General features: G+C 42.5%; 55 protein-coding genes (2 of these 55 running past the window's edge). 31 read left to right on the top strand and 24 right to left on the bottom strand.

What is annotated here, in order from left to right; genetic code table 11:
- Positions 1 to 855 carry the 5' portion of an NAD(P)/FAD-dependent oxidoreductase gene (locus ACOOE0_RS12050; protein WP_420402219.1) on the bottom strand. The gene continues 441 nt to the left of window position 1, outside the view, so the window shows 855 of its 1,296 coding nt (coding positions 1-855); its start codon is at positions 853 to 855; the stop codon falls past the left edge of the window.
- Positions 856 to 957: 102 nt separating this feature from the next.
- Between ACOOE0_RS12050 and ACOOE0_RS12045 the strand changes: the two genes are divergently transcribed.
- The 3 genes from ACOOE0_RS12045 (at position 958) to ACOOE0_RS12035 (ending at position 3,602) form a co-directional block, all read left to right on the top strand.
- Positions 958 to 2,385, top strand: coding sequence for an amidohydrolase (locus ACOOE0_RS12045; protein WP_420399157.1), 1,428 nt, complete (start codon positions 958 to 960; stop codon positions 2,383 to 2,385).
- 68 nt (positions 2,386 to 2,453) lie between these two features.
- Positions 2,454 to 2,948 carry an RNA polymerase sigma factor gene (locus ACOOE0_RS12040; RefSeq protein WP_420399156.1) on the top strand — a complete coding sequence of 165 codons (495 nt, stop codon included), beginning with the start codon at positions 2,454 to 2,456 and terminating at the stop codon, positions 2,946 to 2,948.
- A gap of 3 nt (positions 2,949 to 2,951) precedes the next feature.
- Positions 2,952 to 3,602, top strand: coding sequence for a hypothetical protein (locus tag ACOOE0_RS12035; protein WP_420399155.1), 651 nt, complete (start codon positions 2,952 to 2,954; stop codon positions 3,600 to 3,602).
- Here ACOOE0_RS12035 and ACOOE0_RS12030 read toward each other — a convergent pair.
- Positions 3,599 to 4,411, bottom strand: coding sequence for a lysophospholipid acyltransferase family protein (locus ACOOE0_RS12030; protein WP_420399154.1), 813 nt, complete (start codon positions 4,409 to 4,411; stop codon positions 3,599 to 3,601). The two genes, ACOOE0_RS12035 and ACOOE0_RS12030, sit on opposite strands and share 4 nt — an antisense overlap.
- 36 nt (positions 4,412 to 4,447) lie before the next feature.
- Positions 4,448 to 5,089: an NUDIX hydrolase gene (locus tag ACOOE0_RS12025; RefSeq protein WP_420402218.1), complete on the bottom strand. Its 642-nt coding sequence runs from the start codon at positions 5,087 to 5,089 to the stop codon at positions 4,448 to 4,450.
- Between ACOOE0_RS12025 and ACOOE0_RS12020 the strand changes: the two genes are divergently transcribed.
- Entirely contained in the window at positions 5,088 to 5,807 is a 720-nt protein-coding gene (locus tag ACOOE0_RS12020; RefSeq protein WP_420399153.1) for a peptidylprolyl isomerase, read from the top strand. The genes ACOOE0_RS12025 and ACOOE0_RS12020 overlap by 2 nt on opposite strands.
- Before the next feature lie 3 nt (positions 5,808 to 5,810).
- Here the strand turns inward: ACOOE0_RS12020 and ACOOE0_RS12015 are convergent, their stop codons facing one another.
- A complete protein-coding gene (locus ACOOE0_RS12015; RefSeq protein WP_420399152.1) occupies positions 5,811 to 6,419 on the bottom strand; it encodes a trimeric intracellular cation channel family protein in 609 nt (202 codons plus the stop codon).
- 2 nt (positions 6,420 to 6,421) lie between these two features.
- Complete coding sequence (locus ACOOE0_RS12010; RefSeq protein ID WP_420399151.1) at positions 6,422 to 7,138, bottom strand: RDD family protein; 717 nt, start codon at positions 7,136 to 7,138, stop codon at positions 6,422 to 6,424.
- 32 nt (positions 7,139 to 7,170) lie between these two features.
- Between ACOOE0_RS12010 and ACOOE0_RS12005 the strand changes: the two genes are divergently transcribed.
- The 6 genes from ACOOE0_RS12005 (at position 7,171) to ACOOE0_RS11980 (ending at position 13,253) form a co-directional block, all read left to right on the top strand.
- Entirely contained in the window at positions 7,171 to 8,142 is a 972-nt protein-coding gene (locus tag ACOOE0_RS12005; protein ID WP_420399150.1) for a stage II sporulation protein M, read from the top strand.
- Complete coding sequence (locus tag ACOOE0_RS12000) at positions 8,126 to 9,004, top strand: hypothetical protein (protein ID WP_420399149.1); 879 nt, start codon at positions 8,126 to 8,128, stop codon at positions 9,002 to 9,004. The genes ACOOE0_RS12005 and ACOOE0_RS12000 overlap by 17 nt, the downstream gene beginning before the upstream one ends.
- A gap of 69 nt (positions 9,005 to 9,073) precedes the next feature.
- Complete coding sequence (locus ACOOE0_RS11995) at positions 9,074 to 9,739, top strand: DUF4129 domain-containing protein (RefSeq protein ID WP_420399148.1); 666 nt, start codon at positions 9,074 to 9,076, stop codon at positions 9,737 to 9,739.
- Complete coding sequence (locus ACOOE0_RS11990) at positions 9,717 to 10,946, top strand: DUF4350 domain-containing protein (protein ID WP_420399147.1); 1,230 nt, start codon at positions 9,717 to 9,719, stop codon at positions 10,944 to 10,946. Before ACOOE0_RS11995 ends, ACOOE0_RS11990 begins: the two co-directional genes overlap by 23 nt.
- Positions 10,936 to 11,919: an AAA family ATPase gene (locus ACOOE0_RS11985; protein ID WP_420399146.1), complete on the top strand. Its 984-nt coding sequence runs from the start codon at positions 10,936 to 10,938 to the stop codon at positions 11,917 to 11,919. Before ACOOE0_RS11990 ends, ACOOE0_RS11985 begins: the two co-directional genes overlap by 11 nt.
- 2 nt (positions 11,920 to 11,921) lie before the next feature.
- A complete protein-coding gene (locus ACOOE0_RS11980) occupies positions 11,922 to 13,253 on the top strand; it encodes a DUF58 domain-containing protein (RefSeq protein WP_420399145.1) in 1,332 nt (443 codons plus the stop codon).
- Here ACOOE0_RS11980 and ACOOE0_RS11975 read toward each other — a convergent pair.
- Genes ACOOE0_RS11975 through mnmA form a run of 3 tightly spaced genes read right to left on the bottom strand, consistent with a single transcriptional unit; the run spans position 13,245 to position 15,901 of the window.
- On the bottom strand, positions 13,245 to 13,724 hold the full coding sequence (locus ACOOE0_RS11975) for a hypothetical protein (protein WP_420399144.1): 480 nt from the start codon (positions 13,722 to 13,724) through the stop codon (positions 13,245 to 13,247). The two genes, ACOOE0_RS11980 and ACOOE0_RS11975, sit on opposite strands and share 9 nt — an antisense overlap.
- 39 nt (positions 13,725 to 13,763) lie before the next feature.
- On the bottom strand, positions 13,764 to 14,708 hold the full coding sequence (locus ACOOE0_RS11970; RefSeq protein WP_420399143.1) for an NAD(P)H-dependent flavin oxidoreductase: 945 nt from the start codon (positions 14,706 to 14,708) through the stop codon (positions 13,764 to 13,766).
- Positions 14,709 to 14,710: 2 nt separating this feature from the next.
- Positions 14,711 to 15,901, bottom strand: a complete 1,191-nt coding sequence (gene mnmA, locus ACOOE0_RS11965; RefSeq protein ID WP_420399142.1) for a tRNA 2-thiouridine(34) synthase MnmA — start codon at positions 15,899 to 15,901, stop codon at positions 14,711 to 14,713.
- A 488-nt stretch (positions 15,902 to 16,389) separates the two neighbouring features.
- On the opposite strand from mnmA, the gene ACOOE0_RS11960 reads away from it, so the two are divergent.
- Together ACOOE0_RS11960 and ACOOE0_RS11955 are read left to right on the top strand one after the other, a co-directional pair.
- On the top strand, positions 16,390 to 18,273 hold the full coding sequence (locus ACOOE0_RS11960) for a fasciclin domain-containing protein (RefSeq protein WP_420399141.1): 1,884 nt from the start codon (positions 16,390 to 16,392) through the stop codon (positions 18,271 to 18,273).
- 72 nt (positions 18,274 to 18,345) lie between these two features.
- A complete protein-coding gene (locus ACOOE0_RS11955) occupies positions 18,346 to 21,312 on the top strand; it encodes a fasciclin domain-containing protein (protein WP_420399140.1) in 2,967 nt (988 codons plus the stop codon).
- 280 nt (positions 21,313 to 21,592) lie between these two features.
- On the opposite strand, the gene yidC is transcribed toward ACOOE0_RS11955, so the two are convergent.
- From yidC to ACOOE0_RS11940, 3 genes are all read right to left on the bottom strand, one after another.
- Positions 21,593 to 23,470, bottom strand: coding sequence for a membrane protein insertase YidC (gene yidC / locus ACOOE0_RS11950; RefSeq protein WP_420399139.1), 1,878 nt, complete (start codon positions 23,468 to 23,470; stop codon positions 21,593 to 21,595).
- Positions 23,471 to 23,537: 67 nt separating this feature from the next.
- The gene (locus tag ACOOE0_RS11945; protein ID WP_420399138.1) at positions 23,538 to 25,172 is read right to left on the bottom strand and encodes a CTP synthase; all 1,635 of its coding nucleotides are present in this window, start codon (positions 25,170 to 25,172) and stop codon (positions 23,538 to 23,540) included.
- A 55-nt stretch (positions 25,173 to 25,227) separates the two neighbouring features.
- Positions 25,228 to 25,464 carry a DUF3820 family protein gene (locus ACOOE0_RS11940; RefSeq protein WP_420399137.1) on the bottom strand — a complete coding sequence of 79 codons (237 nt, stop codon included), beginning with the start codon at positions 25,462 to 25,464 and terminating at the stop codon, positions 25,228 to 25,230.
- Positions 25,465 to 25,508: 44 nt separating this feature from the next.
- Here ACOOE0_RS11940 and ACOOE0_RS11935 point away from each other — a divergent pair, with 44 nt between their 5' ends.
- The 8 genes from ACOOE0_RS11935 to ACOOE0_RS11900 all read left to right on the top strand — a co-directional run bounded on the left by ACOOE0_RS11935 (position 25,509) and on the right by ACOOE0_RS11900 (position 31,825).
- Complete coding sequence (locus ACOOE0_RS11935) at positions 25,509 to 26,372, top strand: hydroxypyruvate isomerase family protein (protein WP_420399136.1); 864 nt, start codon at positions 25,509 to 25,511, stop codon at positions 26,370 to 26,372.
- A 46-nt stretch (positions 26,373 to 26,418) separates the two neighbouring features.
- Positions 26,419 to 26,985, top strand: a complete 567-nt coding sequence (locus ACOOE0_RS11930; protein ID WP_420399135.1) for a 3-keto-disaccharide hydrolase — start codon at positions 26,419 to 26,421, stop codon at positions 26,983 to 26,985.
- 122 nt (positions 26,986 to 27,107) lie between these two features.
- Positions 27,108 to 29,231 carry a glycoside hydrolase family 97 protein gene (locus tag ACOOE0_RS11925; RefSeq protein WP_420399134.1) on the top strand — a complete coding sequence of 708 codons (2,124 nt, stop codon included), beginning with the start codon at positions 27,108 to 27,110 and terminating at the stop codon, positions 29,229 to 29,231.
- A 42-nt stretch (positions 29,232 to 29,273) separates the two neighbouring features.
- A complete protein-coding gene (locus ACOOE0_RS11920) occupies positions 29,274 to 30,092 on the top strand; it encodes a cyclase family protein (protein WP_420399133.1) in 819 nt (272 codons plus the stop codon).
- A 59-nt stretch (positions 30,093 to 30,151) separates the two neighbouring features.
- Positions 30,152 to 30,562 (top strand): MarR family winged helix-turn-helix transcriptional regulator, encoded by a 411-nt coding sequence (locus tag ACOOE0_RS11915; protein WP_420399132.1) that lies wholly within the window; start codon positions 30,152 to 30,154, stop codon positions 30,560 to 30,562.
- A gap of 81 nt (positions 30,563 to 30,643) precedes the next feature.
- Positions 30,644 to 30,907, top strand: coding sequence for a hypothetical protein (locus tag ACOOE0_RS11910; protein ID WP_420399131.1), 264 nt, complete (start codon positions 30,644 to 30,646; stop codon positions 30,905 to 30,907).
- Positions 30,908 to 31,002: 95 nt separating this feature from the next.
- The gene (locus tag ACOOE0_RS11905) at positions 31,003 to 31,344 is read left to right on the top strand and encodes a hypothetical protein (RefSeq protein ID WP_420399130.1); all 342 of its coding nucleotides are present in this window, start codon (positions 31,003 to 31,005) and stop codon (positions 31,342 to 31,344) included.
- Between the two features lie 4 nt (positions 31,345 to 31,348).
- Positions 31,349 to 31,825 carry a nuclear transport factor 2 family protein gene (locus ACOOE0_RS11900; protein WP_420399129.1) on the top strand — a complete coding sequence of 159 codons (477 nt, stop codon included), beginning with the start codon at positions 31,349 to 31,351 and terminating at the stop codon, positions 31,823 to 31,825.
- 12 nt (positions 31,826 to 31,837) lie between these two features.
- Here the strand turns inward: ACOOE0_RS11900 and ACOOE0_RS11895 are convergent, their stop codons facing one another.
- From ACOOE0_RS11895 to ACOOE0_RS11875, 5 genes are read right to left on the bottom strand one after another with little or no spacing between them, the layout of a single operon-like run.
- Entirely contained in the window at positions 31,838 to 32,368 is a 531-nt protein-coding gene (locus ACOOE0_RS11895; RefSeq protein ID WP_420399128.1) for a DUF922 domain-containing protein, read from the bottom strand.
- Positions 32,356 to 32,760, bottom strand: a complete 405-nt coding sequence (locus ACOOE0_RS11890; protein WP_420399127.1) for an OsmC family protein — start codon at positions 32,758 to 32,760, stop codon at positions 32,356 to 32,358. The genes ACOOE0_RS11895 and ACOOE0_RS11890 overlap by 13 nt, the downstream gene beginning before the upstream one ends.
- A complete protein-coding gene (locus tag ACOOE0_RS11885) occupies positions 32,738 to 34,882 on the bottom strand; it encodes a LysM peptidoglycan-binding domain-containing protein (protein ID WP_420399126.1) in 2,145 nt (714 codons plus the stop codon). The genes ACOOE0_RS11890 and ACOOE0_RS11885 overlap by 23 nt, the downstream gene beginning before the upstream one ends.
- Positions 34,879 to 36,411: a glutamine-hydrolyzing GMP synthase gene (gene guaA, locus ACOOE0_RS11880; protein WP_420399125.1), complete on the bottom strand. Its 1,533-nt coding sequence runs from the start codon at positions 36,409 to 36,411 to the stop codon at positions 34,879 to 34,881. The genes ACOOE0_RS11885 and guaA overlap by 4 nt, the downstream gene beginning before the upstream one ends.
- Positions 36,412 to 36,464: 53 nt before the next feature.
- Positions 36,465 to 36,617 carry a hypothetical protein gene (locus tag ACOOE0_RS11875; protein WP_420399124.1) on the bottom strand — a complete coding sequence of 51 codons (153 nt, stop codon included), beginning with the start codon at positions 36,615 to 36,617 and terminating at the stop codon, positions 36,465 to 36,467.
- A 482-nt stretch (positions 36,618 to 37,099) separates the two neighbouring features.
- Here ACOOE0_RS11875 and pgmB point away from each other — a divergent pair, with 482 nt between their 5' ends.
- Positions 37,100 to 37,759, top strand: a complete 660-nt coding sequence (pgmB, locus tag ACOOE0_RS11870) for a beta-phosphoglucomutase (protein ID WP_420399123.1) — start codon at positions 37,100 to 37,102, stop codon at positions 37,757 to 37,759.
- A gap of 288 nt (positions 37,760 to 38,047) precedes the next feature.
- Here the strand turns inward: pgmB and bshC are convergent, their stop codons facing one another.
- The gene (gene bshC / locus ACOOE0_RS11865; RefSeq protein WP_420399122.1) at positions 38,048 to 39,649 is read right to left on the bottom strand and encodes a bacillithiol biosynthesis cysteine-adding enzyme BshC; all 1,602 of its coding nucleotides are present in this window, start codon (positions 39,647 to 39,649) and stop codon (positions 38,048 to 38,050) included.
- Positions 39,650 to 39,795: 146 nt separating this feature from the next.
- On the opposite strand from bshC, the gene ACOOE0_RS11860 reads away from it, so the two are divergent.
- The 3 genes from ACOOE0_RS11860 (at position 39,796) to ACOOE0_RS11850 (ending at position 44,843) form a co-directional block, all read left to right on the top strand.
- Entirely contained in the window at positions 39,796 to 42,246 is a 2,451-nt protein-coding gene (locus ACOOE0_RS11860) for a M14 family metallopeptidase (RefSeq protein WP_420399121.1), read from the top strand.
- A 180-nt stretch (positions 42,247 to 42,426) separates the two neighbouring features.
- Positions 42,427 to 43,683: a carboxypeptidase-like regulatory domain-containing protein gene (locus tag ACOOE0_RS11855; protein WP_420402217.1), complete on the top strand. Its 1,257-nt coding sequence runs from the start codon at positions 42,427 to 42,429 to the stop codon at positions 43,681 to 43,683.
- 107 nt (positions 43,684 to 43,790) lie between these two features.
- On the top strand, positions 43,791 to 44,843 hold the full coding sequence (locus ACOOE0_RS11850; RefSeq protein ID WP_420399120.1) for a S66 peptidase family protein: 1,053 nt from the start codon (positions 43,791 to 43,793) through the stop codon (positions 44,841 to 44,843).
- 67 nt (positions 44,844 to 44,910) lie between these two features.
- On the opposite strand, the gene rocD is transcribed toward ACOOE0_RS11850, so the two are convergent.
- From rocD to ACOOE0_RS11835, 3 genes are all read right to left on the bottom strand, one after another.
- Positions 44,911 to 46,155 (bottom strand): ornithine--oxo-acid transaminase, encoded by a 1,245-nt coding sequence (rocD, locus tag ACOOE0_RS11845; RefSeq protein WP_420399119.1) that lies wholly within the window; start codon positions 46,153 to 46,155, stop codon positions 44,911 to 44,913.
- Between the two features lie 146 nt (positions 46,156 to 46,301).
- On the bottom strand, positions 46,302 to 46,682 hold the full coding sequence (locus ACOOE0_RS11840) for a DUF6768 family protein (protein ID WP_420399118.1): 381 nt from the start codon (positions 46,680 to 46,682) through the stop codon (positions 46,302 to 46,304).
- Position 46,683: 1 nt separating this feature from the next.
- A complete protein-coding gene (locus ACOOE0_RS11835) occupies positions 46,684 to 47,238 on the bottom strand; it encodes an RNA polymerase sigma factor (RefSeq protein ID WP_420399117.1) in 555 nt (184 codons plus the stop codon).
- 108 nt (positions 47,239 to 47,346) lie between these two features.
- Here ACOOE0_RS11835 and rlmD point away from each other — a divergent pair, with 108 nt between their 5' ends.
- Genes rlmD through ACOOE0_RS11810 form a run of 5 tightly spaced genes read left to right on the top strand, consistent with a single transcriptional unit; the run spans position 47,347 to position 50,728 of the window.
- Positions 47,347 to 48,759 (top strand): 23S rRNA (uracil(1939)-C(5))-methyltransferase RlmD, encoded by a 1,413-nt coding sequence (gene rlmD, locus ACOOE0_RS11830; RefSeq protein ID WP_420399116.1) that lies wholly within the window; start codon positions 47,347 to 47,349, stop codon positions 48,757 to 48,759.
- Positions 48,760 to 48,788: 29 nt separating this feature from the next.
- Positions 48,789 to 49,307, top strand: a complete 519-nt coding sequence (locus tag ACOOE0_RS11825) for a DUF6452 family protein (protein WP_420399115.1) — start codon at positions 48,789 to 48,791, stop codon at positions 49,305 to 49,307.
- Positions 49,288 to 50,046, top strand: coding sequence for a DUF6048 family protein (locus ACOOE0_RS11820; protein WP_420399114.1), 759 nt, complete (start codon positions 49,288 to 49,290; stop codon positions 50,044 to 50,046). Before ACOOE0_RS11825 ends, ACOOE0_RS11820 begins: the two co-directional genes overlap by 20 nt.
- An 11-nt stretch (positions 50,047 to 50,057) precedes the next feature.
- Positions 50,058 to 50,399 carry a VOC family protein gene (locus ACOOE0_RS11815; protein WP_420399113.1) on the top strand — a complete coding sequence of 114 codons (342 nt, stop codon included), beginning with the start codon at positions 50,058 to 50,060 and terminating at the stop codon, positions 50,397 to 50,399.
- Between the two features lie 8 nt (positions 50,400 to 50,407).
- Positions 50,408 to 50,728 (top strand): antibiotic biosynthesis monooxygenase family protein, encoded by a 321-nt coding sequence (locus ACOOE0_RS11810; protein WP_420399112.1) that lies wholly within the window; start codon positions 50,408 to 50,410, stop codon positions 50,726 to 50,728.
- 1 nt (position 50,729) lies between these two features.
- Here ACOOE0_RS11810 and ACOOE0_RS11805 read toward each other — a convergent pair whose 3' ends face one another.
- The gene (locus tag ACOOE0_RS11805; RefSeq protein ID WP_420399111.1) at positions 50,730 to 51,887 is read right to left on the bottom strand and encodes a THUMP domain-containing class I SAM-dependent RNA methyltransferase; all 1,158 of its coding nucleotides are present in this window, start codon (positions 51,885 to 51,887) and stop codon (positions 50,730 to 50,732) included.
- A gap of 56 nt (positions 51,888 to 51,943) precedes the next feature.
- On the opposite strand from ACOOE0_RS11805, the gene ACOOE0_RS11800 reads away from it, so the two are divergent.
- Together ACOOE0_RS11800 and ACOOE0_RS11795 are read left to right on the top strand one after the other, a co-directional pair.
- Positions 51,944 to 52,633, top strand: coding sequence for a ZIP family metal transporter (locus ACOOE0_RS11800; protein WP_420399110.1), 690 nt, complete (start codon positions 51,944 to 51,946; stop codon positions 52,631 to 52,633).
- Positions 52,634 to 52,777: 144 nt separating this feature from the next.
- The gene (locus ACOOE0_RS11795) at positions 52,778 to 53,971 is read left to right on the top strand and encodes a hypothetical protein (RefSeq protein ID WP_420399109.1); all 1,194 of its coding nucleotides are present in this window, start codon (positions 52,778 to 52,780) and stop codon (positions 53,969 to 53,971) included.
- Between the two features lie 56 nt (positions 53,972 to 54,027).
- Here the strand turns inward: ACOOE0_RS11795 and trhA are convergent, their stop codons facing one another.
- The 3 genes from trhA to ACOOE0_RS11780 all read right to left on the bottom strand — a co-directional run.
- Positions 54,028 to 54,660 carry a PAQR family membrane homeostasis protein TrhA gene (gene trhA / locus ACOOE0_RS11790; RefSeq protein WP_420399108.1) on the bottom strand — a complete coding sequence of 211 codons (633 nt, stop codon included), beginning with the start codon at positions 54,658 to 54,660 and terminating at the stop codon, positions 54,028 to 54,030.
- 3 nt (positions 54,661 to 54,663) lie between these two features.
- The gene (locus ACOOE0_RS11785) at positions 54,664 to 56,004 is read right to left on the bottom strand and encodes an amidohydrolase family protein (protein WP_420399107.1); all 1,341 of its coding nucleotides are present in this window, start codon (positions 56,002 to 56,004) and stop codon (positions 54,664 to 54,666) included.
- 63 nt (positions 56,005 to 56,067) lie between these two features.
- A protein-coding gene (locus tag ACOOE0_RS11780; protein ID WP_420399106.1) for a TonB-dependent receptor domain-containing protein crosses the window boundary here: on the bottom strand, positions 56,068 to 57,671 show its 3' portion. 1,525 nt of this gene lie beyond the right edge of the window; 1,604 of the gene's 3,129 nt are visible here — the last part of the coding sequence; the start codon falls outside the window, past its right edge; it ends in the stop codon at positions 56,068 to 56,070.

Here is a 57,671-nt window from a genome sequence, read left to right as displayed (position 1 = left end):
GCGATTCCCGCGTGAAAGCAGTTCCTTGGCATCCAATCCTTTAATACTCACCGCTTTTACCCCAGCGGCCCAAACCAAGGTTGCGGCCTCAAAGGTGGTATCGGTGTTCGTAGTAATGAAGTTCCCATCATAATCGGTGACTCGGATGTTTTTCCAAACATTGACACCCAATTTTTCAAGAAATTTTTCTGCTTTTTGGGAAGCAATTTCACTCATGGCCGGCAAAATCCGATTGCCTCCTTGCACCAAATTGATTTGTGCCCTACGTGTATCCAAATCAGGATAATCCTTGGGCAAAATTCCTTTTTTGATTTCAGCCAATGCGCCTGCCAATTCCACCCCTGTGGGTCCACCACCCACAATAACAAAATTCATAAGGGCATCCCTTTCATGAAGGTCATCTGTGAGCAAGGCCTGTTCAAAATTCTCGAGGATCAAGCTTCTTAAATTCAGGGATTGTGGAATGGTCTTCATGGCCATTGCTTTTTCCTCAATGTTCTTGTTCCCGAAAAAATTGGTTTCAGAACCTGTGGCCACCACCAAATAGTCATAATGGATAGGCCCAATGTTGGTGTGAATCCTTCGATTTTCAATATCGATTTGAACCACTTCCGCCAAGCGAAAATAAAAATTGGGATAACCCTGTAATACCTTCCGAATGGGGTAAGCAATGGAATCTGGCTCCAGTCCTCCCGTAGAGACTTGATATAGAAGCGGTTGGAAATTGTGGTAATTGTGCTTGTCCAACAGCACCACCTGGACATCTTTTTTCGCTAGTTTTTTGGCCAAGGCTATACCGCCAAAACCACCACCTATTATAATAATCCTCGGGAGATTGGACTGTGGAATATTCATGCTGGACATAGCCGCAAATTTACATAATACCCTATGGCTAAAATCATGTTTGGAAAGGTTTTTTGCTATCTTTAAATCTTGACTAACGAAACAGCTATCCTAATGAAAAAATCAATCCTGTTTGCTATTGCGGGCATCTTGTGCATACATACCGCCCTGTGCCAAAAAAATGAAGAATCCGTCGTTAAATCCTTGGATTCCAAATCCAAAAAATATGGGGAAATTGCCCAAGAAATCTGGCAATTGGCAGAAATGGGCTATTTGGAATATAAAAGTTCGGCCTTGTTACAAAAGACCTTGGAGGATGAAGGCTTTGCCATTACCAAGGGCGTAGCGGGAATTCCTACTGCTTTTGTTGCCGAATATGGTTCTGGCTATCCCGTTATAGCTATTTTGGGGGAATATGATGCGCTACCCGGTCTGTCGCAACAGGCGGTTGCAGAAAAAAAATCGGCTAACGCTGCTGCAGGACATGCTTGCGGACACCATTTGTTTGGTACGGCGTCTACCGCAGCGGCCATTGAAGCCAAAAATTGGCTGAAAAAATCCAAAAAACAAGGAACCATTCGTTTTTATGGCTGTCCTGCGGAAGAAGGAGGTTCTGGTAAGGTGTATATGGTTCGGGAGGGGCTTTTTAATGACGTTGATGTAGCGCTTCATTGGCATCCCGGCTCCCAAAATGCGGCCAGTGCAGGCGCAGCATTGGCCAATAAATCTGCCAAATTCAGATTTTATGGTACCTCGGCGCACGCAGCAGGTGCACCTGAAAGAGGACGCTCTGCTTTGGACGGGGTTGAAGCCATGAATATTATGGTGAACATGATGCGGGAACACATTCCGCAGGAAGCCCGAATCCACTATGTAATTACGGATGGGGGCAAGGCTCCCAATGTGGTACCTAATTTTGCTGAAGTCTATTACTATGCCCGTCACAATAGTCGAGATGTGGTCATTGATATCTTTGACCGAATTGTGAAGGCTGCCGAAGGCGCTGCCTTGGGAACGGGAACCACCATGGATTACGAAATGATAGGGGGAACCCACGAACTGCTACCCAATCTGACGCTTCAAAAGTTGATGCATGAAAATCTTTCCAAAATTGGAGGCATCCGTTATACGGATGAGGAAAAGGTGTTTGCCGAGAAAATCTCCAAAAGTCTTGGATTTGATCAATTGGATGAAGCCCGAGCACTCGATGTTCAAGCCTACAAAGAAGAGGCTCGCGCATACGGGTCCACCGATGTTGGTGATGTAAGTTTTGCCGTTCCCACAGTGGGTATGAGTGCCGCCACCTGGGTTCCTGGAACACCGGCACATAGCTGGCAGGCTGTAGCTGCGGGTGGGACATCTATAGGAAATAAGGGAATGATGGTCGCAGCCAAAACACTATCGCTCACGGCCATAGACCTTCTGGAAAACCCGGATACAGTTGCCAAAGCCAAAGCTGAATTGGAAGAAAGAAGGGGAAAGGACTTTAAATATATTCCTCTTTTGGGAGACCGTCCACCCGCCCTGGATTATCGGAAATGAACAAATCCAGAAAAAGATCGTAACAAAAGTGATCTAACACCTACCAATTAGTCAAACAACCAACCTGAGTGAACAAAGAACTGGAACATCGTTTTGTGACGGAGCTTGAGAACAATCAAAATATTGTTCATAAAGTATGCAGTCTCTATACCAATGATAGGGATTCCCACAACGATCTCTTCCAGGAGATTACCATACAATTGTGGAAGGCTTATCCAAAGTTTCGGGGAGATGCCAAGTTCAGTACTTGGATGTACCGTGTAGCTCTTAATACCGCCATAACCTTGTATCGGAAATCCAAAAAGAAAGTGCAAACACAGGACTACGATTCGGTAATTTTTAAGATCAAGGCCGACGAATATGACGATACCCAGGAACAACAGCTAAAGTTAATGTACAAGGCTGTAAAACAGTTGGGTGATATTGACAAGGCCTTGGTATTTCTATATCTGGAGGACAAGGATTATGCGGAAATATCCGAAACACTAGGTATCACAGAAGTAAACGCCAGGGTTAAAATGAATCGTGTCAAAAATAAACTAAGAACCATATTAAATCCCTAGCCTATGATGGATGAATTGGAACTCTTAAAGAAAGACTGGCAGAAAAAGGGTGAACATCTTCCTAAACTGTCCTACGATGAAATACATACCATGATTTGGAAGAAATCCTCTTCCATTGTCAAATGGATATTTTATATCAGCATCATTGAATTTATAATCCCCCACCTACTCTATCTCGCACCATCTATGCGGAATAGTTCTTTGGATATGTATTCCAATTTAGGGCTCTCCAAAGTGGTTTTGGTGGTTAGCATATTCCAATATTTGATCGTTTTCTACTTCATCTACCAATTCTACAAACGATACCGCGAAATCTCGGTTTTGGACAGTGCCAAAAAATTGACCTCCAAAATTCTGCGGACCCGAAAAACCGTAAAGCACTATGTAATCTTCTCTTTGTCCATGGTACTATTGACCTTTGCCATCATGGTAGTGGGCATTTACTTTAGTGACAATGTTATTGAAGCATTGAACCTTGAAGGCAATATGGAAGATATGTCAATGGAGCGTATGAAATTTATGATCATGGCCGTATTCGCTGTGGTTGGAATTGTGGTCACCGCCCTGTTTGGCGGAATATATTTCCTTTTGTATGGCCTTCTTACCCGAAAATTGCGGAAAAACTTTAGGGAATTGCAAAAACTGGAGGTCTAATCCCCTCGATAACTGTATCTCCGCTTTTGGTGGTCGGCCTCATAAGCCGCCAACTCCTCTTTGGAAATCACCTTTAAAAAAGAGGGATGCTGCTCTATGGCATATTCCAATTTTTCCAAAATGGAATCAATGGATTCATTATCGTAGTCTATTTCCAAAGGAGCCTTGATTTGCATGGACTGCAAAATGCCCTTTTTCTTTACCCGCAATCCTTTTTTGTCAAAAGACCTGCGAAACCCATCAATTACAACAGGAACCACAACAGGCTTGTACCTTTTTATGATATGCGCTGTTCCTTTTCTTAAGGGCTTCCAAGGTGTGGTGGTTCCCTGCGGAAAAGTGATTACCCAGCCGTCATCCAACGCACGGGCAATATTGCTGATATCGCTGAACTTTACATGTCGGTTCACATCCTGACCATCTGCCCGCCAGGTACGCTCAATACTTATAGATCCTGCATAGGCCAATATTTTGGTCAGCAGGCTTTTTTTCATGGTTTCCTTAGCCGCGACATAGTAAATGTTCAACTTCGGATTCCAGAGATAACCCAAATTTTTGATGGAATCATCTCTACCCTTAAGACTGGCATTAAATACATGGAACATGGCCACAACATCCGCAAAATAGGTTTGATGATTACTTACAAACAGCACATTGGTATCCGGTAAATCCCTGATGATTTGGGAACCCTCAATTTCCAAGGTGTTAAATCCTTTATATCGCTGATGGGTCATCATTCCGGCAACACGGATCAACCATCGTTTTAAGAATAAAATGTGACCAAAAGGATTTTTCTTGAAGAGACCCATGCGTTTACTGTTGGGGGCTAATTTACAAAATAGCCGTTAAAGCACTTCCTCCAGTAGCTGCTGAATCTCGCTAAGCATCATGGCTGTAGCGCCCCAAACGGTATAACCATTTAATTTATAAGCAGGTACATTGATGCTTTTGGCATACGAAGTACTCAAGGTTTCTTCAATCCGATTTTTCTTGTCCAGAAAATCGTACAGATTTACCTCCACTAGGGCCTCAACCTCGCTTTGCTGAATTACAAATGGACTTGGTTTGGTGTAAAAACCAAGAAACGGTCTCACCATAAAATTGCTAGGCGGAATATAGAGTTCACTTAACTCCTTGATCACCTCCACCGATTCTTGAGGCACGCCTACTTCCTCAAAAGTCTCTCGGAGGGCCGTTTCCTTCAAATTAGCATCCCCATCCTCTACCTTGCCACCTGGAAATCCAATCTGATTGGAATGAACACCCTCATATGCTTTTCTAAGTATCAGCAACATGTTGGTGCTTTGCTTGGCATCTGGATAAAACAAGGCCATTACTGCGGCTTGCTTGGGATTCCTTTTTTTGATGTCATTGGACTTCAACCACTGGACACGCATCAATGGAGACATTTTATGATGTGATTCCTCTCCGGGAAGTGGTAGATTCTTTATTTTTAAAGCTTGATGATAAAATTCGTTAAAATCCATGTTGACCAAACCCTCAAAGTTCATTGCAATTATACCACTATTTTTTCTCGTCGCTTGTGGTGATGCTCCAAAAAAGGAAGCTCCAAAGACCGAGGAAAATGTGGTGAAAACGGATTCAATTCCGGTAGAACCCATTCCTGAAACCCCTGAGGAAAAGGAAGAAGAGGCCTTTGTACTTGACGAGGAAAATGCAATTGATTTCTTTTTTAATTACGCCAAGGAACTCAAGGAAGATAAGGTGCGATTGACCACCAGCATGGGTAGTTTTACCATTCAACTGTACGACAATGTGCCCTACCATAAAGCCAATTTCATATATCTGAGCAAGAAAGGCTATTTTGACAATACCCAATTCCACAGGGTGGTCAAGGATTTTATCATTCAAGGCGGGAATTCTGATGATACCAAAACTGCCAAGAAAAGAAGATTGATCGGCAGATATTTGCTTCCCCCTGATACCAGAAAAGGACACAAACATCACCGAGGCACCATTTCAATGCCCAGTAGTGAACGGCACAATCCACATAAGTTGGCCTCACCCTATGAGTTTTTTATTGTAGTCACCAAACCAGGTAGCTACCATTTGGATGGCTCGTATACGCCCTTCGGAAAGGTCATAGATGGGATGGATGTGGTGGACGCCATTAACAATGTTCCAGTGGGTGATGGTGATTGGCCATGGCAAAATGTTTATATCCTAAAGGCCGAGGTACTCTAATCCCTAGGTCTTTTTGTAAATATTGGGGAGACTTATCCCAAAGTGGACAGCCAATAAACGTAAACTGATCACCACTACTATTGCCGCTATATAAGCGTAATTTTCTTTGATGGGAAATTGTGTAAACAAGAAGTAGCTGGCACCTCCCAAAATGCAGGCCGTGGCGTAGATTTCTTTCCTAAAAATCACCGGAATCTCGTTGCAAAGCATATCCCTAATCACTCCTCCAAAGCTTGCGGTCATGGTTCCCAAAGCAACGCACATTACTGGGGAAAGCTCAGCTTGAAGCCCCTTCTCCACCCCAATCATCGTAAAAAGTCCAATCCCAATGGTATCAAACAAAAACAGGGAGCGCCGTAAGTATTTTAGTTGGTTCACAAACAATATCCCAAACACCACACTGATGAAAATTGTTGTAACATAGGTTAAATCACGCATCCAGACTACAGGTGTATTTCCAATAAGCAAATCCCGAAGGGTACCTCCGCCAATTGCTGTTACAAAGGCAATAATGAGCACCCCAAACAAGTCCAATTTCTTGTCCATGGCCACCAAAACTCCTGAAATGGCAAAGGCCACGGTACCCAAAATATCTATGGTCTGATAAAACACGATTACATTTTTTGAGTGTAGTAATTGTAATCCTTGATGACCTCATCCACAAATTGGATGGGATGCAAGGTGGTCTGAATTCCCGTTACTTCCTTAATCTTCTTATCCAAGGAAACAATAACGTTATGATCTCCGTTAAGCTTGGATTTATCATACAGTTCTTTAATGGTCTGTATCTCGGAATCCTTAAAAACGGTGACCTGCGGAAATTGGGGTTTATAATCCTTTGGCAGCTCGCGTAGCAAGGTGTCTTTTAGCGAAACTTTCTTTTTTTCGCTGATGACGGTGGTACCTGCCGCAATATCTCCCAATCGTTGTCCTTTACCTCGAATCAGTATAGTAAGCACAGCTCCTCCACCAGAGGTAAGCACCACATCGATAATTCGTAATACCCAACGCACAAAATAGTTGGCAAAACTAGGTTTGGAACCATCCAGTTTTACCACGCGTAGGGACATCAATCCTTTTCCTATGGTCTTGCCGTCGGAGAAAGTCTCAAACAAAAGATAGTACAAAAAAGCAGGAATACTCATCACCAAATAGTACGCCCATTGGTCAAACAAATCCATGTCCAGAGATCCCAAAAGAATAAAGACCAAAATGGTATAGACACCAATCACAAAGCTGTCTATAATATAGGCCAGCATACGCTCCCCAAGGTTGGAAGTGTTTTGGGTGATACTTATATTTTGGGCCGTTTCTATTTGAAATTGATCCATATTTTAGTTTCTTTACTTACAAACCAAATTTAATGCGAGAGGCTGCTTTTGTTAAGCAAAATAAGGACAAATGGATCGCTTTTGAAAATGTCTTGAACAATCAAGATCGGCTGACTCCAGATAAACTATCCGACCTCTACATTGAAATCACAGATCACCTTAGCTACGCCAAAACTTTTTATCCCAAGAGCAATACCGAGTTGTACCTCAACGCTCTGGCCTCACAGGCACATCAGAAAATATATAAGACCAAACGGGAATCCAAGAACCGTATTGTGGGCTTTTGGAAAACGGAATTTCCATCTATGTTTTACCAGCATCACCGAGAATTGTTGATTTCTTTTTTGGTTTTTGCTTTTTTCTCCTTCGTAGGAGCCTTTTCATCGGCCAATGAAGGGGATTTTGTCCGCTCCATTTTGGGGGATGGCTATGTGAACATGACCTTGGAAAATATTGAGAAGGGCGATCCCATGGCGGTGTACAAAGAACAAGGAGAGTTCAATATGTTTTTGGGGATTACCATCAACAATATTAAAGTAGCGGTCTACGCCTTCGCCTTGGGAATTTTGTTGGGCATCGGCACCTTGATCATCATGTTGCAAAACGGAATCATGTTGGGTAGTTTTCAGTACTTTTTTTATGAGAAAGGTCTATTATGGGAATCGGTGCGTACCATTTGGATTCATGGTACCATCGAGATTTCCGTGATTATTATAGCCGGATGTGCGGGTTTGGTCATGGGCAACGGGATGCTTTTTCCTGGCACCTATACCCGAATGGAATCCTTTAAACGAGGCGTAAAAAATGGATTAAAAATTATGATCAGCACCATCCCGTTCTTTATTCTAGCGGGATTTTTGGAGGGCTATGTAACCCGTCATACCGAAATGCCCGACTGGTTGGCCATTTTGATCATTGCAAGTTCTTTATTCCTTATCGTATTTTATTATATCATTTATCCTAACCAATTCAAACGAAAAGCGAAGCATGCAACAGTACATTGAGTTTAAAAAACAACGGGAACTGGGGGAAATCTTATCAGATACCTTCGGTTTTATCCGAAACCAATTCCAACCTTTTTTTGGTACCATTTTAAAGATTGTTGGCCCCTATCTATTGGTGATGTTGATCTCCCTAGGATTCTACTATTACTTTATTGGGGATATGTTCTCCTTTAGTGTGGAGACCTCCAACGATTTTTTCAATCCCATCATGATGGTGTTGGTATTTTTTATCTTTTTTCTGGCCATTATTGCGGCCTATGTGATGGCACAGGCCACTGTGCTGTTTTATATTAAATCCTATGCAAACAACAAAGGGGTCATCAACTTTGAGGAAATCAAGAAAAATGTATACACGCACTTCTGGAGTTTTATAGGCCTGGGACTTTTAGTGGGATTGTCCATAATGGTAGGATTTGTTTTTTGTATCATCCCTGGCATTTACCTCTATCCTATTCTTGCACTTTCCTTTAGCGTTATGGTCTTTAACCAGAAAGGGGTAAGCGAAGCCTACGGATACAGTTTTACCTTGATCAAAGACAACTGGTGGATTACTTTCATTACCTTTTTTGTTATTGGAATAATCGTTGGAATCGCCAGTTATGCCTTTAGCATTCCAGCCTATATCTATATGATGGTAAAAATGGGCACTATGGCCGGAGAGACAGATCCAGTTGCGTTAACCGGCGGTATTTTTGATCCTATTTATATTCTGTTGAATTTACTGTCCGTTTCCGTGCAATTCCTGTTGAATATCATCACTTTGGTTGCAGGGGTACTTATTTACTTTAACCTCAACGAAAAGAAAAATTTTACGGGAACCTATGAGCGCATAGATAATTTGGGAAAATCGTCTGAGGGATAAATGCGGAAGTGGATAGTTTTTGTTGTGTTTTTATCGATTTGCATCCCAATGTTTGGGCAAAACGATACGTTGGTAAAACATGACGATGCCAACATTGTTCCAGTTGAAATTTCCGAAGAGCATTTGAAACCTTTTCTGGAGGACGAAGCCTTTAATTATGAGATTGTCAAGACGGATAGCAGTTGGTGGGACAATTTCAAAGATTGGATGTACAACATCCTACTTCAGATTTTTGAATGGCTTTTTGGTGTTGAAGCCGCTGTAGGTGCCGTGGCTTCCTTCCTTCAGATACTTCCCTACATTTTACTTGGAATTCTATTGTTTCTGATTATTGGATTTTTTGTCAAGGCAAATACCCGTTCCCTGATATATACCCAGAAAAACCCAAATATTGTTTCCCTTTCCGAAGAGGAACGCATTATCAAAACAGAGGATATCCAACAACTGATCAGGGATGCCCTTGCCCAGAAAAACTATCGTCTGGCCATTCGCTATTATTACCTTTTTATCCTGAAACTATTGACAGAAAGGGAACTTATTGAATGGCAGTTGCAAAAAACCAACGACGACTATATTGCAGAGCTTTCCAATAGCCAGTTGAAGACCCCTTTTAGCAGGGCCACCTTGCTCTACGATTATATTTGGTATGGAGAGTTCAACATAGATCAAGACCGATATACCAAGGCCGAACAAGTATTTGTAACCTTAAAAAATGCCATTGCCACAGATGTTTAAAAAGGGAAGGGCATATATCATCATAAGTGTTATCACCGTAGGGCTTCTACTGCTATTGGAATACAACAAACCCAAAAAGGTGAATTGGTTTCCGTCTTACGTAACCCATCATAAAATACCCTATGGAACCTATGTGCTCAATGAACTTATGGAGGGATTTTATCCCGAGCGCATACAGCAAGTAACCAGACCCCCATTTGAATTCTTACAAAACAGGGAAGATGCAGCAGGAGCATATTTTTTTGTAAATGAGTCTGTGTATTTTGGAGAATCTGAACTGAACACGCTGTTGGATTGGGTGGATAAAGGGAACACCTTGTTTCTGGCCTCCAAAGGATTTGATGAGAAGCTTTTGGATACCTTGCACCTGGAAGAGGAATACCTCTATAGCACCGAAGATCTGGAGCCGGAGTTTCACCATAAATTGGTAAACCCCAAGCTTGCATCCAAAGAGATATCCTTTAGCAAGAACTACAATGCGCGAACTTTCAGCAAAATAGACACCTTAAATACCGTAGTGTTGGGGGAGGTACGGAAAAATGCGGACAGTGTCCAAACCACTTCCAGGGGAGTCAACGCCATAAAACAGCCATTTGGCCAGGGTACTATTGTGCTTTCCACCTTTCCAGAAGCATTCACCAACTATTTCATCCTAAAGGATGAACATAGAGATTATACCGCAGGGTTGCTGTCCTATTTGCCAACAAGTGGCACCATTTTAATGGACAACCATTACAAATCCGGGAAGTCTTTTTATACCTCTCCCATGTACCTGTTCCTGAATACCAAGGAATTCAAATGGGCCTATTATTTAGTCCTTATCGGAGCCTTGGTTTATGTCATTTTTGAAGGAAAGAGAAAACAGCGGGCCATCCCCATTGTTACTCCTTTAAAAAATCAAACCTTGGCATTTACCCGGACCATTGCAGACATGTACTTTGAAAATGGAGAGCAAAAACAAATTACAACACATAAAATTGCCTACTTTTTGGACTATATCCGTACGCGATTGCATATCTCCACGCAAAACCAGGACGAGGCATTTCTCAATCGACTGGCCATACGCAGCAACAACGATCCAATGGATGTTCAAAAATTGTTTAAGCTGATAGAAAAGCTACAGGGCAAAACCCAAATATCGGATACGGAACTTGAAGAACTGAATAAAAAAATAGAAGCATTTAAAGCAAAAGTTGATGGAAAATAACGATTTGAACTTTGACAGTCGGGTTCCTTTGGAGGAGCTAAAAAATACGGTTTCACAAATTAAGGAAGAGCTCTCCCAGGTCATTGTGGGCCAACAAAATTTTATGGATCTCCTTATTGTATCCCTTTTGGTAGATGGGCATGCCTTAATTGAAGGAGTGCCTGGAATTGCAAAGACCATCACCGCCAAATTGTTTGCAAAGACTTTAAAGACCGGTTTTAGCAGGATACAATTTACCCCGGATTTAATGCCGAGTGATATCTTGGGAACCTCGGTATTCAATGTCCAAAATTCAGAGTTTGAATTTAAAAAGGGGCCCATCTTTTCCAATATCATCTTAATTGATGAAATCAATAGGGCACCCGCCAAAACCCAGGCAGCCCTTTTTGAGACCATGGAGGAACGGCAGGCCACAGTTGACGGCACTACCTATAAAATGGCCGAACCCTTTATGGTACTAGCTACGCAAAACCCTATTGAGCAAGAGGGTACCTATGCACTCCCGGAAGCCCAATTGGATCGTTTTTTGTTCAAGATCAAGATTGATTACCCTTCCGTTGAAGAGGAGGTGCAAATCATCCAAGGACATCATGAACGCAAGGGAGAAAAGCCCCAGGACAAAGTAAAGGCGGTGTTGACTTCAAAAAAATTGGCCGAGTTTAAAAAGAACATCCATGATGTGATTGTTGAGGAAAAAATCATCAACTACATTGCCAACATCATTACCAATACAAGAAACCATCCGCATCTTTATTTAGGTGCCTCACCCAGAGCATCCATAGCCACCTTGGCTGCATCCAAGGCTTTTGCCGCCATATCCGGTAGGGATTTTGTGATTCCCGAGGACGTTAAAAAAGCGCTTGTTCCCGTACTGAACCATAGGGTCATTCTGACTCCTGAAAGGGAAATGGAAGGGATGACCACTGAAAACGTCATCAATATGATTATGGAATCCGTTGAAATTCCAAGATAGACATGCGTATTCTTAGGTCGTTTTACATTCATAACCGATTTTTTTGGTACATCGCAATTTTGGCGGCCTGCTTTGTGATTTCCTATTGGGTACCTAGTGTATACCCTATTGCCTGGTTGTTGGTGTATGGGTTGTTGGCTTTGTTCTTCTTGGATTGTTATTTGTTGTTCGTTTCGGGCGATGCCATTAGGGCGCAAAGAGAACTTCCCCAAAAACTTTCCAACAGCGATGAAAATCTGCTGGCAGTTCAGTTGACCTCCAAATATCCGTTCAAGACCGGTATAGTGGTCATTGACGAACTCCCTGTCCAGTTCCAAAAAAGGGATTTTGCATACAAAGTATTTCTGAACAAGAATGAAAACCACACCTTTGATTACTCAGTGCGACCCGTGGAACGTGGGGAATATGTCTTTGGGAACCTTAATGTATATGCTTCTTCCCCACTTCAAATGGTAAAAAGACGTTTTGTGTTCCAAAAAGACCAGATGGTTCCAGTATACCCTTCCATCATTCAAATGCAGCAATATGATTTTTTGGCCATCAACAATAGACTCTCTGAAATTGGATTGAAAAAGATTAGAAGAATTGGACATACCCAGGAATTTGAACAAATCAAGGAGTACATTAAAGGTGATGATATCAGAACCATAAACTGGAAGGCCACGGCCAAGAAAAACCAATTGATGGTGAACCAATACCAGGATGAAAAGTCCCAACCCATTTACTCCATTATCGATACGGGCAGAGTTATGAAAATGCCCTTTGATGGCCTTAAGCTATTGGATTATGCCATCAATTCCACCCTAGCATTTTCAAATGTGGCCCTAAAGCGGAACGATAAAACAGGGATGCTTACGTTTTCCAAAAACATAGAAACCTTTGTTCCTGCTGTCCAAAAAATATCACACTTAAACACCATACTGGAAAAGCTTTATAACATTACCACCGAGTTTACAGATTCCGATTTTGGACTGCTTTATGCACATATCAAAAGAAAAGTCAACCAGCGAAGTTTGTTGCTGCTTTACACCAACTTTGAACATATATCAGCCTTAAAAAGACAACTACCCTACCTTTTGGCCATAGCCAAAAAACATGTGCTTGTAGTCATCTTTTTTGAAAACACGGAGCTGGAAGCCCTAATCTCCACAGATGCCGAAGATCTGCAGACCATTTACCACAAGACCATTGCGGAAAAGTTTTCTTTGGAAAAAAGGTTAATGCAAAAAGAACTGCAACAATATGGTATCCAAACCATATTGACCAAGCCTGAAAGTTTGACCATCAACACAATCAACAAATATTTGGAGATAAAAGCTCGAGGGTTACTCTAGATAGAACTCCCCTGGCGCATTAAACCCAAGGGCATTAATGGTTGGTAAGGGGGAATCTGAGTCAACGTACTGGTAAGCTTTCGTGTTCACCTTGAAATCTTCGGGATTAAAAGTTTGGGTGGTCAAACTTCCCATGGGCCGTCTTTTATTTCGCTTTTTTGAGAACAATTCAATGGACACCCCAACTGTAACACCTCCCAAAACCGTTGCCAATAAATCATCATTGTCCCAAGCGTTGTCTTGTTGACCTGAATCTATGGCTTCCTTCGCCACCCCAACCAAGGCACTACCAGCCACCGCTCCAACGAACGTCCAAACCCGATTTCCATCTGATGCATGTTTAGCTATACCTGCGCCAGCTAGGCCAAAAAGCCCGCCGCCTACAAAATGAAGTACTTTGTCCCGCTCCAGTTGTGCATGCAATTGCGATGCAAAAAGGAACACGACTAATGTGGGGATTAGTGTTCTCATTACCCAGTAAAAGTAGGGAAAATTATCGATTTGATGGGCCTAAAGCCCCTTTACATCTTGGATGGCAGCCCTGTATTCCTCCATCATATTCTTGATTATGACTTCCGCTGGTAGAATCTCATGAATTAGACCGGATACTTGACCAATCTCCAATTCGCCTTCTTCCATATCCCCTTCAAACATTCCCTTTTTGGCCCTGGCACGACCCAGAAGTTTTTTCAATTCTTCAGCGGTAGCTCCATTGGCATAAGCTTGTTGTAAATCATTATAAAACTTGTTCTTTAACAAGCGTACCGGGGCCAATTCTTTTAAGGTAAGTTGGGTATCCCCTTCTTTGGCATTTACAATATAATCCTTGAACATGGCATGGGCAGATCCCTCATGGCTTGCGGCGAAACGACTTCCAACCTGGACTCCATCTGCACCCAAAACCATAGCTGCCAACATGGCCTTGCCCGTAGCAATCCCTCCTGCAGCTATTAACGGAATTTCCACTTTTTGCCTAACCGATGGAATGAGTACCATGGTAGTGGTCTCATCCCTACCATTGTGTCCACCAGCCTCAAAACCTTCGGCCACTATGGCGTCCACACCAGCTTCTTGCCCTTTTAAGGCAAACTTCACACTGCTGACCACATGCACAACGGTAATTCCGTGTTTTTTCAAAAAAGTGGTCCAGGTCTTTGGGTTTCCCGCGGAGGTAAAAACAATCTTGACCCCGGATTGAACAATGATGTCCATGATTTCCTCAATGTTGGGGTAAAGCATAGGAACATTTACACCAAACGGCTTGTCCGTGGCCTGTTGGCATTTAGCAATATGTTCCTTGAGCACTTCGGGATACATGCTACCTGCTCCCAATAGTCCCAAACCACCGGCATTGGACACCGCAGATGCCAATCGCCAGCCGCTGGTCCAAATCATACCTCCTTGAACAATGGGAAATTTAATACCAAAAAGTTGGGTGATTCTGCTGGGATCCATAATCATGAGATAACTCCTGAACCCACAAGTTCGTCTTTTATATACCAAGCAACAAACTGCCCTTCGGTTATTGCGGATTGTTTGTCCTTGAAATCAACGTAAAGACCGTTATCTGTTTTATAAAGCGTGGCTTGTTGTAAGGGTTGTCTATATCGGATTCTCGCCATGACCTCCAGGGTTTCATCCACCTTTAATGCCAAATCTGGGCGTACCCAGTGTAACTCATCGTCCTTGACAAACAAGGTACTTCTATATAACCCTGGATGGGATTTACCCTGTCCCGTAAAAATGACATTCGCATCCACATCCGTTTCTATCACGAACAAAGGTTCCTTGGTTCCACCCACATTGAGTCCCTTACGTTGCCCGATAGTAAAGTAATGCGCTCCTTGGTGTTCACCCACTACCTTGCCATCAGCAACAGAATATGTTGGTTTTTCCGCTTGGAATGCCAACTCTTCTCTTTTGCTATTGAACGATGGGGTTCCATGGCTATATTGGTCCGCATTATTAGGAACTTCGACGATGACTCCCTTTTTGGGTTTCAACTTCTGCTGTAAAAACTCAGGCAGATGAACCTTGCCTATAAAGCAAAGTCCTTGGGAATCTTTTTTATCCGCCGTGATCAAATTGTTTTCCGAAGCGATTTGTCTAACCTCGGGTTTGGTAAGTTCCCCAATCGGAAACAAGGTTTTGGCCAATTGATCCTGCGAAAGTTGGCACAAAAAATAAGACTGGTCCTTGTTATTGTCCACACCAGCTAATAACTGATATGTTTTGGAACCATCTTCTTTTTCTATAACCCCCTTACGACAATAATGTCCAGTAGCCACGTAGTCAGCACCCAGCTGCAATGCAATTTTTAGAAAAACATCAAACTTTATCTCCCTATTACATAGCACATCTGGATTAGGGGTACGCCCGCGTTCATATTCATTGAACATGTAATCCACGATACGCTCCTTATACTCCGCACTTAAATCAACGGTTTGGAACGGTATTCCCAACTTCTCCGCAACAATCAGGGCATCATTGCTATCCTCCAACCATGGGCATTCTTCGGAAATGGTAACGCTATCGTCGTGCCAATTCTTCATGAATAGGCCAATAACATCATATCCCTGCTCCTTTAGAAGATAGGCTGTAACGCTGGAATCCACTCCACCAGAAAGTCCTACTACTACTTTTTTCATCCTATTGAATTACGTGTGCAAAAATACAAAATGAGAAACATTGACGCTAGGTCGTAACAATCAGGCAATTGTTACAGTGTACACTTAAGTGCTAACATCATGTTCAGCCAAATCATGATGCCATTTCAATCGTATACTTGGCCAAATTAATTTGTTCATTACATAATTTGACTAAGTTTTTAACATCTATTATTAAACATAATTATAATGGTTGTTTCACTAAGAAATGCCAATTTTTCAAAAACAAGTCTGAAGAAGGTTCCCTAACTAAAAAAGGGAAATCTCTATAAATAGGTTCTAAATACTTCCTTTTTAGGTCCATTCATCCTTTTTTATTGATGATTTTGTAAGAAAAATGGTGAAATTCATATACCCAAAAATAAATTTTGTTAAACTTTTAATAAAAAACATTAAACATTTTATATATTTACAATGTTTAATTAAATATTTGTTTTGTTAAACAAAATGTATAATCAAAAATTCTACCCATGAAAGCACTAATTAATTTTTCAAAATTGACCTTGTTAATTTTCGCATTGATCTTTACTTCCTGTGAGGAAGATGACAACGGAGTCATGAATCCACCGCCTGAAGAGACCACCAACATTGTTGAGGCTGCTCAGGCTACTGCAGATTTAAGCAGCTTGGTAAGTGCCCTACAAAAAGCCGATGAAAGTGCCAATAATGATTTAATTAGTGCTTTAAGTGGTGATGGGCCTTTCACGGTCTTTGCACCTACCAATGCTGCCTTTGCAGATCTGTTGGCTCAATTGGACGGATTTGATTCCTTGGATGATTTCAACTCTGAACAACTGCAAGATCTGTTGGCTACGATTCTCACCTATCATGTTATTTCTGGAACTGCAGCTATGTCCACAGATTTATCGGACGGACAAACCTTAACTACTCTGCAAGGTTCCAACTTAACGGTCTCTACAGATGGAGGTGTTTTTATTGGTGACGATACCGATGCAGATGCCCAGGTGACAACCGCCAATGTGGAAACTTCCAATGGAGTGGTACACATTATCAATAAGGTGTTGCTCCCACAAACCATTTTGGACGAATTGGCCGATATTTTACTGGTTCCCATTACTGATTTGGCCATTGGAAATGAAAACTTGGAGAACTTAGTGGCCGCTTTGGTCGCTGCCAACGGAGACCTACCTACTGTTTTAAGAGGTGCAGGCCCATTCACGGTTTTGGCTCCTAGCGATGCAGCCTTCGAAACCTTCTTGGATGGAGCTGCTTTGGGTGATATTCCCGTAGACGTGCTCACCAATGTTTTATTGAATCATGTTCTGGAAGGTGAGTTGTACCAAGCTGATTTGGAAGGATTGGGTTCGGGATACAGCAATACCTTGGCTACAGGAGCTGGAGAGCAGCAAATGAGCATTTTCTTTGACACCTCGGATGGTGTGTCGTTCAATGGGGTTTCCTCAGTTGAAACCGCCGATGTAAAAGCACTGAATGGAGTTGTACATATTGTTGATGCCGTTATAGGCCTGCCCAATATTGTGGATCATGCAGTGGCGAATCCAAATTTAACTTCCTTGGTTGCTGCCCTCACCGATGGAGGCAACACCACATTTACTGATTTGTTATCCGATGAAATGGAAGTGTTCACAGTGTTTGCTCCGGTCAACACAGGTTTTGATGCCTTCATGAATCCAAATGGCAACGATATCAATGATATCCTTTCCAACCATGTTGTGGTAGGCGCAGCTGCATTCTCTTCCGGATTGTCCAATTCCTATGTGAATACCGCAGCAGCTTTCGACACCGATGAGCCATTGAGCTTGTATATCAATACAGATGACGGTGTTACTCTAAATGGAATGAGCCAAGTGGCAATAGCTGATATTGTGGCCACAAACGGGGTTATCCATGCCGTGGATATGGTTATTGACCTTCCTACCGTGGTTACCTTTGCAACTGCAGATCCAAATTTCTCAACTTTGGTGACCGCATTAACAGATTTGACCCCTAGCACTGATTTTGTTTCGGTTTTATCCGCCCAAGGTGGAAATGGTTCCGATCCATTCACTGTATTTGCACCAACAAATGCAGCCTTTGATGCATTGGCCGCCATTCCTGAGGAAGGCGATTTGATTCCTATCCTTCAGCACCATGTAATTGCTGGAGCCAATATCCGCTCTGGGGATTTAACTCCAAATGGAGACACTGTAACGCCGGCCACCTTGGAAGGTGATACTTTCACCATTACTCTACCTGGTACAAACGGCAACATTGCCGATGTAACTGATGGAGCTGGCAATATGGGCATCGGAATTGATGCCGTGGACGTGCAGGCCGTAAATGGAGTAATCCATGTTTTGGATGCCGTCTTGATTCCAGACACTATGAACTAAATTGAACAGGGTCGGTGTTCAACCGACCCTTTTTCACCCCTCCAATTTAAGAGAACAATTAACAACACTATTATGAGAACATTATTACAACCCAGGAAACTTTTCCTATGGTTGGCATTTATCCTTTTCACCTTCGTTTCCTGCGAACTAGAGGATGACCAAGCCATAGTTGATGATGAAATTGCAACAAAGAACATTGTTGAAACTGCACAGGATACAGATGCCCTAAGTTCTTTGGTGGCAGCCCTGGCCAAAGCGGATGAAAATGAGGATTCCGATTTAATTACCACCCTAAGCGGCGCAGGCCCTTTTACCGTCTTTGCCCCAACCAATGAGGCTTTTACGGAGCTATTGAACAGTCTGGACGGCTTTGATTCCTTGGAAGATTTTGACACGGATGAGGAGCGCGCCATCCTAGCTACCATCCTGCAATATCATGTTGTTGCCGGAGCGGCAGTTGCCTCTGGTGACCTTACCAACGGTCAAGAAGTAACAACAGTTCAGGGAGAGGACTTAAAAATAATCCTGGACGGCGGCGTGTTCATTGACGATGCTACGGATCAGAATGCAGAGGTAGGTATCCCAGATGTCACAGCCTCCAACGGAATTGTCCATGTAATCAACAAAGTATTGCTGCCCCAAGCCATTATAAATGCGTTAAATGAAGGTGGAACTTTGGTAGACATTGTAGTTGCGACGGAAGCCCTATCACTTCTGGAAGCTGCCGTAGTCAAGGCCGATCTTGTGGATACCTTAAATGGCGACGGGCCGTTCACGGTCTTTGCTCCCACAAATGACGCCTTTGAAGCCCTGCTTATGGCATTGGGAAGTGACTATATGAGCTTGGAAGATTTTGACACTCCTGAAGAAATTGAATTGTTGAAAAGCATTTTATTGTATCATGTGATACCCGCCCAAGTGCTTGAAGCTGACCTTGCCGCTGGTGAGGTAGGTACCGCTCTACCAGAAAATTCATTGATGATAATTGAGGAAGATGGAAAATTTGTAATAGGAGATGCTTCGGATACCAATGCCAACATCACTGGTACAGATATCATGGCCTCCAACGGCGTTGCCCATACGATAGACAAAGTCTTGCTTCCGCAAGCGGCCATCGATTTTGTGGCTTCGCTCCAGATGAAAAACATTGTGGAGATTGCCATTGAAACCGATGACTTGAGCCTATTGGTGGATGCCTTGGTTCAGGCCAATGCTGGATTGGTGGAAACCCTAAGTGGCGAAGGACCGTTTACCGTATTCGCCCCAACCAACGAGGCTTTTGCTGCCCTGTTGGACCTATTGGGAGATGACTACCATGCACTCTCCGACTTTGACACCCAAGAGGAATTGGATCTTTTGGTGGACATTCTCACCTATCACGTGGTTGCTGGAACAGCTGCATTTTCAATGGATCTATCCGACGGACAGACCATCCCTACCGTTTCCGAAGATGAGGTGACCATTAAACTGGAAGAAGATTATGTATTTATCAAAGACGCATCCGAGGAAAAGGCCAAAGTGGTTATTCCTGATGTAACTGCCAGCAATGGTGTGGTGCATGTAATCGATAAGGTATTGCTACCTCAAGCAGCGATTGATTTTGTGGCCTCGCTCCAATTGAAGAACATCGTGGAGATTGCCATTGAAACCGATGATTTGAGCCTATTGGTTGAGGCTTTGGTTCAGGCAAATGCCGGATTGGTGGATACCCTAAGCGGGGAAGGTCCATTTACGGTTTTCGCTCCAACCAACGAGGCTTTTGCTGCCCTGTTGCACCTATTGGGCGATGACTATAACTCTTTATCCGATTTTGACACCCAAGAGGAATTGGATCTTTTGGTGGACATTCTTACTTATCATGTGGTTGCGGGAACAGCTGCCTTTTCTACGGATCTGTCCGACGGACAGACCATCCCTACAGTTTCCGAAGATGAAGTAACCATCAAATTGTATGGTGGCCATGTGTTTGTCAAGGATGCCTCGGAGGAAAAGGCCAAAGTGGTCATTCCAGATGTTGAAGCTAGCAATGGGGTTGTACATGTGATTGATAAAGTATTGTTGCCTCAAGCAGCGATTGATTTTGTGGCTTCGCTCCAGATGAAAAACATTGTGGAAATTGCCATTGAAACAGATGACCTCAGCTTATTGGTTGATGCCCTCGTCCAAGCTGATGCTGGCCTGGTGGAAGCGCTAAGTGGTGATGGTCCGTTTACGGTCTTTGCTCCCACCAATCACGCTTTCATGGAATTGCTGAATGCGCTTGGCTTCCATAGCTTAAGCGACTTTGACACGGAAGATGAAGTCGCATTGTTGATCAAGGTTCTTACCTACCATGTGGTGGCGGGAACAGCAGCATTCTCAAGCGATCTTTCAGATGGCCAACATATAGAAACCTTACAAGGTGAAAATGTGGGCATCAACATCAATGGCGGAACTGTGCATATTGAAGATGCCACCGACTCCAATACAACGGTTGTTTTACCGGACGTAGCAGCGAGTAATGGTGTGGTCCATGTTATTAACAAAGTACTGTTGCCACAAGAAGTATTGGACATCCTCAATCCTCCAGTACCCAATATTGTGGAGTTGGCTGCTTCCGTTGATGACCTAAGCCTTTTGGTGGAAGCTATCATCCAAGCTGATGCCGGACTGGTGGATGTACTAAGCGGCGATGGTCCGTTCACAGTATTTGCACCCACCAACGAAGCTTTTGAAGACTTGCTGCATGCCCTTGGAGATGATTACAACAGTTTGGATGATTTTGATGACGACGATGACCAAGAATTGTTGGCCAAAATCCTCACTTATCATGTAGTTGCCGGTGCTGCTTTGGCCTCAGGCGATTTGTACAATCACCAGCAATTGCATACTGTACAGGGAGAATCTTTGTTTGCCATCATCAACCACGGGGTTTTTGTAAGGGATAAGACACATATTGATGCAGAAGTTATTGGCCCGGACAACGAAGCCAGCAATGGCATTGTACACTTAATCGACAAAGTATTGCTGCCACAGGAAGTCTTGGATGAACTACACTAAATCCCCTTATGACCGCCATTGATTTGTAGGTCTAATATTACAAAAGAACTCCCTTAAATAACATTAAGGGAGTTCCTTTATCTATAAGGGTTTACCGTTCGTCGATGACACATCAAAACAGGTCTCTTTTACCATACAAAATACCTGCTTTGACAACTATTAATTTTTTGGGGAGGTTTTAAGTGGCATCTTTGGAGTCCCAAATCTTTCCAAACTATACCTATCAATGGTGAAAGCTCCCCCAAAGTTCTTGGGGGAGTTTTTGTTTTTTTGTGAAGGATTATCTTCTTCCGGTCTTCTTTTGCTCTTCGGCTTGCTCCATCATCTCCCGCATTTTTTTCTGGAATTTATTTTCCTTTTTCGGCTTCTTTTTGTTCTCCTGAATCTGTGCATGGATCTTATCCTCATCCAAGATATAGTTCTTGATGGCCAACATAATGAAGATGGTAATTAAGTTGGAGATGAAATAGTATAAACTCAATCCACTCGCATAATTGTTGAAGAAAATCAACATGATCAGCGGAGAGAGGTACATGATAAATTTCATATTGGGCATGCCAGGCTGTTGTTGCATCTGCATCGTCTGACCTGTGGTCAAAGTCATATAGAAGAAAATAGCAATGGACGCCAATATGGGAAACAGACTCACATGATTTCCATAGAAGCTGGAAATTACGGGAATGTTTGTGGACCATTCAAAAATAGAATCGTAAGACGCCAAATCCTCTGCCCATAAGAACGATTTCTGTCGCAACTCAAAAGAAGTTGGGAAGAACATGAACAGTGCATAGAATATCGGCAACTGCAGCAAAGCGGGTATACAGCCACTCATCGGACTTACCCCAGCCTTATTGTAAAGCTTCATGGTTTCCTGCTGCTTCTTCATGGCATTGTCCTTGTACTTGTCGTTAATCTCAGTAATCTCAGGCTTCAAAACTTTCATCTTGGCCTGGGAGAGATACGACTTATAAGTTACGGGCGATAAAGCCAATCGAACCAAAATGGTCATCACAATAATTGCTATACCATAAGGCAAGAAAGAACTCAAGAAATTATAAAAGGGTGTGAACACATATCTATTGATCCAACCAAAAATCCCCCAGCCATAGGGAATCGTATCCGTCAATCCCAAATCCTCATACTTGTCCAGTACTTTTACATCTGTTGGGCCATAGTACCAATGCATATTCAAGGATAATTCCCCTCCTTGGAGTTCCAAAGGAGCCTTGGTCTTATAGATCTTGGTGAATTCAGTTTCCTTGCTCTCCTCTTCCACCAAGTTTTGTGAACTCAATTCAGCCGTTTTAAAATGAGTATCAGTGGCCAAGATAGTGCTAAAGAAATGCTGTCTGTAAGACAACCATTTTATGTCTTCCTCTGTTTCCTCATCAAATTCACTTCCCTCGGAAAGCTTACTGATTTTTCCTTCGTCATGATTATAGGTTAAACGGGTATAACGGTTCTCATACTTAACACTTTTCCCGTGGCGTATTCCTTTTAAATCCCATTCCAAGTCAATCGGTCTTCCTGAATTGATTACCCCATTCAACCCTTGGGTTCTTATGGTAAAGCCCAACAAATAATCATTGGGTTTCATTTCATATCTGTATTCCAAAAATTGGTTGTCGGACACCTTGGCTTTCATGGAAAGCACTTGGTTATCCCCATTATTGGAAAGTGTAGGTTCAAAATAAAGGTCCGAAGTGTTTAAAACACGATTGTCCGCGGAAGTAAAATTCAAGGCTAATTTGGCATTGCCGTCTTTTACCAGGTATACAGGTACAGAATCATAGGTGACAAAATTCTTCATCCGCGCTTCTATAATTTGCGCTCCCTTATTGGAAACCTCCAAGTACAATACTTCATTTTCCAATTTGGTTGTTCCCTCTTGGGTAGATGTGAATCCAAATGCCCCAACCGAATTCTTGTAGTTGGCCACTGCCGTAGAATCTTGTGTATTGATTGGTGCCGGGGTCTCTATTTGGGGTTCTTGGGCAACTTCCTCTTGTTGGGCAGCCGCCTCAATCTTTTCCTGTTCCGCTTTTTGGGCCTCCAATTCTTCAGGGGTAGGCTGATTTTGGTAAAACATAAAGATGAGTATTCCAAAAATCAACACAAATCCAATAATGGAATTGGGGTCCAGTTTCTTTTCTTCCATGAAAGTTATTTAGTGAAAATCTTTATCTGCGCTTTTCAGGTCGCAAATATATGTCCAAAACCGCAGTTTATGCCAAACTGGCATTAGTTTGTTGTTGTTTTTGCGCCAAAACTGCCTTTACAAATCCAACAAACAAAGGATGGGGATTGGCTACGGTGCTTTTGTATTCCGGGTGGTACTGCACTCCAATAAACCACGGATGTGCCGGAATTTCAATCACCTCCACCAACCCAGTCTTTGGGTTAAAACCAGTCGCTTTCAATCCAGCCTCCTCCAACTGACTTTTGTAATCGTTGTTGAATTCAAATCGATGTCGGTGTCGTTCAGCTATTTCGGTTTCTCCATAAACTTCGTGTACCAAGCTACCTTCTTGCAAATCGCAATCCCAAGCCCCCAAACGCATGGTACCTCCCATATTGGTCACCTTTTTCTGTTCTTCCATTAGGTTGATGACAGGGTCTGGCGTATCAGGTTTCATCTCGGTAGAATTGGCTTTGCTATAACCCAGTACATTTCTGGCAAATTCAATAACCGCCATTTGCATCCCCAAACAAATGCCCAGGAAGGGTATATCGTTTTCACGGGCATATTGAACAGCTTTGATCTTGCCCTCAATTCCTCTTTCACCAAAACCTGGAGCGACCAAAATCCCATCAAGTCCCATTAATTTCTTGTCTACATCCGTTGCGGACAAGTGTTCTGAATGTATGGAACGAACCACCACCTTGACCTCATTGGCGGCTCCGGCATGGATAAAGGACTCCAGAATGGATTTGTAGGAGTCTTGAAGTTCAACGTATTTCCCTATCAGTCCAATGGTCACCTGATGCTTGGGGTTTTTATGTTTCTGCAGAAACTGTTCCCATTGTCCCAATTCGGGTTCCACATCATTGGGAAGGGCCAATTTTTCAAGAGCTACTTTGTCCAGTCCCTCTTCCTGCATTAACATGGGCACATCGTAAATGGTGGACGCATCTATGGATTGAATCACGGCTTCTTGTTTCACATTGCAAAAAAGAGCCAGTTTTCTTTTAATATCATCTGAAATATGATGTTCGGTTCGGCAAACCAGGATATCAGCCTTGATACCGCTTTCCATCAAAGTTTTTACGGAGTGCTGGGTAGGTTTGGTCTTCAACTCTCCAGCTGCCGACAAGAAGGGCACCAACGTCAAATGGACCACAATCCCGTTGTTTTCCCCAAGCTCCCAAAGCAACTGCCTTACAGCTTCTATATAAGGTAGTGACTCAATATCACCTACAGTTCCCCCTATCTCGGTTATCACTATATCGTAATCCCCACTTTTCCCAAGGATTTGAATACGTTCCTTGATCTCATTGGTAATATGTGGAACAACCTGAACCGTTTTGCCCAAAAATTCCCCTTTACGTTCCTTTTCTATAACGCTTTGGTAAATTCTACCAGTGGTCACATTGTTGGCCTGTGAAGTCTTTACGTTTAGGAAGCGTTCGTAATGGCCTAAATCCAAATCCGTCTCCGCTCCATCATCGGTCACGTAACATTCCCCATGTTCATACGGATTTAAGGTACCGGGATCAACATTTATATAGGGGTCCAATTTCTGGATGGTGGTTCGGTAACCTCTGGCCTGTAGCAGTTTGGCCAAAGATGCGGCAATAATTCCCTTTCCCAAGGATGAAGTTACCCCTCCCGTAACGAAAATGTACTTTGTCTGTGACATATTTGGATACTCTATTACGGGGTGTAAAGGTACGAATTGCTAGTAGAAAACTAACTCAATCGACCGGAAATTCTTTTTGGATTTTCCGAATGATGGGTTCCAAACCATTTTCCTTGATATCCAAGGTGGTACTAAGGTACTCCCCCAATTTCCCGTTTGGAAAGCCTTTCTGCCTGAACCACACCAAATAAGCTAAAGGCAAATCGATTAAAAATCGTTCCTTATATTTTCCAAATGGCATTTTGTAATGAGCCAGTTCCAGCAGCTTTTGTTTGTCCGGGCGTATTTCCATATCAATCTCTAAAGTACTATCTTAACCACAATAATCCATCCATCATGAAGAGAAGAAAATTTATTGCAACCACGGCCGTAGGAGCTGCAGGTATTGCAACAACCAAAGTTAACGCACAAAACATGGAAAACGCCAAAGACTTTAAACTAAAAAACAATATTAACCACAGTGTTTGCCAATGGTGTTTTGGCGATATTCCTCTAGAGGATTTTCTTAAGACTTTGAATGGATTGGGCATTAAGGCCATAGATTTAATAGGTCCAAAAGACTGGCACCTCTTAAAAAAATATGACATCCATTGTTCCATGTGCAATGGCGCCGAAATTAGTTTGGAAGAGGGTTGGAACGACCCCAAAAACCATGAAGTACTCATAAAGAATTACACGGAAATGATTCCGAAAGTTGCTGAGGCGGGCTATACCAATCTTATTTGTTTCAGTGGAAACCGAAACGGCATGAACGATTATGTGGGATTACATAATTGCGTGGATGGACTTTCCCAGATAATTCCTTTGGCAGAAAAACATGGGGTAATCATTCAAATGGAACTATTCAACCAAGTAAACCATCCAGATTATATGTGCGATAGTTCGCTTTGGGGGGTAGAGCTTTGCAAGCACTTGGGAAGCGACAATTTTAAATTGTTGTATGATATTTACCATATGCAAATTCAGGAAGGTGATATCATAAGGAGCATTCAAAACTACCATCCTTATTTTGGACATTACCATACCGCTGGGGTTCCGGGAAGACATGAAATTGATGATTCCCAGGAATTATACTACCCAGCTATTATGAAGGCCATTTTGGATACGGGATATACCGGTTATGTGGCCCAAGAGTTCATCCCTACTTGGAGTGACAAAATTGAAGCACTCAAGGATGGATTTCTACGGTGTGATGTGTAATCAACCGATAACCTTTTAACAACCTACCAAATACACCCTTTATTAAATGAAAAAACAGCCATACCTATTATTAGTTATAGTATCCTTCCTATTGTTTTCTTGCAATCATAAGGAGCACTTATTCCAAGAAAATGTGAGTGATTGGTTTGAAAAGGGTGATGCCTCATGGTCCTTTGATAAAGGTGAACTGGTAGGTACCAGCGTGGAGGGGTCTGGATTTGTTATGACCAATAACTCTTATAAGGATTTCAGTTTGGAGTTGGAGTTCCATCCAGATAGTACTATTAATTCAGGAGTATTTCTGAGGTGCAAGGAGCACAATATTGACGCCGCTGATTGTCATGAAATCAATATCTGGGATTTACATCCCAATCAGGATTTTAGAACCGGTGCCGTGGTGACCAAGGCCGTACCACTGGCCAAAGTGACTACCTTGAACCAATGGAACACCTACAAAATCCAAAACCAAGGCGATCGCGTACAGGTTTGGGTCAACGATACTTTAACCGTGGATCTGCGTGATGATAGTCTGGATGAAGGATTTATAGGTCTTCAAGCCGCCGGAAAGGGAACCATTAGATTTAGGAATGTCATTGTAGAATCCTTAAATTGACTTATACCCTAAGGGTTAGCGAGGATTAAAATCCGGTCAGCTGCCAGCCCAAAATTTACTACATTTAAGGGAGTCCAATATATTGGGGTTGAATCAACTAGACCCAGAACTAAATTTTTGCTATGAAAAATTACTCCTATGCCATGCTGGTGGCACTAGTTTTCCTAGGAATATCATGCCAACCTAAAAAAATCACTTATTCTGTCAACTCGCCGTCCAATATCAATAGTATTGGATTCCAATTAAGCGCTGAAGGTCAACCGTCCTATTGGGTACTCCATAGTTTGGACAAGGTGATTGATACCTCCTATATGGGGTTTGAATTCAAGAATCAGCCTCCCATGTTAAATAATTTTGAGGTTGTTGATCACAATACAACCTCGGTGGAAGAAACCTGGAAAATGCCCTGGGGCGAACAACGGGAAGTGGAAAACAAATACAATGAACTGACCCTCTCTTTGGAGGAGAAGACATCCCCCAATCGCAAGTTAACCATAAGATTTAGGGCATATGATGATGGCATCGGTTATAGATACGAGTTTCCTCCACAACAAAATGTGGATTCTATCACCATTATGGATGAGCATACGGAATTTCAACTTACAGGTGACCATACTACCTGGTGGATTCCGGGAGATTGGGACATTTATGAGCACCTGTACAATACCTCAAAGGTTTCTGAAATAGACGCTCTTTCCAAAAGGGACCATCCTGATTTGGCCCAATCCACAATCCCGGAAAATGCTGTCAACACGCCAGTGACCATGCGAGCAGACAATGGCATTCATTTAAGTTTCCATGAAGCAAATCTCACGGACTACGCCGGAATGACCTTAAAAGTAGATACCGATAAGCTCAAATTGACCAGCGAGTTGGTTGGTTCCGGAATACATAATCACAAACTCAAGACAGTGCTTCCAGCCAAAAGCCCATGGCGCACCATCCAAATTGCAGATGAAGCCAAGGATTTAATTGCATCGAGACTTATTGAGAATCTTAATGAACCCAGCGTTATTGAGGACATATCATGGTTCTCGCCTATGAAATATGTTGGTATTTGGTGGGAGATGCACCTTGGGGTATCTACTTGGGATATGGAGGCCACACAGGACATGAACACCTTCTCCACCTTGGACAGGGAACAGACCAGCACCAAACATGGGGCTACCACAGAAAACACCAAAAAATACATAGACTTCGCTGCAGCCAATGGTTTTGGTGGTGTTTTGGTTGAGGGGTGGAACACTGGTTGGGATCATTGGATTGGTTTTGAAGATCGGGAGGGTGTCTTTGATTTTGTTACCCCATATGCGGATTATGATATTGACGAGGTAAATCGATATGCCAAAGACAAAGGGGTAGAAATGATCATGCATCATGAAACCAGCGCTGCTCCACGAACCTACGACCAACAGTTGGAAGCGGCCTACGACTTAATGGCTAAACACGGAATGCATTCCGTTAAAACCGGATATGTAGGAAAGATAATTCCCAACGGGGAATACCACCACGGACAATGGATGGTCAACCATTACCGAAAAGTTCTCGAAACTGCAGCTAAATATAAGGTGGCCATCAATGCCCATGAGCCCATAAAAGCTACAGGGTTGCGCCGAACCTATCCTAACGCCATTTCACGTGAAGGGCTCAGAGGCCAAGAATTCAACGCTTGGGCCTCTGACGGTGGAAATCCTCCAGAACACCTGCCCATTGTGGCGTTTACCCGCATGTTGGCAGGCCCTATCGATTTTACTCCAGGGGCTTTCGAAATGAGACTGCCAAGCAAACCCAATAACCAAATCAACACCACTTTGGCCCAACAATTGGCGCTTTATGTGGTTATCTACAGCCCTATTCAAATGGCCTGTGATCTTCCGGAAAATTACGAGGGCAACCCCGCTTTTCAGTTTATTAAGGATGTTGGTGTGGACTGGGAACAATCTGTAGTTTTGAATGGGGAAGTTGGGGATTATGTTACCATTGCCAGGGAAGAACGAGAGAGTGGTAATTGGTTCGTGGGTGGCATAACGGATGAAAATGCACGACAAATCAAAGTGGACTTTTCCTTTCTTGATCCTGATCAGAAGTACGAGGCGACATTGTATTCGGATACGTCGGAAAGTCACTTTAGCACAAATCCCACAGCGATAAATATTGAAACATTGGAGTTGGATTCAAGCTCCAAAAGAACCTTTCAATTAGCGGAAGGGGGCGGTTTCGCCATCAGTTTAATTAAAATGGATTGATCCTGCGCTTTTTGGGATAGTCCTAAAAACAAAACCCGTACCATGAGAACATTGTATTTTTGGATTGCAGGATTGGTTGCACTAACCACTTGTGCACCAAAATCGGAAAAGTCAAGCGATACCGAGCCCACAAATGTAGAAGCTCAAAAACGACTGGTAGACCTTTCCCATGCCTACTCGGACGAAACGGTTTATTGGGTTACCGCCAAGGAATTTGAAATGGATACTGTTTTTGAAGGTCAAACAGAAAAGGGCTACTACTATTCCGCCTATAACTTCAGTACCGCCGAACATGGCGGCACCCATATTGATGCCCCAATCCATTTTTCAGAAAATGGCGAGACGGTGGATCAAATACCATTGGACAAACTTATCGGGGAGGCCATCAAAATTGATGTTTCATCCAACGCATTGAACAATCCCGACTATTTAATTTCCGTAGAGGATTTAAAAGAATGGGAACGCCAACAGGGAATTGCTATTCCGGATGGAAGTATTGTCCTGTTGCAAACCGGTTTTTCCCAATACTACCCCAACAAAGTGGAGTACCTTGGTACCAATGAACGTGGGGAGTATGCCATTAAATTGCTTCATTTTCCAGGACTCTCCCCAGAAGCAGCAGAATGGCTTGTCCAAAATCGGAATATCAGTTCCATCGGAATTGATACCCCGAGCATAGATTATGGACAATCCCAATACTTCAAAAGTCACGTGATTCTTTTGGGAGAAAATATACCAGCCTTTGAAAATCTGACCAACTTAGATCAACTACCCGCAAAAGGTTTTGAAATTGTAGCCCTTCCCATGAAAATACAAGGAGGCAGTGGGGCTCCCCTCAGGATTGTTGCCCTTCTACCTTAATAAATTTTTTTGGTGATAAATTACAAATCACTACATTTGTGATGTATATACAACACAAAATGAATTATACATTTGAATCTTGTTTGGGTTCCCGAGTCAGGAGTTTATCCAGAAAGCTGGATGGAATCTATAGAAAACACCTTGGAAATTCTGACATTACCGAAAACCAGTTGAGTATTATGATGGCACTTTATAAGACTGGCCCTATAGAGCAAAATCAAATCGCACTGCTTTTAACTTTGGAAAGGTCATCACTCAGTAGAAACCTGGTCAGATTGGTGAACTCTGGATATGTAGGCAAGTCAGGGGCTTCCAACCGACCGAAAATAAGTCTTACCAAAGAAGGAAAAAAGCAGGTGGAACAACTACGTTCGGTTTGGGAAGCGGCCATGGATGAAATCCATGCCGTACTCAGTTGGTATGACCTTAAGGGTTTCCAGCAATTTGAATCCAAAATTAACAATCTGTAAAAATTTTATTTTTATGTTGTATATACATTTTAATTTATTAATCATTAAATCTTTTTTATGCAAATTTTAGCTATTGACAAAATGAAACGAGCAGTTAGCGAATCAGAATTGAATCAGCACCTGCCCGAAGAGCTTGCAGCTACCGTTAAGCTGTATCTGGATGAGAAAATCCGTAGTTTTTATTTTAGAAAGGACCGACCTGGTGTGGTATTCTTCATGGAAACAGCGTCCTTGGATGAAGCCAGGTCCATTTTAGATCAACTTCCTTTGGTAGAAGAAGGTATTCTCGACTTTGACTTGATTCCAGTTGGAGCCCTCACTCCTTTGGCTACCCTGCTGAACTGAGAATTAGTTTTGATAGTTGTCCATAAATCAAATATTTTTAACGGATGGTTGTGGAATGAAGAAAGTCCCATAACCATCCTCAAAAATCTAGTCCAATGGATTCTTTTGATTTGGATAATGTTCAAATGAATGTGGTGCAAACCGCGTCCAACGGTGTGGTAAACCATGAAACCATCTTTTCCTTTTCCCAACAGGACAATCAAGTGCAAGCCGCATACTCTGGCGGAAAGGTTGCCAAGGGGTTTCTAATTGGCATACTGGAAAAGGAAATTCTCAACTTCAGCTACTGTCAGCTTCAAATAGATGGCATCTTGGATAATGGGATTTCCAAAGCTCAACTTTCAGTCACTGCAGAAGGTAAACTGCGTCTGACAGAGCATTTCGAATGGAAATCCAGAGCGGGAGAAAGAGGCACGAATGTATTTGAACAATTCTAACACCATGAACTCCTTCAAAAGCATACTATTTGTATTATCCCTTGGTCTCTTCTTAAACTGTTCGCCAAAACCAAAATCCGAAGAAACCTCAGAGGCATCCAAAGAAAAACTCTTAGTGGCTTTGCAAAAATTCAACACTGCATTCCAACATGGAGATATCGAAACCCTGGATTCCATGATAACCGACTCCTATGTGCACACCAATGGAACCTCCCAAGCGATTCACAAATCAAACTGGTTGGGCTACTTGGAAAAAAGAAGCAAACGTATTATCTCAGGGGAGTTGGAGGTGCTGCACTATGAAATGGATGACCTGGGATTTGTCCATTATAAGGATTTTACCATAGTTACAGGAAGGGTGTTGGTCACCAACAGAATTTCCCAAGACACCATTGAAAATCAGTATAGGGTTACGCATTTATGGGTAAGTGAAAATGGCAATTGGAAACGAGCGGGATTCCACGATGGGAAAATCAAGTAAAGTGATTGGACCTTATTCCTCGCTTAGCGCTTTGGCAATTTTACGATTCCACTCCAATTGTTTTTTCGCATTTCTGGAATATCCAGTTTCCCAATCGTATTGATCCTGAAAATCCTGAAGCTCCTGTAAAATATCCTGATAAATATCCCGGATTTCCTGTTTTACATTATCCGAAAAGGAGGTTCTTCGTAATTTGTTACGCATTTTTCTGGCGAAGAGCTCAGCAATGTCAAAATGGAGTTGTTCATGACTTAGGATAAGCTCGTCGCAAACTTCAGGTTTGTACCACGATTCATTGGGATAGAAATAGGCATTTACTTCAAAATCCAGCTTTACCTCATGGTGAATCAGGTTTGCGGAGTAGCGATAACTGATGCCACTTGCGGTGGTAGCTGCGGGTTCTGCAGCTGGAGGTACTTTCCCTTTAAAATCCGACCAGGATAAACGCTTGCTGGCATCCCATAAAATTCCTTCCTCAATTTCCTGGCCCCAACCCAAAAAACCAAAAAGAAGCAGGCATATTATGGCATTTATTTTACCCAATTAAATTCAATTATCTTTTCAATATCAGGGTGCAAACTGTAGTGTACAGGGCAGGTGTTCGCCGTATTTTCAAGAATTTTCCGATGTTTATCGGAAACATGGGCAGGAAATTCCATTTTCACCTCAATCTTACTGATACGTCTGGGGTTTGCCGCCATATGCTTAGTAACTTCAGCAGTAGAACCGGCCAAATCCACTTCCAAATCACGAGCTTTAATCCCCATCATGGTCAACATGCAACTGGCCAACCCTGTTGCCACCGTATCCGTAGGTGAAAAAGCTTCCCCCAAACCATTATTGTCCACTGGGGCATCGGTTACAAATTCATTGTTTGATCTAAGGTGCAGACAAGTGGTTCGTAGTTCGCCCTTATAAGTTACTTTTGAGGTCATCCAGTTGTATTTCCTTGATTTGTAAACTATCGTATTCCATCAGATAAGCCGCTCTGTTGTAGAACCCTGAGGTATATTCATTGAAGTAGTTGAAACTGTTTCCAGTGTATTCGGTCAACCCGACTATTTTGGAGGTTTCGAATAGGTTGTTCTTGTGGGCCAGCTTCAACAAAAGATCAAAAGTGACGTCAAATCCCCTCACCGCATATCTGTCAGGCTGCAGTCCCCTATATTTTTGTCTATAGGCCCTGGTAAAGGAATCATTGCCCGCCTTTCTGTAAAAACTTGGGTAAGCAAATCGTAAGTTGGACAAATGCGAGACAGAGACTGCATCATTCTCAAAGGCACTGTTAAAGTTGGTGGTGAACATGCGTACCGAAATCTCTTCGGTATTGGCCGAGTTCAAAATGGAGCTTACACTGGACACCATGTTGGCCTGGTCGGTTTCCAAGAATACCCAGTTTTCCTTTTCCTCGGACAATTGAATCAGGAACTCATCCAAATGCAATGACTTATTGTCAATGACCTTGGCAATTTGGGCTGCAGGAAACTTGGACAAAATGGAGTCGTACGCAACTTGATGTGTGGAATCAGCAATGATAACCACATTTTGGTCGGTATGCACTTTGGCCAAATAATCCAACATCTTTTTTCTTAACACCTCATCCTTGGGTACTGAATAATACACATTTCCATGGCTCAGTTCGCTATCCGATGCCGTTGGAGAGATTACGGGAATGTTCTTGCTTGCCGCTTGAACTGCAACTTCATCCAAAGCCTTGGTCGATACCGGGCCAATTATTGCGCTCACATCCCAAATACTTTCACGGAAAAGGATCTCCTTTACTTTAGCTTGGCTCAACTCGGTGTCATAGGTATCCACCTCTACCGAAACACCCATTTTTTTAATGGAATCCAAAGCCACAAGGGCCCCTGAATAAAATCCAAGACTCAACTTTAAATCCCTCCTTGTACTAATTTGGCTTGAAGTCTTCTTGCGGTCATTTAAGTCGATACGATCCAATCGAAAAGGCAACATAAATACCACTTTGGGCCTGTTTTCCAAATTGATACTGTCAGCCAAGTTGATTTTGTCGATGACCAAGGCATTTTTAACCACCAATTCCTCGGAATTTGCTTTGGGCAACTTTAGCACCATTCCCGCTTTAAGCCCATTTTCCAAAGTAGGGTTCAAGGCAAAAAGAGTATCCCTTGAGATTTTCAAGTTTTGGGTGAGTCTAAAAATGTTTTGCTTGGGTTTTACTTCGTAAAAAATAAAATTGTCCGTGTTAACTTCCCCAGAAGTATTTTTCTTTTTGGGCAAACGCAGCACCATTCCCTCTTTCAAGCCGCCTTGCTCCATAATTTCGGGATTAAGCTTCACAATGGAATCCGAAGGAATCCCATATTCCTTTCCTAAGCTATATAATGTCTGTTTGGGAGGTACAGTAAACGAAGTGAAAAGGTTTATTTCTTGTTCCAAACTATCCCCTTTGGGCCTTGGCAGGGTAAGTTCCTGCCCAATCGCCAAATAATCAGACGTCCCATCCAATTCAGGGTTAAGCTTTGCCAAGCTATCCACGGAGATACCATACTTATGTGCAATACTCCAGCGGGTTTCCTTGGGTTGTACTGTATAAGTCTCAAAATCCAGGGCTCTTTCCTCTTCTTCCGTAAGTTCTGGATAAACAGGAATCTGCAAAATCATGCCCTTTTTCAAAGGTTCTGCATACAACTGGCGGTTATGCCGCTTCAACTGCTCTTCAGTTATGTCATAGCGCTGGGTCAATCCAAATAGGGTTTCGCGTTTCCTTACCCTATGCCGTATAAAACTTGTAGGTTTACGCTCTTCCACCTCCTTTTCTTCCTTGACCTCGGTTTCGGGGGTGATGACACTGCCATCCAAAGGAATGACCAAAAGGGTATTGACCTTTACGTCTGCAGCGGTTTTTATCTCTTTATTGGATTGGATAATGGTATAGGGTGTAACCCTGTATTTTTGGGAAATGCTCTGCAAGGTCTCTCCCTCCTTCACGGCATGTGTTGTAAACTTTTGCGCAGAAAGCTGCGCTGTGGCCAAGAAAAATGCCACAAAACCCAATAATACAAGATGTTTTCTCATTCCCATTCTATAGTTGCTGGAGGCTTGGAGCTAATGTCATACACTACTCTATTAACGCCCTTCACCTTATTTATTATATCATTGGAGGTCTTTTGTAAAAATTCATAGGGTAAATTCACCCAATCTGCCGTCATTCCATCCGTGCTTTCCACTGCTCTAAGCGTAACACATTTTTCATAGGTACGCTCATCTCCCATAACCCCTACACTATTTACGGGCAAAAGCATGGCTCCGGCCTGCCAAACCTTGTCATAAAGTCCCCATTTTTTGAGTCCATCGATAAAAATAGCATCGACTTCCTGTAATATGGACACCTTTTCGGCGGTAATGTCACCCAAAATCCGAATTCCCAAACCTGGGCCAGGAAATGGGTGTCTTCCCAAAATTGCAGGATCCATCCCCAAATTTTTACCTACTCTTCGGACCTCATCCTTAAATAGCAAATGCAATGGTTCCACAATTTTCAATTTCATATAGTCCGGAAGTCCGCCAACGTTGTGGTGACTTTTAATGGTGGCCGATGGTCCGCCACTGGCCGAAACCGACTCAATCCGATCGGGATAAATGGTTCCTTGGGCCAACCATTTGGCGTTTTCCACCTTATGGGCTTCATCATCAAAAACTTCAATAAACACGCGTCCAATAATCTTTCTTTTCTTCTCCGGCTCGGATTCTCCTTTCAAGGCTTCCAAAAAACGTGCCGAAGCATCCACACCCTTTACGTTGAGCCCCATGTGTTGGTATTGGTCCAAAACACTTTCAAACTCATTCTTCCGTAGCAATCCATTGTTTACAAAGATGCAGTGAAGATGCTTCCCAATGGCCTTGTGCAACAACATAGCCGCAACACTGGAATCCACTCCACCTGAAAGTCCTAAAATTACCTTCTCATCCCCTATTTTTTCTTTAAGCTCAGCCACTGTTGTCTCTATAAAGGCATCCGGTGTCCAATCCTGTTTTAAACCAGCAATCTTTACCAGGAAATTCTCCAATAGCTGCTTACCATCCTTGGTATGATATACTTCCGGGTGAAATTGAATACCATAAGTTTGTTCGCCTTCAATACGAAAGGCAGCATTTTCAACATCATGGGTACTGGCCAATCGGACTGCCCCAGTGGGAAGTTCCTTGATGGTATCGCTATGGCTCATCCATACTTGGCTTCCTATTTCCAGGCCTTCCAAAAAGGTTTCACCCGCTTTTACAGTAGACAGATTGGCGCGACCATATTCCCTGGTCGCTGACGGAGCTACGCTACCTCCGTTGAAATGGGAGAGATATTGTGCTCCATAACAAATCCCCAATAATGGGATTTTTCCCTTGATTTCCGTAAGATCCGGATGCGGGGCATCTTCACTTCTAACGGAATAGGGAGATCCTGAAAGGATAACGGCTTGATATTCCGATAAATCTTCGGGTGGGTTGTTAAAAGGTTTTATTTCAGAGTAAATGTTCAGCTCTCGGACCCTTCGTGCAATCAACTGGGTGTACTGGGAGCCAAAGTCTAGGATAAGTACGTTGTTTTGCATGGGCAAAAATAGCAATTTGCCGGAGTTGGAAAAGTATCTTTTCGGGGATATTTTTACAAGTTTTCAAAAGACTTATCCAAAGGGTTATGGGCTCCTTTTTTTTTAGCATTGGACAGCGTGTCTTTCCCCAAAAGATTACCAAATCCCGATGTACAATAATTGATATCTTTATAGGTGCCATGCCAAAGCTCTATATCAATTGTCATACCTACAGTTATCCTTATCCTGTATTTACAGGATATACAAGCGAGGAAATGGAAAAAAAGAACTTACATGGGTCCACTCAATTATTTCTAAGTCCATGTCCGGCATGCGGGGTGACCCATATTTATAGATTTAATGAAATGTATTTCTTTAAACATGACGTAGAGAATGAACCTAAGAAAGTAAAAAAAACATCTTTATTGGAACAGTACTACTGGTCAGTGAGGGATTATATTGTATATCTTTTTAAACGGAACAAGTAACCTTGACCAACTTGCATTCCTTGAGCTGCACTGTCCAGTTTAAACAAACCAAATCTTAATTTCCAAAAATTTTAGAATCAAGATAAATAACTGATCCCATGAAAGACCAGGGGTCACAATCATTATTTTTTTGTTAGGAAATCCCGTACCTAAATATAACGTGAATTCGTTTTTTTCTTTACATTTTTCATCATTTCTTTGCTGCCTAAACACACCAAACTATGATTAAGGGATTCATCTTTGACTTAGATGGGGTCATTACCGACACCGCCGAGCTTCATTACAAGGCTTGGAAAAACCTCGCCGATGAAATGGGTTGGGACTTTGATTATGAGGTAAACGATAAACTTCGCGGTATCTCAAGAATGGACTCCATAAAAGTGATTCTGGACCACAACCAAACTTCTTTGGATGAGAAAACCCTTGCAGAGCTGGCCACAAAGAAAAATGATATATACGTAGCCAGCTTGGATCTAATGACAGCCGAAGACTATCTTCCCGGAGCGAAAGAGTTACTGACGCATTTAAGAACCGAAGGTTTTAACGTAGCATTGGGTAGCGCAAGCAAGAATGCCATCAAGGTATTGCAACAGCTCAATGCCAATATGTATTTTGACGTGATTGGTGATGGAAATAGTGTATCCAAAAGCAAACCTGAACCAGACATCTTCCTTTATGGTTCGGAGAAGATGAAGCTACAACCGGATGAATGTATAGTTTTTGAAGATGCCAAAAGTGGCATTGATGCCGCCAAGGCCGGTGGTTTTTACAGTGTTGGTATTGGTCCCAAGGACCGGGTTGGCCATGCAGACCTAAGATTTGATTCCATGGCCGAGGCCACACTTTTCGAAATAAAATCCCATTTCAAGGATTTGTTTTAGATTAGCAAAGTCAACTTACTTATCAAAGGCCATACCCACGGCGTATGGTCGAGATAATAAAAAAAGCCCCAGGAACCACTCCGGGGCTTTTAAAATAAAATCAAAACCAACCTAAACATATGAGTTTACCAACTCATTTTGTTAAAAAATTTCATAGCAATTTTCAGTAGTAAAACAACTAGGTGGTAAAATACCCTACTTTTTTTTCGATTTTTTTTTGAAAAAAACATCAAAAAAACAATTGGATGTCGTAATAAACTGAAAAACAAATAGTTAAATCTTAAAAATTTAATCCTTTAGAATCAAGAATTTACCGACCAGAGGATCCAAGGACTCCATGAGATTGGGAATTAGACCCTCCCCCATTTCCAAATAAACTTCTGAGAAGTTAAGTTGCCTTTCCTGCAGGGACTGGTTTGGAAAAAGTGCATTTTGGATATCCGTCATTCGGATAACGTGATCCCGGAGTTTTCGTTTTTGAGCCTGAAGCAATCTTTTTTCAAGGGCATCCAAACCTTTTTTCTGCTTCACTTCTTGGGCTTTTATCGCCCCAATGAAACTTTTATCGGTTTCTTCGACTAATTTGTACATGGCCTCAAATTGTTCCTCCAAATGTTTCTTCTGTGGAGCAAAATCAATATCGATGTTGGAAATTTCCCTGATTTTCTTGTTGATAAAGCTGTTCTGCTTTAAAAAGAGATCAGGAATTGAAAGTCCCAACTTCTCCACCTTTCCGCTTTGTTTTTGGGTCATAATTAAGGCCGAATTGCGAAGTAATAGCATAGGGAAGGTCACATCCAAAGCATTAAAATACGCCTTGAGTTCCAACCAATAGGCCAGTTCTCCTCCGCCGCCAATATAGCAGAGATTGGGTAAGATTACTTCTTGAAACAATGGGCGGGCTATCACGTTGGGCGAAAAGCGTTCCGGAAACTGCTCCAGTTCCTGTTCAAGCTCTTGTTTTGTGAATTTGATATCTGTGTTGGACATCTCAAAATTGCCATCCTTACCAACAATCCGCTCACGGATTCCATCTTTGTGATAGAAATAATTGATTTCCCGTGGGTTTACTTGAATCTTATAATCCGATGATACCTTGGAGAGTCCGTTAATAGAAGTTGTAACCAAATCAAACGGGATATGCTCAAAGATGTCCTGTTTGGCATACGGCACCAGTTCCTTTTTGAGGTTGGCGTGATCTCCGTCCACAATGACCAAACCATATTCCCCAAATAATGCATTGGCCAGATACCTAGTGGCTTCGGTAAGGGTGTTGTGCTCCAAATAAGCAGTTTGAAACAAGCTTTTCAGATACTCGGCTTGCTTAGAATTTCCAAGACTGGCCGAAAAAGTCTGTAAGACTGCATCCAACCCTTCGGTGTTGAACACACCAACCGCGCCTGAAGCCTCCTTGTTCCACTGAACTTTTTGACCTTTGAAATTGAAGTAATTGATCTCCTCAAAATCATGATCTTCCGTGGCCATCCAATAGATTGGAACAAAATTGTAATTCGGATAGGTTTCCTTGAGTTTTTTGGTAAGGTTGATCGTGGAGACAATTTTATATAAAAAGTAAAGTGGTCCCGTAAACAGATTCAGCTGGTGCCCGGTTACCACGGTAAAGGTTTTTGAATTGCCTAAGAGGGAAATGTTCTCTTGCGTAAGTTCTGAAACCTTTAGTCCTTTATACTGTTCCTCAACGGCATCCACCAAAATGGCTCTCCGATGGGAAGGAAAGCTAGCCTCTTTTTCCTTTATCTGGTCCTTAAAATTTTCTAATTGGGGGAATCTATTGTAAAAAGGTTTTAGGTCTTCCTTTTGATCCAAATAATCACAAATAAGTCTGGAAAAATAACCAGTTTCCTTAAAGGGTATACACTCTACTTCCATCAAAATTCAAAATGAAGTGCTAAAGATACTTCTCTTCTTTTTTTCTCTTCCTAAAAATAAGTTAATTACAAAAGCTTCAATATTGTTTTAAAAATGGTGATTCTCCAATTTATTGTTAGATTTGATTTTTACTAACACCCGCACATATGACAAGATTTTTATTTTCTCTTTTGGCCCTTACAAGCTGCTTCCTTACTGCACAAAATTTAAAATCCCCTTCCGAGTTTCTGGGGTATGAATTGGGAACGGAATTCACCCGTCACCACGAAGTGGTGGATTACTACCAATACTTGGCGGAGCAGGCTCCAGATATGGTCAAGTTGACCACCTATGGGCAAACCAACGAAAGGCGCCCTCTGCTGCTGGCCTATGTGTCCTCTGCCACCAATATGGCCAATCTGGAAAATATTAGGCAAGAGCATCTAAAGGATACGGAAGGTACTGGCAATGGTACTACCGCCATTGTATGGTTAAGTTATAATGTACATGGTAATGAAAGTGTTGGCACTGAGGCCTCTATGCAAACCATTTATGAGCTTCTCACCAGCAAACGTTCCTATTTGGACAACACCGTGATCATCATGGACCCCTGTATCAATCCAGACGGAAGGGACCGCTATAGCAATTGGTACAATCAGTATAAAAACACGCCCCATCAGTTAGACCCCAACAGCAAGGAACACAACGAAGGCTGGTGGAGCGGACGAAGCAACCACTATATGTTTGACCTCAACAGGGATTGGGCTTGGCTGACCCAGGTGGAGAGTCAACAAAGAATTAAAGTATATAACGAGTGGCTTCCGCATGTGCATGTGGACTTTCACGAGCAAGGTGTGGATAATCCCTATTATTTTGCCCCAGCTGCTGAACCCTACCACGAGGTAATCACGGATTTCCAACGCGATTTTCAAGTTACGTTAGGTAAGAATCACGCCAAATATTTTGATGCCGAGGGCTGGTTCTATTTCACAAAGGAAATATTTGACCTCTTCTATCCGAGCTATGGGGACACCTACCCAACCTACAATGGCGCAATCGGTATGACCTATGAGCAGGGAGGAAGTGGACGCGGTGGACTGGGAGTAATCACCAGTATTGGCGATACCCTTACTTTAAAAGATCGTATTGCCCACCACCATACTACGGGTCTTTCCACTATTGAGGTTTCCCACCAAAATGCAGAGCGGCTGAACCAAGAATTCAAGAAGTTCTACCAAAATAAAAACTTCAAATACAAAAGCTATGTATTGAATGGGAATTCTGATAAAATTGAAGCATTGAAACAACTTCTTTCCAAGCATAAAATCAAATACGGAAGTCCAACAGTTTCATCGGTTAAGGGCTATAATTACCAAACAGGCAGCAGTGGAAGCATGGCTGTTTCCCAAAATAGTTTGGTGGTCTCTACCAACCAGTCCAAAGGTACTTTGGTCAAGGTATTGTTTGAGCCGAATGCAAAACTGAGTGATTCCCTGACCTATGATATTACCGCCTGGTCTTTGCCATATGCCTATGGCTTAAATGGTATTGCCTCAACTTCGTTGGTTTCCAGTCAAGCGCAAAATCCAGCGGTAAACACTGGTGCTTTGGATACCAATAGCTACGCCTATATCTCCAATTGGAACAGCATGAAAGATGCCAAATTCTTGGCTGCATTGCTAAAAGCCGGTATTCGTGTGCGCAAAGCTGACCATCCGTTTTCCATTGAAGGCAAGTCCTTTGCAAGAGGGAGTTTGATCATAACCAAGGGTGATAATCAAAATAATGCAGACTTTGTTTCCCAGTTGACGAAAATCAGCAAGGAATTCAATCAAGAATTGACCGCCTCCAGTACGGGTTATGTCGACTCCGGAAAAGATTTTGGTTCTGCCTATGTACAAATGATTTCCAAGCCCAAGATTGCGGTTTTGTCCGGAGAGCCTACCTCTACCCTTCGCTTTGGAGAAATCTGGCATTTCTTTGAACAGCAGTTGGAGTATCCCATTACAGTTATTGATAGCGAATATGCCGATCAGGTAGATTTAAAAGACTACAATATTCTGATACTTCCCAGTGGAGGTTACGGAAATCATTTCAGTGAGGCCCAGTTGACCAAACTCAAGGACTGGGTGTCGGCAGGAGGAAAGCTCATTGCCATGGGTGGTGCCATTGATGGTATTGATGGTGAAAAAGGATTTGGTATCAAGAAAAAGGAAGCCGCCAAAGATTCAACAAAAAATAAGCCTAAACCCCATAAAAACGCACAACGGGAACAAATCAAAAATGCCATTACAGGAGCCATCTTCAAGGCAAGAGTGGATAATTCGCATCCTTTGGCCTATGGCTATGGGACAGATTACTTCACCCTAAAGCTTGGAAGTACGGGATATGATTACTTAAAATATGGCAACGCCGCTTATTTGGAAGGTGAGAATCCAAAGCAAGTGTCCGGCTTTGCTGGAAGTGAAGCACTCAAAAAAGTAGCCAACTCCCTGATTTTTGGTGTGGAGAATCGCGGTGAAGGTGCTGTGGTTTACATGGTTGACAATCCGTTGTTTCGAGGGTTTTGGGAGAATGGCAAACTGTTCTTCGCAAACGCCTTGTTTATGGTAGATTAAGTATAAGGCTGCAGCAAATTTAAAGGGTTGGGATGGGTATCCAACCCTAGCTTTGCATTTTAAAAATTTGTACCTTTATAGATAGGATTATTTATAAAATCATAGGCTATGAATTTATTTGCCAACACTTTATACAAAGGGATTCGATTGGTCCCCACATGTCTTCTCTTACTTATTTGGATGCTTTCCCCTGCGGATTCGATGGCATTGCAGGATGTTCAGGTAGAGGACAATGCTTTTAACCAATATAAGGGAGAAATAAGGGATGCTTCCTCCAAAAAGCCATTGGTTTTTGCTACCCTTTCGGTAGAAGGCACCAACATAAGTACAATTACCAATACAGAAGGTAATTTTTTGCTTAAGATACCCAAGGAAATGACGGATGGCACGGTGGTGGTTTCCTTTTTGGGTTATAAGAGCAAGAACATTCCGTTGGCCGATTTAAAACCCAATAAAAACAAGATTACCCTTGTGGTTTCGGTTACAGAACTGTCGGAGGTGAATATCAACGCGCCAAAAGATGCAGCTGCCTTGGTTAGGGAGACTTTGGCCCGAAAAGGGGACAATTACTTTGACGATCCCACGCTGATGACAGCATTTTATAGGGAAACCATCAAAAAACGAAGAAAAAATGTATCTCTCTCCGAAGCTGTGGTAAACATTTACAAGACTCCCTATAGTTCGCTTCGTAAAGATGCTGTTGAACTATATAGGGCACGTAAGAGCACGGATTATAGCAAATTGGATACAGTGGCTCTCAAGCTTCAGGGCGGGCCTTTCAACACGCTTTATGTGGATATCATGAAGTATCCAGAATATATTTTCGCGGAAGGCTCCATTCAAGATTACCAGTTCACCTTTAGTCGTTCCACCAGAATCAATGACCAATTGATTTATGTTATTAAGTTTAATCAATGGGAGAGTATTAAAGAGCCCTTGTATCAAGGAGAGCTTTTTATCGATGTAGAGAACAGAACCTTGACCAGTGCCATTTATACCCTTAATATCACAGATAAGTACAGGGCAGCCCGGCTCTTTGTCCGAAAAAAGCCTGCAAAGGTGGATGTATGGCCCACAGAGGTGGCTTACCGAGTGGACTACCGCGAAAAAGGAGGCAAGTGGTATTATGGGTACAGCAATGTCCTGTTGGAATTTAAAGTGGATTGGGAAGACAAGCTGTTCAACTCCGTGTATAGCATGACAGCCGAAATGGCGGTTACGGACTGGGAAAAAAACTTGGACGGTCAATTGCCAAAAGTCAGGGAACGTCTTAAAAAGTCCATTATTTTGAGTGATGAGGCATTAGGATTCTCCGACCCGGATTTCTGGGGAGAGTACAACATCATTGAACCAGAGAAGTCCATTGAATCTGCTATTAAAAAAATACAGCGGCAATTGCGTAGGGCAAGATCCAAGGGTGGATCAGCTGCTCCTTAAGCAGGCCTCTCTTACCCTTCTGCCGTAGATACAAATCATAAAGTCAAAAATAGTCACCATCTTTAAGGTGGCTATTTTATTTTGAGACCATGTAAAACCCAAACCCAATGCTTAAAAGAAGGCAATTTATCAATCTATCTGTAGTGCTGTCCGCTTCCACTTTGGTCTCCCAGGTAAGACCCAACCTTGAAGGTTTTGAGAAGGACACCAACAAATTGTTGCCCAAAAGACTAAAGAAAGGAGACACCATTGGATTGATTGCCCCGGGATATGCGGTTAAACCTGAGGTTTTAGAAGAAATGAAGTCCACCTTGGTAGACATGGGCTTTATTCCTTTCCATACAGATCGCATTCATGGCAATCACGGATACTTTAGCGACACGGATAAAGAACGGGCAGCCGATCTCAATGAAATGTTCACCAATCCAGATGTAGACGCCATTCTGTGCGCCCGTGGTGGATATGGCTGTACCCGAATTATGCAAATGATCAATTACGACAACATAAAATCAAATCCTAAAATATTGGTGGGGTTTAGTGATGTTACCGCCCTTCTGAATGGCATCAACCAAGAAACAGGATTGGTCACCTTCCATGGTCCCGTGGGTAGCACTATAGATGACGACTACAGCAAGCAACAATTGCTGGCAAAGTTGGAATCCCCCAATTACCCCCAAACCATAGAAAATGTAGTTTTGGAGGACAAGGAAATGCTTGAAAACCCGGAATATGAGCGATACGCCATAACTACTGGTTCCGCATCTGGAAAATTGGTAGGCGGTAGTTTAAGTTTGATTGTGGCACTTGTTGGTACCCCTCATGAAATTGATTTTACCGATGCCATTGTTTGTATTGAGGACGTGGAGGAAGCTCCCTATAGAATGGACAGAATGTTGACACAGTTGATTGAAGGTTCCACATTTAAAAAAGCAAAGGGAATCGTTTTTGGGGTTTGCGCTGGATGCGATAAAGACCCAAGTCCCAGCGGTTTCACCCTAAAGGAAGTCCTCTTGGACCGAATAGCTCCCTTGAACATTCCGGCAGCGTATGGAATGAGCTTTGGCCATGTCCCCAACAACTTTACTTTTCCAATTGGTATCCATGCCCATTGGGATGCCGATAAAATGACCTTGGAGCTCTTGGAAAACGCAGTTTTATAACCCTCAGATTTAGTAACATGCATAAAAAAGGCCCGGATAACCGAGCCTTTATTCAAAGAAGCGTTTTTTATTTTTCAAACTCCAGAAGCGTTTTCTTGATAATGGAAATGCAATCCATCAATTGTTCATGGTTCATGATCAATGGCGGTGCAAATCGAATTATATTGCCATGGGTAGGCTTGGCCAACAATCCATTGTCACGTAAAGCCATGCAGATATCCCATGCAGTGGAGCTATCTTCGGTGTCATTGATCACGATGGCATTCAAAAGGCCTTTCCCTCGTACTTTTAAAACCAAATCGCAGCTTGGAATGAACTTGTTGAGTTCTTCCCTAAAAACTTCACCCAATTCCATGGCGTTTTCTGCCAGTTGCTCCTCCTTGACCACCTCTAGGGCGGCTATTCCAACAGCAGCTGCAACCGGATTACCACCAAAAGTACTTCCATGGCTTCCGGGAGTAATGACATCCATGATGTCATCATTGGCCAAAACCGCCGAAACTGGATAAGCACCTCCGGACAAGGCTTTGCCCAAAATCAAAATATCAGGTTTTACGTCTTCATGATCAACCGCCAATAGTTTTCCAGTACGGGCTATTCCCGTTTGCACCTCATCTGCGATAAAAAGAACGTTGTGCTGCTGACAAAGTGCCCTGGCAGCGGTCAAGTAGCCTTCTGAGGGTACATAGACTCCTGCTTCACCCTGAATAGGCTCTACAAGGAACCCTGCCACATCTGGATTAGCGATCAAGGCATTTTCCAAAGCCTGCAGATTATCGTATTCAATCTTAACAAAACCCTCGGTATACGGCCCGTAGTTCTCCCTTGCAACGGGATCATTGGAGAAAGAGATGATCGTTGTTGTTCTTCCGTGGAAGTTATTTTCACACACAATGATCTTCGCCTGATTCTCAGGAATGCCTTTTTTCTGATACGCCCATCTACGGCAAATCTTCAAAGCCGTTTCAACCGCCTCCGCTCCAGTGTTCATGGGCAGTAACTTGTCAAACCCAAAGGTGGAGGTCACATACTTTTCATAAATGCCCAACATATCGTTGTAGAATGCTCGGGAAGTCAATGTAAGGGTTCTTGCCTGATCTACCATGGCCCCAACAATTTTTGGATGGCAGTGGCCTTGGTTCACGGCCGAGTAGGCCGACAAAAAATCGTAATACTTTTTTCCTTCAGCGTCCCAAACGTATACACCTTCTCCCCTGCTCAGGACAACGGGTAGTGGGTGATAATTGTGGGCTCCGTACTTGTTCTCTAAATCAATCGCTTGCTGCGACGTTAAATGTTCTAAAACAGCCATTTTAGTAATTTTTAAATTGATAAAACAACCATTCCTTCTGTACCTTTATTCTTTCGAGGACTCGAAAAAGCAGCGTGGGAGAGAAATCATCCCTAGTAGTGTCGCAAAAATATCAAATTTTTATCCAATTAAAAGTGCATTGTACGTCACTTTTTATGGGAAAGCGCAGAGATTTGCAGCTCCAATCGTTTTAATTCCCGCAGCACATCGTTTTTGTCCATTTGCATCCAAAAATAGACTTTGAGCATGCTCATGATCAAACTGGAAACAAATATGCCCATGCCCCATTTAATAAGGTCATTGGTAGCTTCCGAATCCAAAAACTGGATGGAGCAGTAAATTAAGAGTCCAAAAAATATCAGAACCATGATGTTCATGATAACGGCCAACCAGCCCATTTTACCCTTAAAAATTCCCCCAAACTTCTCCAAGACATTCTGTTCTCCCAGTTCATCGTAAAATTTGGCTTCCTCTTGGGTAAGCGCTTCCTTGATCAACTTGTCTATTTCTTCCATCTCTTTTTTCATCTTATTTATTTTTTAAAATTTTCTTCAACTTTTCTCTTGCATGGTACAATCGTGATTTTGTCGTTCCCACGGATATGTCCAAAATTTCGGCAATCTCTTTTAGGGAGTATTCTTCCGTATAAAATAACTTCAATACCATTTGCTGGTTTTCAGGTAACTCCTTTATGGCACTCAACAGCTGGGTTACCTTTCCCGTGTCATCATTTCCCTTTGGCGTTTGCTCTGGATTGTTTTCCGCATAACTTTTCAGATTCCTTTGACTGGTTTTAAGTTTGTTTAGGTAATCCAAACTTTTGTGCGTTACAATCTTGGTGGACCAACTGCTAAAACTATTGGGATCTTTTAGCGTGTTCAACTTTTTTATGATCACCCTCCATGAATCTTGGACAATGTCCTTCGAGGCCTCAACATCCTTGGTATATCTATACGAATGCCTGCACAATCGATTATGATGTCGGTTCACCAATACGGACAAAGACTTTACGTTCCCAGATTGGTATTCCAATACCATTAAGCCATCAAACACAAAACGGGTTGTTTTCATATCTACTTTCAATACAAGGACGCTTTGCCAAGGAAAAGGTTCAAAAGTTTAAAGGAATTTTTGGGATACATTTATACAAGTTAGTTGTTCTGTATAAAAACCTATGCCTACTTTTGCGCCATGCGAAGAAAAAAGAGGCGACAGACCTTTGAACATGTTGAAGTTGTGGACGCAGGAGCCAAGGGAAAATCTGTTGGAAAAGCACCTGATGGAAGAGTCATTTTTCTTTCCAATGCAGTTCCCGGTGATGTGGTGGATGTAATTACCACCAAAAAGCGCAAGGCCTATTTTGAAGGAGTTGCCACCAATTTTCATCAACGCTCAGCAAAAAGAACAGATCCCCAATGTGAACATTTTGGGGTTTGTGGGGGATGCAAATGGCAACACATGGCTTATGAACACCAGCTGTTCTATAAGCAAAAGGAAGTGGAAAATAATCTTCAGCGAATTGGGGGAGTGGAGCTACCGGATACCATGCCCATCCTAGGTTCCAAAAAGCAATATTTCTATCGGAACAAAATGGAGTTTTCATTTTCGAGCAGTAGATGGCTTACTGAACAGGAAATCAACTCTGAAGAGAAAATCACGGATCGCAATGCCCTAGGTTTTCACATTCCGGGTATGTGGGACAAAATTTTGGACATCAACAAATGCCACTTGCAAGAAGATCCATCCAACGCCATCCGAACAGCCATAAGACGATTTGCAGTGGAAAATGGGCTTTCTTTTTTCAATCCAAGGGTCCAGGAAGGCTTACTTAGAACCTTGATGTTGCGGACAAGCAGTATCGGAGAAGTCATGGTTCTGATTCAATTTTTTGAGGATAACAAAGAACAAAGGGAACTATTGCTGAATTTTTTGATGGGGAAATTCCCGGAAATCACCTCCTTGCTTTACGTTATAAATCAAAAGCCAAACGACACTATTTATGATCAGGATGTGGTCTGCTTTTCAGGTCTGGACCATATTTTTGAGGAGATGGAGGGCCTAAAATTTAAGATAAACGCAAAATCATTTTACCAGACCAATTCTGAGCAAGCATACGAACTGTACAAGGTTACTCGGGATTTCGCTGGACTTACTGGCCAGGAATTGGTCTATGACCTGTATACAGGAACCGGTACCATAGCCCAATTCGTTTCCAAAAAAGCCAAAAAGGTCATTGGGGTTGAATCTGTTCCAGAAGCCATTGAAGATGCCAAAAACAATGCCCTTGGAAATGACATATCCAATGTGGAGTTTTACGTAGGGGATATGAAGAATGTGTTCACAACGGAATTTATTGAACAACATGGTCAACCCGATGTTATCATCACCGATCCACCCAGGGACGGCATGCACAAACAGGTTGTAGAGCAACTGTTGCAGGTAGCTGCCCAAAGAATTGTTTATGTAAGTTGCAACAGCGCAACCCAAGCCAGGGATTTGGCTCTATTGGATGAAAAATACCAGGTAATCAAGGTGCAACCGGTGGATATGTTTCCACAAACACATCACGTTGAAAATGTTGTACTTTTGGAGAAACGGGTATAATTTTTGATAACCTTTGTTTTAAACTTTGAATGAAAAAAGTACTCCCTAGCTTACTCATCACCTTCTTATTGATCTATTCGGCATCTTGCGAAAAAGATGATATCTGCGTGGATGGCGATACCCCTTTGTTGATCATTGGTTTTTACAATGCCGAGAATACCGAAGAATTCAAGGAAGTACCTTCCATACGAATCAATTCTTTGGACATTGATAGCGTGTTGGAAAATGATTCCTTCACAGATCGTTCAGATTCTCCGGATTCCCTTTTGGTGCCCCTTCGGATAGCAAATACCTCTACCACCTACGAACTCATTATGGACTCTGCCGCTGATGCGGACACTGGGGAGGAAACAGGAAACAGCGATGCCATCACCATAACTTATGGCGTGCAAGAAACCTATGTCTCCAAAGCCTGTGGGTTTGTTGCCAATTTTGACAACCTGACCGTGACCCTGCCCGATAGCGACACCAATTGGATACAGAACATTACCATAGAACAAGAAACCGTAGCAAATTCCAATAGCATCCATGTCAAAATATTTCATTAGCCTGCTTTTCTTAGGTCTCCCTTTTTGGGGAATCTCACAGGATGAACCTGTTGACCTTCAACCCAAAGACACGGTGGAGTACAAGCAACAATACGGTTTAAGGGTGGGTGCAGACCTAAATAGACTTGTGTTTTCCTTTTTGGATGAAGATTACACTGGTTTTGAGGTTGCCGGCGACTTCAGACTTACCCAAAAATTGTATCTGGCCGGGGAACTGGGAAATGAGGAAAAAACCCTATTTGAAGACTTGGGTAATACCCCATTGTACAACTACACTTCCAAGGGTAGTTATATTAAACTGGGAGTTGATCTGAATACCTATGAAAATTGGTTTGGTATGGAAAATTCCATCATCATCGGTGGTAGATACTCCTTTGCCACATTTAGCCAAACCTTGAACGATTATAAAATTTACGATACCGATCGTTTTTTCAGTCCTACCGACTTTTTGAACGGTGCCACACCAGGTCAAGAATTTAGCGGCCTCAGCGCCTCTTGGTTGGAATTTGTAGTTGGGATAAAAGCTGAACTTTTTGCCAATATTTATGTTGGAATAAGTGCCCGTTTGGGATTCTTGGTGACCAATACCGAGGATGACCAATTCCCCAATTTATGGATTCCTGGATTCAATCGGGTAACGGATGGAAGCAACTTTGGCGTAAGTTATAATTACACCTTATCCTATCTGATTCCCTTTTATAAAAAGTCCAAAAAACAAAAAGAGCAACCCGCAGAATAAATACGGAAACTATGGAAAACAGTCGCATCAACTACGTTGAACTCAAAACCAATGACATTGAAAAAGTAAAGGCTTTTTATCAACAAGCATTTGGATGGACTTTTACCGATTTTGGCCCTACTTATACCGCTTTTTCCAATAGTGGTTTGGAAGGAGGCTTTGAACTTACCGAAGGCGAAGTTATCAACGGTGCTTTGGTGGTGCTCTATCATGAAGATCTATCTGAAATTCAGGATAAAGTGGTTGATGCAGGAGCAGAGATTTGCAGACCCATTTTTTCCTTTCCTGGCGGACGTCGGTTCCATTTTAAGGATCCCGTGGGCAATGAATTGGCTATCTGGTCAGATAAATAGCGGAGTTCATGATTGTAAGAGTTTTTACTGCGGAAGTGCCTAAAAACCTTCATGCGGAGTTTGAATCCAAGTTCAAGGAAATCTCCGTCCCTCTGGTGCAAGGACAACAGGGCTTGATACGTTTGGAAATTGCCAGGCCAACCCAGTGGAATCCCGATACCTTCTCCATGATATCGTATTGGAGCAGTGAAGAAGATATTCGTCTTTTTGCTGGAGAGCAATGGAATAAGGCCCATATTCCTGCTGGAATGGAGAAGTACATCCAATCCTGCAGCGTTCAGCATTTTGAACAAATTGGCCTATATGCAGGGGACGGGCCAATAAAATAGCTTAATCCGTTGGCCTATGTTTCTTGCTGCCTTCGTACATTTCATATTTCACCAGTCTTGACTCCAGCTTGCCATTAAAGGTCTTGATTCTTCTCGAGGTCTTTAGCCCCACATGCTTGAGCGCTTCCAAATTGGAAGTGATCAACCACGCATCCGTACCAGGATAATCCTGCTTTAAGGTATCTCCAATTCTGGCATAAAAGGCATCTGGGTCAATTTGAAGTCGTTCCCCATAAGGCGGGTTAAACACCATATGCAATTTGGAATCCGTAGGTTTCTCCGTTCGGAAAAAATCCTTCCGCTCAATGGTAATATAATCTGAAAGATTGGCATTTTCCACATTTTCCTGGGCTTTTCTTACCGCAGAAGGCGCCTTATCGTATCCAAAAATTCTGTGGTGAAACTCCCTGGTTTTGTTCAAACTGGCATTTACAATCTTCTCATGTAAGTCCGCATCATAGTCCTTCCAATGCTGAAAAGCATAGAATTCCCGGTTGATGTTCGCTGGAATATTGCAGGCAATCATCCCGGCTTCAATCAAAAATGTTCCACTACCGCACATCGGGTCTAAAAAATCGGTCTGACCATCCCATCCACTATGCAATAGCAATCCCGCGGCCAAAACCTCGTTGATAGGGGCAATATTGGTAGCAATTCGGTAACCCCGTTGGTGCAAAGAAGGCCCGGAGCTATCCAAAGAAACCGTACAATTGTTGCGATACAAATGAATATTGATGCGGATATCTGGGTCGTGGGAATCCACATTGGGTCGTTGCCGCGTTACTGCCCTAAATTTATCCACGATCGCATCCTTAGCACGTTGGGAAACAAACATGGAATTTCTAAAAACATCGGAGCTCATGGTGGTATCAATGGCAAAGGTCTTGTCCTCCCCAAAAAGGCTGGGCCAATCCATTTGGTATACGTTACGGTACAGCTCCTTTTCGTTATGTACCCTAAATTTGGAGATAGGTTTCATGACCTTCAAGGCGGTGCGTAGGCAAAGGTTGGCCTTGTACATAAAACCAGTATCGCCTTCAAAGGACACATTCCTGACTCCTTCCTCTACCCTACCTGCACCCAAGTTGCGAAGTTCTTTGGCCAACAGCGGTTCAAAACCGTATAAAGTTTTAGCCAACATTCTAAAATTTCCTGCCATCTCCTATGAAAATCTTTCGGCAAAAATAGGCTATTTTTACGCCTTCAATCCAACCTATGGAATTCCCCATTATTTTGATTTATGTAATACCGATTTTGGCGGTTTGGGCGGGATTTGCCTTTGCACGGCTCACGCAGACCAAGGATAAAAAGAACGTACGCCTATTGTTGGCCTTTAGTGGTGCATTTTTGTTGGCGCTCACGTTTTTTGAGCTCCTTCCTGAAGTCTACGAGCACCAAAGTCCTAGAACCACAGCCATATTTATATTGGCTGGGATTTTGCTCCAGATATTTCTGGAGTTTTTTTCCAAGGGAGCCGAGCATGGTCACATGCATTTGGATCTGGAGAAAACCGACTTTCCCTTGCTTCTTTTTTTGAGTTTGTCCATCCATGCTTTGATCGAAGGCACCCCCATTCATGGCAATGAGCCGATTTTATATGGAATCGTGATCCACAAAATTCCTGTGGCCATTGTTTTGGGTATTTTTCTATTGAACTCCAAAATGAAAAAAGGATTGGCTATTCTGTTCATGCTTGCTTTTTCGCTGATGACTCCACTCGGCAGTTTCTTGGCGCATCATTCCACATGGTTGGATAATTATGGGCATTTGCTCACCGCCCTGGCCATTGGAGTGTTCCTTCACATTTCTACCATCATCCTATTTGAAAGCTCCCAAGGGCATTCTTTTAATCTTAGGAAACTGGTGGTCATTATCCTAGGTGTGGGTCTAGCCTATTTTTTGTAAATACACGATTTTCTTAAGGGGCTAAAAAATCCGTCAACCCAAATAGGGTATCCGTCAATTCAAAACGGTGTTCCGTCCATTTGCACTATTTCGGGAAGGGTTCGCCAATTACATTCGCGCCATAACCCTTAAAACCTTTTACAAATGAAAATGAGAAAATTAGCCCATTATGCCTTGTTGGCAAGTTGGGCATTTGTACAATTTGGCTGCGGTAAAGATGATTCCCCTAGCAACCCGGATGATGGGCCAACAGAAACTTTTTATAACATTACCCAAGCCACTATCAATACTGATGGATATACCGCTCCTGGGGAGCTCTCGTTTTGGTATTCCATTGATAATGGGGAATCCTACAGTATTGAAAAACCCGAAGATTTATCCAAAGGCGATGAGCTTTGGGTTAAAATCAACAATGGAGAAGTGGACATTCTTGAGGAAGACTTTTATTTTGATTGGTCCGGTTCTTCTATTGCTCCTGCCGATGCCGAAAGTGATCTGGCCAAGTTTGTGGTCAAGGAAAGTGATATCACCCTCGCAGCCACAGTTAGTGATAAAATGGAGCTCTTGGTTTCTGATAGGGATACAGGGCAGTTTTATGTTTTGGATGTAAGTGATGGGGGGTTGACACCTGCTTTTACCTTTTTGCAGGGAGAGGTTCCTTTAATCAAAGTTCGTGGTGCTGTTTACAATTATAGTGATGGTAAAATGTATGTTTCAACTGCAAAAATTGGCAATTTCAAATCAATGTTATACATAGTGGATCCCAATTCTAAGCAAGCAACAGTAATCAACGAAAATAACCAAATTGTAAACGAAGAAAATGTTGAAATTTGGAAGGGGATTTCAGATTTAGTCGTCACCACAGATAATAATCTTTTAGCAACAGGAGGTTTTAGTTTGGGCCAAGGCACACCAAGTTTGTTTGAATTTGAACTGGAAGGCACCAATTCCGATCCAATGCCATTTACAGGTGATGATATTCCCTGTTGCGGTTTGGGCATGACCCTTGGTTCCAATAGCGATGAAGTTTTCATTGGAAGTGGTCAAGCAGACGTCTTTAAAGTTTACAAAAGTAATTTAAGTGGTGAAATCACTGAAGTGATTGAATTGACTTTGGAGGGTTTTGAGCACGAGGAGCCCATTGGATATTATTTAAGGAATTTTGCAAGGGATGCTTCAGGTACGCTATATGCTCTCTGTTATAATCTGACTCACGGAAATACCCATATAGCAGAAGTAAACCTAGAAACGAACCAATTGATTCATGTAGCTCAAATTGGGACAAACAATGAAAACGTTTATTATGGTTTAGTTGCACTGCCAGCATATGCCTTTTAACTAACCGTCAAGTTCTAAGAAATTTAAGGAGAGGGCATTACCCTCTCTTTTTTTGATTACCGTAAAATAGCCTGGATCATCATCCAGTGGCCAATAGCTCCTCCCAAGACAAAAACATGCCATATCAAATGGTTAAAAGGGATACGTTTCATGGCATAAAAGAAAATCCCTAGGGTATAAAAGGCACCGCCCATTGCCATCCAAAACAAGCCTGTAGAAGATAATTTTTGCGAAAGGAAACTGTAATCCAGAACTACCAAATAGCCCATTACGGCATAAAGCAAGAGGGACAGTTTTTCAAATTTTCCGGTAAAGAATATTTTTACTACAGTCCCAAAAAGAGCAATGCCCCAGACCAAGTAAAGCAATAACCATCCCTTGGACTTTTGCAAAACCAGTAAACAAACGGGGGTGTAGGTTCCGGCAATCAGATAATAAATACTGATATGGTCCAGAATCCGAAGTCTTGCCTTGAGTTTGGGTTCCCGAGCCGCATGATACAAGGTGGACGCCATAAACAACAAAATCAAGGAAAGACTGTAAACAACAATACTAACGGTTGCATATTTAGCCGAAAGGTCTCCTCGAATTAAAAAGAAAAACCCAACCACTGCCAATACCGCACCCACACCATGGGAATAGGTATTCCATTTTTCTTCCAGAACCAAAAGTCTTTCTTCCCGATCCAAAGACTATTTGTATTGCTTGCCGTGCTTGATTACCATATCCACATCTTGTAGCAGGCTAATGTAGCGAAGTACATCTCCATCCACGGCTATAATATCAGCATATTTTCCAGGGGTAATGGTGCCCACTTCATCTGCAACCCCCGTCCAAAGCGCTGGCCAATAGGTGGCAGCTCGAATGGCGTACATGGGATCAATACCAAACTCGTTCACCCATACATCCAACTCGTTCCAAGTAGATTGACTGTGGAACTTCATAGGGATGCCACTGTCCGTTCCCACCAATAAAACCACCCCAGCGTCCAAAAGCTGTTGGATTTTGGTTTGCAAGGTCGGTCTTCTTGAAGGTGTCAACTGAAAGTACGGTAAGCGATCGGGATGCTTAAAACTATTTTTGATATCGGTGATCACACTGTCCGGTAGTCCCAAATGCCAGGAATCATTGTCCAATTTTTCTGGATTGTCCCTGGTATATTCATAATTGTAAAGTCCTTCCACAGTGGGGCACCAAAACAATGGCCCTTTGTTCATTTGAGCCGTCCGCTCCTTAATCATTTCCATGACATCATCAGGATATTTGGGTGCAGAGGACAGTCCTGTATGCTCAAAACAATCAACGCCCACCTGTAAACCTCTCCGTATTTCCTCGGGACGGTGTCCGTGTGCCACAACCTTTAAATTGTGTTTATGGGCTTCATCAACCACAGCGCGGAGTTCCTCCATTGTCATTTGATCATGATCGATCAGTTTGATCACATCCACCCCTGCATCTGCCAATTTTTTGATTTTTCGTTTGCCATCCTCGGGGCTATTGACTCCCCATCTAAAGTCCTCAGTTCCTGGATAGGGTTTGTGCTGAATAAATGGACCTGATACGTACAAGGTTGCCCCTGGAATTTCACCCTTATTTATTCTATCCCGTACAGAAATACTTTCCTTGAGCGGAGCTCCCAAATCCCTTGCACTGGTAACTCCTGCCATCAATAATTGATGGGCGGAGGAAGGCATGATCACATCTTCAAATAAAGGTGGATAGGTCTTGTCCCAATAGGTGTAATTGGCATGACCATTGATCATGGTATGCACGTGCATGTCCCATAATCCCGGCAGTACGCTCATCCCTTCCGTGGATATAATTTCAGCCCCTTTGGGGACTGGAAGGGTTTCCACGGTGCCAACTTCCTTGATACGTTCCCCTTCAATAATGATGACACTATTTTTTATCGGGTCGGAACCAAAACCATCAATAAGGGTTCCACCAACAAGGGCTTTGATAGATTTTTGTTGTGCTAAGATGGACATGGGTAGCGAAAGTACCAAAGCCCACAGGAGTGTAGATTTTTTCATAATCTTAAATGTACTAAACATATGATCAATGTAAAAAGGTCTATCTGTCTTAGGAGATACCGCTTAAAAACTAAATTTTAACCCCAACTGTGCTCTCCATCTAGAATTTTGGAAATCGACCACCCAAGGAGTTTCATTATCTGAGATATTGAACTGAAACTGTGGTACATTGTTCTCGATTCCAACAAAATTCAACAAGCTAAAACTGGAATTGACCACATTGGGTACAAAGACCAATCTGCCCCAATCTCGATTAATAAAATTTAAAACATTCAACATGTCCAAAGAAACCGTCAACCTTTTTTGGTTTCCCAAATTTTTACTGAATTCAAACTTAGCATCCAATTCATGGTTCCATGGGGTTTTGGCACCGTTCCGTTCCACATAATTGCCCCGTCTTTCGCTGAGATAAGAATTACTTCGGATATAGGCGTCCAATCGTTGCCATTGCTCAGTGGCCGAAACAGTAACGTTACCGCTGCCGTCTGTGATATCCACCAAAGCTATTTCACTTTGGTTTTGAGGCACGTAAATCAGGTCATTTCTGGAAGAACCATCTCTATTTAAATCGCCTTGATAAATAAAAGAATATGGACTACCGGAACGACCATTATACAAGAGGGAAACAAAAAAACTGTCATCATTCCCAAAATCAAAACTGTATGCCTGGGTAGACACAATTTTATGCCTTAGATCAAAATTGGAGAACGAAAGTCCAGGGTCATTACCAAAAATTGCTTGATTCCATTCATAGTTGGCGGCTGGTGAACTTCGCACAGTACTGGACACATCCTTGCTTTTTCCGTAGGTATATCCTAGATATGAATTGTAGCCATTAAATCGCTTGCTAAGCCCAAGCGAAGCATTATAACGATATCCTCCATTGGTGTTGGTCAACAAAAACACATTGGTGAAATTCGGATTAATTTTGATGGCATCACCCGTTTCAAGAAAATAGGGTCTGTTATCAGCGCCATCAAATTGACCCAGTTCATCCCGTCTATTAATAGACTGAAAGAAAATACCTTTGACCACTTCGGTATAGGTTCCTTCCAAATGCAGTTTCCAGTCGTTGGGCAAATCCAGGTCCAAAGCCAAATTGGTTTTCCAATCCCTGGGAAATGTGAAGTCCTGATCAATAAGGTTAATTTCGGCCAAGTTGGGTTGTTGATTGGTTAAATCGGATAAGTTTTCCGTGAGCTCCAATTCAGTATCTGGCCGTATGTCAATATTGAAATACTCCGTACCGGAAATGTACTCGGCATAAGCAAACCACAAATACGGTAACCTTCCAGAAAACAATCCGGTTCCCCCACTTAACCTCCAATTCTCATTCAGATTATAGCTGAAACCCAATCTTGGGTTCAGCTGTGGTTTTCTAGTGATTTTGTTGTCAAATCCTGCAAATTCAGGCGTATCCAATACCTCTTGGGAAATGGGGAGATCTTCTGTCAGATATTGACCATCCAACCTTAACCCCATTGTAACAGAAAAATCATCACTAATCCGAATTTTGTCTTGGGCATATAGTGCAGCTTCCAGGACTTCTATGGTCGCTGAAGGCCGATTGCTCACAAAATTGAAGTCGTTATCATTAATATTGTAAACACCCCGAACTCTTCTGGGTCTATCCGACAAAAAGTCCTCCACAGATCTATATTCCCATC

The sequence above is a fragment of the Flagellimonas sp. genome (assembly GCF_965215805.1).
GTDB lineage: Bacteria > Bacteroidota > Bacteroidia > Flavobacteriales > Flavobacteriaceae > Flagellimonas.
Note: the sequence above shows the minus strand (reverse complement) of the source record. Positions and strands in the feature narration are given on the sequence as shown.

What these genes read in the sequence shown, in the direction of transcription:
- ACOOE0_RS12045 (WP_420399157.1), top strand. Translation starts at nt 958, where the DNA reads ATGAAAAAATCAATCCTGTTTGCTATTGCGGGCATCTTGTGCATACAT.
- ACOOE0_RS12035 (WP_420399155.1), top strand. Translation starts at nt 2,952, where the DNA reads ATGATGGATGAATTGGAACTCTTAAAGAAAGACTGGCAGAAAAAGGGT.
- ACOOE0_RS12030 (WP_420399154.1), bottom strand. Translation starts at nt 4,411, where the DNA reads ATGGGTCTCTTCAAGAAAAATCCTTTTGGTCACATTTTATTCTTAAAA.
- ACOOE0_RS12020 (WP_420399153.1), top strand. Translation starts at nt 5,088, where the DNA reads ATGTTGACCAAACCCTCAAAGTTCATTGCAATTATACCACTATTTTTT.
- ACOOE0_RS12025 (WP_420402218.1), bottom strand. Translation starts at nt 5,089, where the DNA reads ATGGATTTTAACGAATTTTATCATCAAGCTTTAAAAATAAAGAATCTA.
- ACOOE0_RS12010 (WP_420399151.1), bottom strand. Translation starts at nt 7,138, where the DNA reads ATGGATCAATTTCAAATAGAAACGGCCCAAAATATAAGTATCACCCAA.
- ACOOE0_RS12005 (WP_420399150.1), top strand. Translation starts at nt 7,171, where the DNA reads ATGCGAGAGGCTGCTTTTGTTAAGCAAAATAAGGACAAATGGATCGCT.
- ACOOE0_RS12000 (WP_420399149.1), top strand. Translation starts at nt 8,126, where the DNA reads ATGCAACAGTACATTGAGTTTAAAAAACAACGGGAACTGGGGGAAATC.
- ACOOE0_RS11990 (WP_420399147.1), top strand. Translation starts at nt 9,717, where the DNA reads ATGCCATTGCCACAGATGTTTAAAAAGGGAAGGGCATATATCATCATA.
- ACOOE0_RS11985 (WP_420399146.1), top strand. Translation starts at nt 10,936, where the DNA reads ATGGAAAATAACGATTTGAACTTTGACAGTCGGGTTCCTTTGGAGGAG.
- ACOOE0_RS11980 (WP_420399145.1), top strand. Translation starts at nt 11,922, where the DNA reads ATGCGTATTCTTAGGTCGTTTTACATTCATAACCGATTTTTTTGGTAC.
- ACOOE0_RS11975 (WP_420399144.1), bottom strand. Translation starts at nt 13,724, where the DNA reads ATGAGAACACTAATCCCCACATTAGTCGTGTTCCTTTTTGCATCGCAA.
- ACOOE0_RS11970 (WP_420399143.1), bottom strand. Translation starts at nt 14,708, where the DNA reads ATGGATCCCAGCAGAATCACCCAACTTTTTGGTATTAAATTTCCCATT.
- mnmA (WP_420399142.1), bottom strand. Translation starts at nt 15,901, where the DNA reads ATGAAAAAAGTAGTAGTAGGACTTTCTGGTGGAGTGGATTCCAGCGTT.
- ACOOE0_RS11960 (WP_420399141.1), top strand. Translation starts at nt 16,390, where the DNA reads ATGAAAGCACTAATTAATTTTTCAAAATTGACCTTGTTAATTTTCGCA.
- ACOOE0_RS11955 (WP_420399140.1), top strand. Translation starts at nt 18,346, where the DNA reads ATGAGAACATTATTACAACCCAGGAAACTTTTCCTATGGTTGGCATTT.
- yidC (WP_420399139.1), bottom strand. Translation starts at nt 23,470, where the DNA reads ATGGAAGAAAAGAAACTGGACCCCAATTCCATTATTGGATTTGTGTTG.
- ACOOE0_RS11945 (WP_420399138.1), bottom strand. Translation starts at nt 25,172, where the DNA reads ATGTCACAGACAAAGTACATTTTCGTTACGGGAGGGGTAACTTCATCC.
- ACOOE0_RS11940 (WP_420399137.1), bottom strand. Translation starts at nt 25,464, where the DNA reads ATGGAAATACGCCCGGACAAACAAAAGCTGCTGGAACTGGCTCATTAC.
- ACOOE0_RS11935 (WP_420399136.1), top strand. Translation starts at nt 25,509, where the DNA reads ATGAAGAGAAGAAAATTTATTGCAACCACGGCCGTAGGAGCTGCAGGT.
- ACOOE0_RS11930 (WP_420399135.1), top strand. Translation starts at nt 26,419, where the DNA reads ATGAAAAAACAGCCATACCTATTATTAGTTATAGTATCCTTCCTATTG.
- ACOOE0_RS11925 (WP_420399134.1), top strand. Translation starts at nt 27,108, where the DNA reads ATGAAAAATTACTCCTATGCCATGCTGGTGGCACTAGTTTTCCTAGGA.
- ACOOE0_RS11920 (WP_420399133.1), top strand. Translation starts at nt 29,274, where the DNA reads ATGAGAACATTGTATTTTTGGATTGCAGGATTGGTTGCACTAACCACT.
- ACOOE0_RS11915 (WP_420399132.1), top strand. Translation starts at nt 30,152, where the DNA reads ATGAATTATACATTTGAATCTTGTTTGGGTTCCCGAGTCAGGAGTTTA.
- ACOOE0_RS11910 (WP_420399131.1), top strand. Translation starts at nt 30,644, where the DNA reads ATGAAACGAGCAGTTAGCGAATCAGAATTGAATCAGCACCTGCCCGAA.
- ACOOE0_RS11905 (WP_420399130.1), top strand. Translation starts at nt 31,003, where the DNA reads ATGGATTCTTTTGATTTGGATAATGTTCAAATGAATGTGGTGCAAACC.
- ACOOE0_RS11900 (WP_420399129.1), top strand. Translation starts at nt 31,349, where the DNA reads ATGAACTCCTTCAAAAGCATACTATTTGTATTATCCCTTGGTCTCTTC.
- ACOOE0_RS11890 (WP_420399127.1), bottom strand. Translation starts at nt 32,760, where the DNA reads ATGACCTCAAAAGTAACTTATAAGGGCGAACTACGAACCACTTGTCTG.
- ACOOE0_RS11885 (WP_420399126.1), bottom strand. Translation starts at nt 34,882, where the DNA reads ATGAGAAAACATCTTGTATTATTGGGTTTTGTGGCATTTTTCTTGGCC.
- guaA (WP_420399125.1), bottom strand. Translation starts at nt 36,411, where the DNA reads ATGCAAAACAACGTACTTATCCTAGACTTTGGCTCCCAGTACACCCAG.
- ACOOE0_RS11875 (WP_420399124.1), bottom strand. Translation starts at nt 36,617, where the DNA reads ATGACAATTGATATAGAGCTTTGGCATGGCACCTATAAAGATATCAAT.
- pgmB (WP_420399123.1), top strand. Translation starts at nt 37,100, where the DNA reads ATGATTAAGGGATTCATCTTTGACTTAGATGGGGTCATTACCGACACC.
- bshC (WP_420399122.1), bottom strand. Translation starts at nt 39,649, where the DNA reads ATGGAAGTAGAGTGTATACCCTTTAAGGAAACTGGTTATTTTTCCAGA.
- ACOOE0_RS11860 (WP_420399121.1), top strand. Translation starts at nt 39,796, where the DNA reads ATGACAAGATTTTTATTTTCTCTTTTGGCCCTTACAAGCTGCTTCCTT.
- ACOOE0_RS11855 (WP_420402217.1), top strand. Translation starts at nt 42,427, where the DNA reads ATGCTTTCCCCTGCGGATTCGATGGCATTGCAGGATGTTCAGGTAGAG.
- ACOOE0_RS11850 (WP_420399120.1), top strand. Translation starts at nt 43,791, where the DNA reads ATGCTTAAAAGAAGGCAATTTATCAATCTATCTGTAGTGCTGTCCGCT.
- rocD (WP_420399119.1), bottom strand. Translation starts at nt 46,155, where the DNA reads ATGGCTGTTTTAGAACATTTAACGTCGCAGCAAGCGATTGATTTAGAG.
- ACOOE0_RS11840 (WP_420399118.1), bottom strand. Translation starts at nt 46,682, where the DNA reads ATGAAAAAAGAGATGGAAGAAATAGACAAGTTGATCAAGGAAGCGCTT.
- rlmD (WP_420399116.1), top strand. Translation starts at nt 47,347, where the DNA reads ATGCGAAGAAAAAAGAGGCGACAGACCTTTGAACATGTTGAAGTTGTG.
- ACOOE0_RS11825 (WP_420399115.1), top strand. Translation starts at nt 48,789, where the DNA reads ATGAAAAAAGTACTCCCTAGCTTACTCATCACCTTCTTATTGATCTAT.
- ACOOE0_RS11820 (WP_420399114.1), top strand. Translation starts at nt 49,288, where the DNA reads ATGTCAAAATATTTCATTAGCCTGCTTTTCTTAGGTCTCCCTTTTTGG.
- ACOOE0_RS11815 (WP_420399113.1), top strand. Translation starts at nt 50,058, where the DNA reads ATGGAAAACAGTCGCATCAACTACGTTGAACTCAAAACCAATGACATT.
- ACOOE0_RS11810 (WP_420399112.1), top strand. Translation starts at nt 50,408, where the DNA reads ATGATTGTAAGAGTTTTTACTGCGGAAGTGCCTAAAAACCTTCATGCG.
- ACOOE0_RS11805 (WP_420399111.1), bottom strand. Translation starts at nt 51,887, where the DNA reads ATGGCAGGAAATTTTAGAATGTTGGCTAAAACTTTATACGGTTTTGAA.
- ACOOE0_RS11800 (WP_420399110.1), top strand. Translation starts at nt 51,944, where the DNA reads ATGGAATTCCCCATTATTTTGATTTATGTAATACCGATTTTGGCGGTT.
- ACOOE0_RS11795 (WP_420399109.1), top strand. Translation starts at nt 52,778, where the DNA reads ATGAAAATGAGAAAATTAGCCCATTATGCCTTGTTGGCAAGTTGGGCA.
- ACOOE0_RS11785 (WP_420399107.1), bottom strand. Translation starts at nt 56,004, where the DNA reads ATGAAAAAATCTACACTCCTGTGGGCTTTGGTACTTTCGCTACCCATG.